We start from the raw sequence: 57,671 nt of genomic DNA on the forward strand, positions 1-57,671 counted from the left end.
GCGAAAATGGCTGGCTGCAACGTTGATCGCGATATGAAAATTCGGTGAGGAGGGCAGTACCGGTAGCTGTTTCACCACTTCGCTGAGCACAAAGCGCGTTAGCGAGGCAATAAGATCCTGCCGTTCGGCCATTGGAATAAACACATCAGCGGGGATCCATCCCATACGTGGGTTATACCAGCGCAGCAGCAACTCTATCCCATTGCAATGGCCGTTACGGGGATTGATCAGCGGCTGGCTATAAACCATAAACTCCTGAGCAGAAAGGCCATAACTGATTTGCCAGGCAATACTCATCCGGTTGGCCGTAGCCAGCCAGACAATATAGGCCAATAATAGACTTAGCAGCAGGGCAAGGGGTAATTGTGAAGGCAGTGCCGCGAACGCCAGCCTGCCAGGTGAGGGCCCGAAGAGTGTGACGGAAAAAGGATAACGCAAAGATGCCTTTTGGTAGCTTACCTCATCTTCGGATGGAATGGCCGCTTCGATTAGCGGGTTGCCATACTCCAGGCTACGTCCTCCAACGTTGAGTACCGCGCGCTCAACCCAAGGTAATGCGGGTTCCAGCAAATAATTACCGATCATTTCGATATTGATGATCTGGAGGATACCTGAGGAGTAATCATCTGATTTAGGCGTCCAGAACAGCAGAATAGGGGACCCCTTTAGCAGATAATTGTCCACGCTCAATGTCATTCGCCGATTGTTGAGTGCCAGTTCCGGAAAGCGCTTGCTGAAAGAAATAGCCCGCTCTCCATAGATACTTGAACAATAGATTTGATCGTTGTTGATAAGTAATAACGAACGGACCGTTTGCAGAGCGGCCAGCTTCTCAACCAGCGCGGCACGTACGTCTGTACAGCGTAAACCGACGAGGCCCAGAGCGTTATTTGCTGCGACATCAAGGGGGGAAAACATGCGGTCAAAGCGCTGGATGGCGTTATCGGCAAAACTGCGCGAATGCTGCTCTATACGCAGTTTTTCTTCAAAAAAGCGAAAAGTTAATATGAGGATAAGTCCCAGTACGGCAACGAATAAAGCGATAAGAAATCGTTTTCGACGAAACTGTCCAACCAGCAGTTGGGACGCCTGCATCAATTACCACCCTTAAAGAACCTGCAAATGAGATATCGAGTCATTGTTATCGGCAAAAAGAGCGCTAAATTTATACCACTCTGCTGCGTTCGTTTGCCGAATCGCAAAGTTCAGATGTTGTTTACTGGGTTGACAGCCGAAACGCAAAAGCGGCCTGAACAGGCCGCATAGCATTACTTTATCTATTTACTGAAAGGACGGGTAGTGGATGTAATCACTATTTAGTCACATTGTACTTTGATCGCCAGACCGCCTCGTGAGGTTTCACGATATTTGGCGTTCATGTCTTTACCTGTTTCGTACATGGTCTCGATGACTTTATCCAGCGAAACACGTGGCTGACTGGTCCGCCGCAGCGCCATACGTGCGGAATTAATTGCCTTCACAGAAGCAATCGCATTGCGCTCAATGCAAGGCACCTGAACCTGGCCCGCAACGGGATCGCAGGTTAAACCAAGATTGTGTTCCATGCCGATTTCTGCCGCTACGCAGACCTGTTCCGGGCTGGCACCCAGCAACTCGGCTAACCCGGCCGCAGCCATTGAACAGGCAACCCCCACTTCTCCCTGACAACCGACTTCCGCACCTGAAATAGAGGCATTCATTTTATACAAAACGCCGATGGCACCACAGGCAAGAAAATAACGAATGAAAATATCAGGACTGACAGATTCAATAAAATGATCGTAGTAGGCAAGCACCGCTGGAACAATGCCACAGGCGCCGTTGGTTGGGGCGGTTACCACGCGCCCACCGGCGGCGTTCTCTTCGTTAACCGCCAGCGCGAACATATTGACCCAGTCAATGACGTTCATGGGATCGCTGGAGAGTTTATCAGAAGAGACTAACAGACGGCGCAACGCCGCGGCCCGACGCGGCACTCGCAAGGGACCCGGCAGTACACCTTCGGTATTTAGACCGCGATCGATACACTCACGCATGGCTTGCCAGACATCGGCAAAGTAGTGCTCGATCTCCTGGCGGCTGTGCAGTGCCAGCTCGTTTTTCATCACCATCCCTGATAGCGATAGCCCGGTTTCATGGCAGTGTGTCAGCATTTCTCTCGCGGAGTGGAACGGATAAGGAACGGTAACCTCGTCCAGCGTTGATTGACCAAAATGCTCTTCATCAACAATAAAACCGCCGCCGATGGAATAGTAAGTTTTACTGTAAATCAGACGATCGTTAGCAAAGGCATGAATGCGCATACCATTTTCATGGCGCGATAGATTTTCACTGCGGAATACCATTCCCCCTTCGCGAGGGAAATCGACTTCGTGTTCGCCATTGGCTAATAGCAGGCGCTGGCGTTGCTCAACATCACGGATAAAAGCAGGGATATTGTCAATGTCTACGCTATCGGGCGAAGCACCGGACAACCCCATAATAATGGCTATATCGGTATGATGGCCTTTGCCCGTCAGCGACAGGGAACCATAAACATCTACGGCAATACGCGTGACAGACGAAAGGTAGTCGTTGCTTACCAAATCATCGACAAACTGTTTACCGGCTTTCATCGGACCAACCGTGTGGGAACTGGACGGTCCAATACCGATCTTAAACATGTCGAAAACGCTAATCACGCTATACGCTCCTTGAATTTTTTAATATGGGCCTACCCATTAGGGTCTACAGGCGAGGCGCTAAGAAAGTCACAGTGGGTAATGCTGCTCTCTGCCACGAAGAATATATATGAAATGCCAGTATAAGTAAGTGAGTTGGATCGCTTGACGATAGTATACCAGTGAAAAATAGTGCATTAAGCGTTAATTGACCAATAATTGTTGGTTAATTGCGCATTGCAGTGCCACCTGATATCTGCTGAGACAATTGCCGGATAATGCCTGCCGTCATTCCCCAGATGAAATACTCCTCGAACCAGGAGAGCCAGACGCGATGCTGTATGCCCTCACGGTGAATATCCAGTGGCGAGTAACGTCCTGGCCGAAGAGCTTCTTGCAACGGCATTTCAAATACCGCCGCGACTTCGTCTTTATTGGCGTGATAACGCAGATTATCGGGGATAATGCCGACTATCGGGGTGACCTGAAAACCCGTGCTGCTGGTGACATTCGGCAGGGTTCCCACCACTCTTACGCATGAAGGCGGAATGGCGAGTTCCTCCTGGGTTTCACGCAGAGCGGTAAAAATCAGTGAATGATCGGTTGGATCCATTACACCGCCGGGAAACGCAACCTGACCAGCATGCGTGCGTAACGAATCCGCGCGGCGAGTTAGCAGTAGACCCGGCGCCTGGCGCGCAACAATCGGCACCAATACCGCCGCGCGTCGGGTAGGTAAAGATTGGGTTATTGGTTGAGGCGGCTGCAGCGTAAAGCGCGTCAGGAAATCATCCAGCGTCATGGGCGTTTTATTCATACTGTTTTCGTTGCCAGACACGGCAGAATACGGTTTATCTTATCAAAGGTTTCCTGGTATTCCGCCTGCATATTACTATCCGCAACGATTCCTCCTCCCGCCGCACAGAATAGCTCCCCATTTTCCGCAATCAGCGTGCGGATAGCGATGCTGGTATCCATCCGGCCGCAGACGCTGAGATAGCCAATACTGCCGCACCATGCATTACGGCGCTGTGGCTCCAGTTCTTCAATAATCTCCATGGCTCGGACTTTAGGGGCACCGGTTATCGAACCTCCGGGAAAGCAGGCGCGCAGGAGATCACAGGCATGCAAGTCATGATTAAGACGTGCATGAATAGTGCTGACAAGATGGTGGACTGCCGGAAAAGCTTCAACAGCAAATAGTTCCGGGACGCTGACGCTGCCTGGTTGAGCAACACGTCCAATATCATTGCGTAGCAGATCGACAATCATCAGGTTTTCCGCACGATCTTTTAGGGAGTTGGCCAGTTTTTCTGCTTGCTTCCGGTCCTGCTCACTATCATTCAGACGTGGCAGAGTTCCTTTTATCGGGCGGGTTTCAATAACACGCTGATTGAGGCTGAGGAAACGTTCAGGGGAGAGGCTGAGAATAACGCTTTCTTCCAGGCGAATAAACGCACTAAATGGTGCCTTATTCTGCTGATTCAACAACATAAATGCTTGCCATTCGTCACCCTGATAGCGCGCGCGAAAACGCTGGGCAAGATTCACCTGATAACAGTCGCCTGCCAGTAGGTAATCCTGTATCTTAGCAAACTTCTCGCCATACTGCTCCTGTGTCATGTTAGATTGCCATGGCGAGGTCAGATGAAAAGGGGCTATGTTTTTGTGACGCGGTAACGCTGCCAGCCACGTAAGCCTGATATCCGCTGAACCTTGGGTAATCAGGGTCAGCGTGTGGCGCTGGTGGTCAGCAATTAGCGCCCAATCATAGATTCCGACTGCCATATCAGGCGTCGTTAAATCATGCTCTGCGGTAACAGGTAACGCCTCATAGCGGCGCCCTAAATCATATCCAAATAGCCCTAACGCACCACCCTGGAAAGGGTAATCTTCATGTGGTTTCACCGTTAAACTTAAGGCGTTCAGCGCATCCTGTACCAGCGATAATGGCTCCGCGATTGACTCAGTGACAACGTCACCAAGACGCTGTCGTGTGACTTCGCCATACGTTTCAAATGTGGTGACAGGATCCGCTACCATGATGTCGAATCGGTTATCCGCATGATCGGCAAAACCTGAACTGAGCAATATCGCCCAGGGTAAATGTGACGCGTGTGCAAACAGATTGTGCAGCGCGGCTGGCGTATAGTCTAAGGTATGGTAAACAGGAGGCATGGGCACGTAACAGACCATCACAACATAAAGATGCAAGCTTGGCATATTTTTCTGCTGCTGGCATCACTTAGTTTGGCATGAAATAATTACCCTCTAAGCGTAAGGAGTTCCCCATGATTACGGGTTTACCAGCATTATCCCATGAGCAGCAGCAACAGGCCGTGGAGCGGATTCAGGATTTAATGTCTCAGGGTATGAGCAGCGGCCAAGCCATTGCGCAAGTGGCGCAAGAGATTCGCGCCACGCACACGGGGGGAGTTATATCAGCGCGTTTCGAAGACGAAGAAGATGAAGACGAATAGCGCGCCGGGAGCGTTATAGCGCGGCGATTATTTTAATTTCTACTTTATACTTAGGGTTCATCAGCCTGGCCTGAACGGTGCAGCGTACTGGCGCATTGCCAGGTGAAACCCAGGCATCCCACGCGCGGTTCATGGCAGGAAAGTCGTCCAGATTTACCAGAAAAAGGGTGGCATCCAGGATACGACTTTTGTCGGAACCGACGCGAGCTAAAAGTCTATCGATGACCGCCAGTGCATTTGCCGTCTGGGCTTCTGCATCTTCATCCAGGTTTTCCGGTACGCTGGTGTAGTAGACCGTCTGATTATGAATCACAGCTTCCGACATGCGATGCTCAGGATCGATACGTTCAATACTCATCAATGGTTCCTTATTTCCGATAAAATTAGCCAATAGCCTGGCATAGAAAGAATCCCACTGTCATCTATTGTGGAGCAGGCGGCGGGATACTGACATAATTACAGTATTCGGGTGGCCGGGCCTGCAGGACACCTCAGTGATGTTATCGCGGCCTTTGCCGACATTACAGACCGTGTAGGCATAACAGCGATAAGGTTGGCCAGAGCCAGCTTTTTACTTCGTTAGAGAGGGTGTGTGACAGACGATTTTGCAGAAGATGGCGCGCTGGCGCGGTCAATACCGGGATTTAAACCCCGCGAAGCACAGCGACAAATGGCCAATGCTGTGGCCAGCGCCATTGAAAAACGTAGCGAACTGGTTGTTGAGGCAGGAACGGGCACCGGGAAAACGTTTGCTTATCTGGCACCGGCGTTACGTTCTGGTAAGAAAGTGATCGTTTCTACCGGCTCTAAAGCATTGCAGGACCAACTCTACAGCCGCGATTTGCCCACCGTGGCGCGGGCGCTTCAATTTAAAGGTAATCTGGCCTTGCTGAAGGGGCGCTCTAACTACCTTTGTCTGGAGCGTATGGAGCAGCAGTCAATGGCGGGCGGGGAGCTGGCCGTGCAGGCAATGAGCGATCTGGTGCATCTGCGCGGGTGGTCAAATGAAACCGTTGACGGTGACATTAGCACCTGCGGGGGAGTGGCCGAAGACAGCACGATCTGGCCGCTGGTCACCAGCACTAATGATAACTGCCTCGGCAGTGACTGCCCGCTGTATAAAGAGTGCTTCGTGGTTAAGGCGCGTCGCCGCGCGATGGATGCAGATATCGTGGTGGTTAACCATCATCTTTTTCTTGCTGATATGGTGGTGAAAGAGAGCGGTTTTGCCGAGTTGATCCCTCAGGCTGATGTGATGATCTTCGATGAAGCGCATCAGGTGCCTGATATTGCCAGCCAGTATTTTGGTCAGCAGCTCTCCAGTCGACAGTTACTGGATTTAGCTAAGGATATTACTATCGCCTATCGTACCGAGGTGCGTGATGCTCAGCAGTTGCAAAAATCTGCGGATCGTCTGGCGCAATGCGCTCAGGACTTTCGGCTGGCATTAGGCGATCCCGGCTTTCGCGGTAATTTGCGGGAGTTGCTGAATGATACCACCATACAGCGTGCATTAACGCTGCTGGATGATGCATTAGAACTCTGCTATGACGTCGCTAAAATGTCATTGGGGAGGTCTGCACTGCTTGATGCCGCGTTTGAACGTGCGGCACTTTATCGTAATCGGCTGAAACGGCTGAAAGATGTTTCGCAGCCAGGTTTCAGCTACTGGTATGAATGTAACTCTCGTCACTTTACCCTTGCGCTTACGCCGCTATCGGTATCTGCACGCTTTCGTGAAGTCATGGACGAACGTCCCGCAGCCTGGATCTTTACTTCAGCAACGCTTTCGGTTAATGAACAGATGACCCACTTCGTTGAGCGCTTAGGTGTTAATACCGCGGATTCTCTGATTCTTTCCAGCCCGTTTGACTACGCAAGCCAGGCGCTGCTATGCGTACCTCGAAATTTACCTTCTCCCAACCAACCGGGCGGGGCAAGACAGTTGGCACAGATGCTACGACCGCTAATTGAAGCGAATAATGGGCGCTGTTTCTTTCTGTGTACCTCGCACCAGATGATGCGTGATTTAGCTGCACAATTTCGCACAATGCTTACGCTTCCGGTATTGCTACAGGGAGAAACCAGTAAAGGACAACTGCTGAAGCAGTTTGTTGCCGCTGGCAATGCGCTATTGGTGGCAACCAGTAGCTTCTGGGAAGGCGTTGACGTTCGGGGCGATGCGTTATCACTGGTCATCATAGATAAATTACCCTTCACCTCACCAGAAGATCCGCTGCTTAAAGCCCGTATGGAGGATTGCAAAATCCGCGGTGGTGAACCTTTTGATGATGTGCAACTTCCCGATGCGGTCATCACCCTTAAGCAGGGCGTTGGCCGTCTGATCCGGGATGTGAACGATCGTGGTGTGTTGGTGATTTGTGACAACCGACTGGTGATGCGTCCTTACGGCGAAGTCTTCCTTAACAGTCTTCCACCAACGCCCCGCACCCGCGATATACAGCGAGCCGTCGCGTTCCTGACATCGGAACCGGCGGAGTAATCTGCTAAACCTTATGCTAAGATGCCGCCGAAATTTTTAACCTGCCAGAGGCTTGTATGTCCACGCGAATTTTAGCTATTGATACTGCAACAGAAGCCTGTTCTGTTGCGCTGCAATCAAATGAAAACATTGATGCTTATTTCGAGTTATGTCCGCGCGAGCATACGCAGCGTATCCTGCCGATGGTTCAGCAGTTACTTTCGCAGAATAATATTAACCTACAGCAGCTTGATGCTCTGGCATTCGGTCGTGGGCCTGGTAGCTTTACCGGCCTACGTATCGGTATCGGCATTGCCCAGGGACTGGCGCTGGGCGCTGGGCTGCCGCTAATTGGTGTTTCAACTCTGGCAACTATGGCGCAGGGGGCCTGGCGACTGACAGGCGCAACGCGAGTGTTGGCTGCGATCGATGCGCGAATGGGCGAAGTTTACTGGGCAGAATACTCACGTGATGAGTTTGGCTATTGGCACGGTGAGGCCAGTGAAGCAGTGCTGACTCCTGAAGCAGCATTGGCACGCATGGCGTTACTGGAAGGTGAGTGGGCAACCGTTGGTACTGGCTGGCAGGCATGGCCGGTATTATCCGGGCAGAGTCAGTTATCGCTTCAGACAACGGAGGTTTCCTTGCCTGCCGCAGAGGATATGCTACCGCTGGCGGCGATGGCACTGGCATCGGGGCATACGGTAAAGGTTGAAAACGCGGAGCCGATTTATCTGCGAAATGAAGTGACCTGGAAAAAGTTACCCGGTCGTGAATAGACGGCAACTTATCTTTCGTCTGAAGGTCTAAAAATCACTCTTACAGGGAGATCGTCATGCGTAAATATTTAACCGGCACGGTCAGTGCACTCATGCTGTCTACAGTTCTACTTTCCGGCTGCGTTTCTATCCCTAATGCCGTTAAAGGGAGTTCGCCCACGCCGCAGCAGGATCTTATTCGGGTAATGAATGCTCCGCAGCTGTACGTTGGTCAGGAGTCACGTTTTGGCGGTAAAGTTGTCAATGTTACCAACCTTGATGGACGTACCCGTCTGGAAATTGCCACCCAGCCACTGGATGAAAGCGCACGTCCCATTCTCGGCTCGGCTTCCGTCGGGCGTATTTATGCCGATATCAACGGGTTTGTTGACCCGGTCGACGTGAATAACCAAATGGTAACGGTCGTTGGGCCCATTAAGGGGAGTGAAAAAGGTAAAATCGGCCAGGCGGTTTATAACTTTGTCATCGTTAGCGTCTCCGGCTATCAGCGCTGGCATTTGACGCAACAGGTCGTTTCACCACCTCAGCCAATCGATCCGTGGATTTGGTATGGCCCTCGGCGCGGTCGGCATGGCGGTTACTGGGGACCAGCGCCTTGGGGCGGATACTATAATACGGGCCCCGTACAGGTGCAGACTATCCTGACAGAATAGACGCGGGCGCAATGATTTTCGCTATTGAACGATAGCAGGCAACGCTACTCTCACTGCGAATATGAGCGCACGCTATGCGCGGTAATTACTGAAATAACACTTTTTACGGTCCGGTCGCGACATACGTGAACGGACCTTTTTATTGGATTTCTCAGGGGAAGAGAAATTTAGTGATGGGCTTCGCAACCTGAAAATTGAGTCATCTACAAACTGGTACGCTGAGTTAAAATATTGTTAATAACCGCGTATCGGTAGAGGCTGCGATGATAACAAATTATAATTTCCGAGGTGAATCCTTGAAAAAAGTTTGGCTTAATCGCTACCCGGCCGACGTTCCGGCTGAAATTGATGCACAGCGCTATACATCGTTAATCGATCTGTTTGAGCAAGCGGCTGCACGTTACGCCGATCGCCCCGCTTTTATTAATATGGGACAGGTAATGACTTTTCGTAAGTTGGAAGAGCGCAGCCGCGCTTTTGCCGCTTATTTACAGGAAGGGTTAGGCTTGAAGAAAGGCGATCGTGTCGCACTGATGATGCCAAACCTGCTGCAGTATCCTATTGCGATGTTTGGCGTTTTGCGTGCTGGCATGATTGTCGTTAACGTGAATCCCCTTTATACCCCGCGTGAACTGGAACATCAGCTTAACGATAGCGGTGCCGCAGCGATCGTTATTGTCTCTAATTTTGCCCATACGCTGGAAAAAGTGGTGGCGAAAACCCAGGTGAAGCACGTCATTCTGACACGGCTGGGCGATCAACTTTCACCGGCTAAAGCGACATTGGTTAATTTCGTCGTTAAGTACATCAAGCGGCTAGTGCCAAAATATCATTTGCCGAACGCTATTTCTTTTCGTAGTGCGCTACAAAACGGTTACCGTATGCAATATGTTAAGCCTGAAATGATCAATGATGATTTGGCTTTCCTGCAATATACCGGCGGTACCACTGGCGTGGCGAAGGGCGCGATGCTGACTCACCGTAATATGCAGGCCAATCTCGAACAAACCAAAGCTACCTACGGGTCGTTACTGCGCGACGGGAAAGAGACGGTTGTGACCGCGCTGCCGCTATATCATATCTTCGCATTGACGGTAAATTGTCTCTTATTTATTGAACTTGGTGGATGCAGCCTGTTAATTACGAATCCGCGCGATATCCCCGGGCTGGTAAAAGAGCTGGCAAAAAATCCGTTTACCGTCATAACCGGGGTTAATACGTTGTTTAATGCCCTGTTAAACGATAAAGATTTTCAGCAGTTAGACTTTTCAACAATGCGTCTTGCTGCTGGCGGTGGAATGGCGGTACAGAAGGCGGTAGCGGAACGTTGGGAAAAACTGACGGGCTGTTATCTGCTTGAAGGCTATGGTTTGACCGAGTGCTCTCCGCTGGTGTCGGTTAACCCTTATGATATTACCTGCCATAATGGAAGTATTGGTCTGCCGGTACCGTCAACGGATATCATGCTGGTGGATGACGAGGGCAATGAAGTTATCGGCGATGAACCCGGCGAGTTATGTATTAAAGGTCCCCAGGTGATGGTGGGATACTGGCAAAATCCGCAGGCGACCGATGAAGTGTTAAAAAATGGATGGCTTCACAGCGGTGATATTGTTACCGTTGACCATGAAGGTTTTTTGCGTATTGTCGATCGAAAAAAGGATATGATTCTGGTCTCAGGTTTCAATGTCTATCCGAATGAGATTGAAGATGTGCTGATGCAGCATCCTAAAGTGCGGGAAGCGGCGGCGATTGGTGTACCCAGTGACATTTCCGGTGAAGTCGTGAAGATTTGTGTGGTGAAAAAAGAAGCATCACTGACCGTAGATGAGCTTATTACGCACTGTCGCCGGCACTTAACCGGCTATAAGGTGCCCCGAATTGTTGAGTTCCGCGATGAATTACCGAAGAGCAATGTCGGTAAAATTTTACGTCGGGACCTCAGAGATGAGGCAAGCAGGGGATAGGCCGTCAGCGGATAATTTGCCCTGACTGGCACAGAAGATTTAAAAACGCCGGATTGCCCGGCGTTTTTATTGCTATAAATATTGGCCACCGTAGCGCTGATGTCACGGCTAATGGCGAGAGAGAACAATTGAATTACACATTAATCACTTCTAATGACGCGCTGGCTGAAGTTTGTCGCGCCGCGCGCCAATTTTCGGCACTGGCGCTGGATACCGAGTTTGTTCGCACACGGACCTACTATCCCCGTTTAGGGCTTATTCAACTGTACGACGGTGAAAAGTTATCGCTCATCGATCCGCTCTCCATCACTGAATGGACACCTTTTGAAGACTTACTGAGTGATGCCCGGGTGATTAAATTCCTGCATGCAGGAAGTGAGGATCTTGAGGTTTTTATCAATGAGTTTGGCGTTATGCCACAGCCGATGATCGATACCCAGATTCTCGCTGCATTTAGTGGTCGTCCGATGTCCTGTGGTTTTGCGACTCTGGTGGAATCGTTTACGGGTATCGCACTGGATAAGAGCGAATCCCGCACAGACTGGATGGCGCGACCATTAACCGAAAGACAGTGTGACTATGCTGCTGCCGATGTGTTTTATCTGTTACCCATTGCTCACAAGCTGGTGGCTGAAGCGCAGGACGCAGGATGGATGGACGCCGCACTGAGTGAATGTGAGCTGCTGTGCCAGCGTCGTAGTGATATCCTGCTGCCGGAAGATGCCTGGCGCGACATCAGTAATGCGTGGCAGTTACGGCCTCGACAGCTGGCCGCTTTGCAATTGATGGCAGCATGGCGGCTGGATTTGGCACGCGAGAAGGACATGGCGGTCAATTTTGTGGTGCGTGAAGAGAATCTGTGGAAAGTAGCACGCTTCATGCCAGGTTCTCTGGGGGAGCTGGATCACCTCGGCTTAAATGGCCACGAGATTCGCTTTCATGGTAAAACGCTAATAGGCTTTGTTGCTCAGGCAACGGCTATGGCGGAAGATCAACTGCCCATGTCGCTGATCAATATCATTGATCATCCGAATTATAAACAGGCATTTAAGGCATTAAAGGCACTGGTTGTGACCACCAGCGAGCAGTCCGGATTAAGTCAGGAACTGTTGGCTTCACGGCGTCAAATTAATCAATTACTAAGCTGGCATTGGCGGATCAAGCCGCGCGAAAGGTTGCCTGAGCTCTTATTTGGCTGGCGTGGGGTATTGATGGAAACGGGTATTAAAGAGGTGCTGGCGCTTTATTAAGCTGCAAAAAAGCATTTTCCCCTGCATGGAAGCAGGGGAAAATTATGAACAGAAGAGGATCATTTTGGCGCTTCTTCTGCCTCAGGCAATGTGACGTTGAGTTCCAGAATGGAAATATCATCATCCTTTTGATCCAGCTTAACACTGAGCATTTCAGGATCAATTTTTACGTATTTACAGATTACTTCCAGAAGATCCTTCTTCAATTGTGGAAGGTAATGGGGCTCACTATCGCCCCGTCTACGTTCAGCTACGATGATTTGCAGCCGTTCCTTGGCTATGTTTGCTGTGCTCTTTTTACGGGATAAAAAGAAATCAAGTAAGGCCATGGTTTATCCCCCGAACAGGCGTTTCAGGAAACCCTTCTTCTCTTCTTCAATGAAGCGGAAGGGACGTTCTTCTCCGAGAATACGATCTACGGTATCGGCATAGGCTTTGCCAGCATCTGACTCGCTGTCAAGGATAACCGGCTCGCCTTGGTTTGACGCGCGCAGTACGGATTGGTCTTCCGGAATCACGCCAGCCAGCGGAATGCGCAGAATTTCCAGAACATCTTCCATGCTCAGCATGTCGCCGCGACTTACGCGGCCCGGGTTATAACGAGTCAGCAGGAGATGCTCTTTAATCGGCTCCTGTCCGTTTTCCGCCCGGCGTGATTTTGAAGCAATAATACCTAAAATACGGTCAGAATCGCGCACCGAGGAGACTTCCGGGTTGGTGGTAATGATCGCTTCGTCGGCGAAGTAGAGCGCCATTAGCGCACCGGTTTCAATACCTGCCGGCGAATCACAAACCACAAATTCAAAATCCATCGCTGACAGATCGTTCAGGACTTTCTCCACGCCTTCACGGGTCAGGGCGTCTTTATCACGGGTTTGAGAAGCAGGAAGAATGAAAAGGTTTTCAGTGCGTTTATCTTTAATCAACGCCTGATTCAGTGTGGCATCACCCTGAATCACGTTAACAAAGTCATACACGACGCGTCGCTCACAACCCATAATCAAATCCAGATTACGTAGGCCGATATCAAAATCGATAACGACGGTCTTTTTACCTTTTTGCGCCAGACCGGTAGCGATGGCCGCGCTTGACGTGGTCTTACCAACGCCCCCTTTACCCGATGTAACTACAATAATGCGTGCCATGTTGATTTCCTTAAAAAAGGGGCTTGAACTTAATTCAATGTTTGTATAGTCAACGCGCCGTCTTTTAAGCAAAGACGCGACGCTTTTCCAAAAAATTCAGTCGGGATCTGATCCATAATCCAGTATTCGCCGGCAATAGAAACCAATTCCGCTGATAAGCTGCTACAAAAAATCTGGCATCCTTGATCACCGCTGGCGCCTGCAAGTGCTTTACCCCGCATCATGCCGTAGATATGAATATTACCATCAGCCACTAACTCCGCGCCTGCACTGACGCTATTGGTGACAATAAGATCGGCATTACGTGCATAAATCTGCTGCCCGGAGCGCACCGGCGTGTTTACCACCCGGGTTTTTGCCACCACCTGTTCAACTGGTAACTCAGCCTGAATAACTGGCGCTGCCTCAGGTTTTTGCTTCAGCTCTTTACCTTCAGACAAAATGGGCAAACCGGCACGCGCAATCATGCTTTTGAGCGCATCGTCTTTACAACCGCTGACGCCAACGATATGCAACCCCGTTGAAGCAATCGCCGTCTGCATCTGCTTCCAGTTCACATCCCCCGAGAGTGTCGCCACATTAAGTACGACCGGAGCATTTTTCAGGAAGGCCGGAGCCTGATCAATTTTGTCCTGAATCGCCTGGCGCACTATCTCAGGTTGAGAATGGTGTAAATGAACAACAGACAGAGTAAAACTGCTGCCTTTTAACTCGATTGGCGTTTGCGACATCTGTCCTGACTCAGTCCTGTTTTGTTATCCCGCGGCTTAATTAAGCCTGAACCCATCACCAATGCAGTAAAATCAGTATTATCCCCTGCGAAATGGCTGCCCGAAGTCTGCGATTCGCTGTGGGACACGGCCTTACTTTAACGTTGGTGACTTTGGGTATATTTTGCAAGCGCTTAATCACTGCGGGGCAATATTCCGAAGTACTGCAAGCATGTTATAGTTACTGCTATATTCAGGCAAGCCACCATCCCGCTTAATTCGAGTAAAAAATATGTTTTGTGTGATCTACAGAAGCCCGCAGCGTGACCAGACTTACCTTTATGTCGAAAAAAAGGACGATTTTTCGCGTGTGCCACCGGAACTGTTAAAAGGTTTTGGTAAACCACAGCTTGCTATGCTGCTTCCTCTTGATGGCAGTAAAAAATTGGTCAATGCTGATATTGAAAAAGTGCGGCTGTCCTTGCAAGAACAAGGTTATTATTTACAGTTACCGCCGCCAGTAGAAAGCCTGCTTAAGATGCATCTGGAAAATACGCCGCAGGGCTAATTAAGAATCATCTGTAAATATATCTCCGTTGTATTCCAGCTTCGCCCGTTTATTATTTACGAGGGAAATACCCGTAATAATGCTCGTTGAAGGGGCTGGATGTCACGGCCATACAGAGAGGCGTGGCTAAAAAAGTGTAAGTCGGCAAGCCTGCAGCATGAAAAATGACGGGGATAACATCACTAAAAGGATGACCGTATGAAGCACCCAGCACTCAACGTCCTTACGCTCTCACTGCTATTGGTGGGGTGTGCCAGTAAAAATAGCGCCGCACCAGCACCTGCATCAGTCGTCTCACCAGCACCAGCAGCGCCTGTGATACAAAATGGGGGGGGACTTCAGCCTGTGCCGGGTAAAACAACACTGGCGCAACAGGGACGTGATCCTGCTGAATTTCCTGCCTATGTTGAACAACTTAAGGCCGAAGCACGTCAGCAGGGAATTAATGAAGCCACCCTCAACAGCGCGTTTGCCAATATTCACTTTGTTGACCGCGTGATTACGTCAGATCGTAATCAACTGGAACAAAAAGTAACGCTTGACGATTACCTGGCGCGCGTTCTGCCTGGCTGGAAAATTAAACAAGCAAAAGAGTTTTATCTGCGTTACCAATCGGCGTTGGTACCGGTAAGCGAAAAGTACGGTGTACCGCCGCAGTATATTGTGGCTCTGTGGGCTATGGAGAGCAGTTTCGGAAAAATTCAGGGTAAAGAGGATGTCATTTCGTCGCTCTCTACGCTTGCTTTTGAAGGCCGCCGTGAAGCCTTCTTTACCCGGGAGCTAATATCGGCTCTGACTATCATACAACAAGGTCATATTACGGCCGCGGAAATGAAAGGCTCCTGGGCTGGTGCGATGGGGCAAAATCAGTTTATGCCCAGCTCTTTTCTTCAATACGGCGCGGATGGTGATGGCGACGGTAAGATTGATATCTGGAGTAATGTAGATGATGTCTTTGCCTCAACTGCAAACTATCTTGCAAAAGAGGGATGGCACGCTGATGAAAGCTGGGGCCGCGAAGTTGTGCTGCCGGTCGATTTTGCAAAACAGCAGGCTGGATTGAAAACGGGCCAGGCGAAAACCGTCGGTGCCTGGCAGAAGCTTGGTGTCCGCATGACGAATAGCGTATCGTTGCCAGACACGGCACAGCGCGCCTGGATCATTCTTCCTGATGATCTGGAAGGGCGTGCATTCATGGTTTATGACAATTTCAGAACTATCATGCACTGGAATCGATCCTATTATTTTGCCATTAGTATTGGTCGTATGGCCGATGCTATTGCACAGTAACTCAATAACGTTGGCGTAGCTGGCGTTTGCATATCACTCAGAGTAGGGGAAACGTATGTATCAGCATCGTAACTGGCAGGGCGAATTGTTAGATTTCCCAGTCGGCAAAGTCGTTTGTGTCGGCAGTAATTATGCTATGCACATCAAAGAGATGGGAAGTGCAACACCGGATGAACCGGTTGTTTTCATTAAACCAGAGTCTGCATTATGCGATTTGCGTGAACCTATTTCGATCCCTAAAGATTTCGGCGCAGTACATCATGAAGTCGAGCTGGCGGTGCTGATTGGTGCCACGCTGAAACAAGCGACGGAAGAACATGTTTCCAGGGCGATTGCCGGGTATGGTCTCGCGCTGGATCTGACGTTGCGCGATATTCAGGCGAAGCTGAAAAAAGCAGGGCAGCCCTGGGAGAAAGCGAAAGCTTTTGACTATTCATGTCCGTTATCGGGCTTTATCCCTACAGCAAAATTCACGCATGATCCGCAGAATGTGGAACTGAAACTGATCGTCAATGGTGAAGTGCGCCAGCAAGGCAGTACCGCAGAGATGATTCATAAAATTCTGCCGCTTATCGCTTACATGAGTAAATATTTTACCCTGCGTGCCGGAGATGTGGTGATTACCGGAACTCCCGCAGGTGTGGGGCCGATGTTATCGGGTGATAAACTTGAACTCTCCCTGGGCGGTCACGGTATTTCAACGCGTGTACTGTAAAGGTTGCATCCGCCGCCTGAACTGTTTATAAGGTGCGGGTTTTAATTTAACTGGATATAACGATGACTGAGATCCCTTTCTGGCAACAAAAGCGGCTTGAACAAATGACCGATGAGGAATGGGAATCCTTATGTGATGGTTGTGGTCAGTGCTGCCTCAATAAATTGCAGGATGCTGATACCGACGAAATCTATTTCACCAACGTCGCTTGCGATCAGCTCAATATTAAAACCTGCCAGTGTCGCAATTATGAACGTCGCTTTGAGTACGAAGAGGATTGCATAAAACTGACGCGGGAAAACCTGCCTACATTCTCATGGCTGCCTCCAAGCTGTGCATATCGGCTGTTGGCGGAAGGGAAAACACTTCCGGTATGGCATCCGTTACGTAGCGGATCAAAAACGGCGATGCATGCTGCGCGCATCTCCGTACGCCATATCGCAGTGAGGGAGAGTGAAGTGGTGGACTGGGAAGATCACATTATGAATCGCCCTGGCTGGGCTAAGTAAAAAACGGACCTTCAGGCTAATGCCGATCGTTTAAGGATCGGGTGACCGATCCGGTGGCTGGTGTAAAAAGGGTTCATGTTCAGCATGGACCCTTTTTCAATGGAACGTTCAAATCTCACCGCTCCTGACGAGGTTCAGAGCAACGCTGACCTGCTTTCACCGCACCCAGCTCCGTTATTCCCCGCAGAAAAACACTCGGTGAAGACGCTATCTGAGTTTTGTTTGATGTTACTCAGCAACACTGCCATGAAGAAGCAAAACACCCCCTCGGGCACGGATTGACGCTTAATACCATCGATGGCGTGGTCTGGCATACACAAGCCACACCTGAAAATGCAGAGGCCTTCGGTAAGGCTTCGAATCAACACGGCTATCCGCAATCGCAAGGTGTGCCTGATGGCGCTCAGCAGACATTTGCTGAGCGGGAGCGTGTCGGGCCGCTATGAATGAAATGCAACCGGCAGGTTGTGACGTCAATGAGCGATGCCATGTGTTATCCGGCCGCCAGCGTGGCGGAGCTTTATAAGCTTCGCCGGGAAATCGAGTTGGGATATCCTGCGGACATATAACCTGGTGCGATACCCGATCATCAAGATGGCGTTCAGCCTGAAGGGGGATTATCTGCCTTATCAACGAAGTTTTAGCGGTGCGGTATCGGAGATATTGCGGTTATTAATCGGGTTACCCCGGGCATCGTCGGGAGCCATTACGGATCATCAGAAACACTTTTACAGTAGCGCAGAAATGCTGAAACTGCTCTCAAGACGGAAGCGGGAATATGCGAGAGAAGTGAGAGAAAAGGTCGAAATATCCCTTAAAAAAACAACGCCGGTCACCTTAAGCGACCGGCATCAGACCTTCAGGCCCGTTTTTTTGTGCGTTACCGAGAGAACAGATCGCGACGTTTGGGTTTAAAGGGTTGAGCAATAACAACCAGTAACGCGATAAGCAGAAACACCGAGAAAACCACAATCAACCATTGCGGCATTCCCAGTGTCAGAAAGGACCACTGATTTTCTGAACAGTCACCGGAAGCAACAAAAACAGAGGGCAACCATTTATTCAGTGGCAGCCAGCTCGGAAAGCGCGCAGCAAACTCACAGGTGACAAAGGGATTGGGGTGTAGCTGAATCATCGTATGTTCATACGATAAGCGCACACCCTCCCACGCACTGTAAAGCCAAATGAGGAGGGCGCCATAACGTAGGGGCGTCTTCGGCGCAATAGCGCCCACCAGGCCCGCCCCCATGATCCCGAAAAGCGCGCAACGCTCATAAATACACATCACACAGGGCCTTAACATCATTACGTGCTGAAAATAGAGCGCAACCATTTCCAGTATAAAAGCGGTAAATGCCATTAATAGCCAGGCACCACGTCCTCTGGAGCATTGATTTAAATATCTCAACATAAACCTTTCCATGCAATTTGCCGTGAAACGGCAGTGTAAACTAAAAGCTAATCGCTGCCAGCCACAGTAGCGAAAAAAGATAAATGGGGATAAATCGCAAAGTAAAAAAAATGTGAACTGATGAGTATGTATGCTGCAAAACGGTATTTTACCCATAAGTAAATGTTAAATACCTTGCTATTGAACGGTAATACGCAAACTTCTTCATATATTGGTCTGCTTTTATATTTTTTTAGCGTGATTGCTCCTTTCCAACCCGGACAGACTATGTCCTGCTCCAGGGCTCTGGTATGATGAGATGCAGTATAGCAGCCACTCTGTGTTGACGGGGCGGGCAGCGTTATTGCCTCTCCAAATAACGGAGAGTTGTTGACGAAGCGGGATGGCCCAGTAGCCGTAACGTCAGGGAAGCTGGGTAAAACAAAAGTCACGAGAAAAAAGCTATGGTGATCAAGGCGCAGAGCCCTGCGGGTTTCGCTGAAGAGTATATTATTGAAAGTATTTGGAATAGCCGTTTTCCGCCAGGTTCTATTTTACCCGCTGAACGCGAGCTTTCTGAATTAATCGGTGTGACGCGTACCACGTTACGTGAGGTGTTACAGAGACTGGCGCGTGACGGCTGGTTAACCATTCAGCATGGCAAACCTACCCGGGTTAATAATTTCTGGGAAACCTCCGGGCTGAATATCCTCGAGACGCTTGCACGGCTGGATCACGATAGTGTTCCGCAACTTATTGATAATTTGCTGTCGGTTCGTACGAATATCTCCTCGATTTTTATTCGTCGGGCTATTCGTCATTATCCACAGCAGGTACAGGAAGTGCTGGCAACCGCACGCGATGCTGACGATCGTGCTGATGCTTACACCGATCTGGATTACAGTATCTTCCGTGGGCTGGCGTTCGCTTCCGGTAACCCCATTTATGGCTTGATCCTCAACGGGCTGAAAGGGCTTTATACTCGAGTTGGCCGTTATTATTTCTCCAATCCTGAGGCGCGAAAGCTGGCGCAAGATTTTTATCAGCAGCTTTCCGTTATTTGTGAAAAGCAGCAGATTGAGCTAATTGTAGAAGCTGTTAGGGCTTATGGACGCCGTAGCGGTGAAATCTGGCACAGTATGCAAAACGCCATGCCAGCAGATTTAGCACACCAGCGACGCTAGACGTCGGGCATGAACGAGGTCGGGCCGGGTACAGATTAGCTACCCGGCCTTTTTATTGCCATTTATAGTACGGATGGGCGGGGCGGACAGCGCTCAAGAATCTCTGTACTTCCATCTTCATTTTGCTGTTCAAGATGGATATCGAATCCCCACAGTCGATGGACGTGTTTCAGGACTTCCTTGCGGCTCTTATCGAGCGGGGCGCGATCGTGTGGAACGTAGCGTAGCGTAAGGGAACGGTCGCCGCGTAAGTCGACATTGTAAACCTGAATGTTAGGTTCCAGGTTGCTCAGATTGTACTGTGCTGAGAGCTGTTGGCGAATGGCGCGGTAACCTGCTTCATCGTGTATCGCGGCTATCTCAAGGTAGTTGTTGCGATCGTCATCCAGTACGGTAAACAAACGGAAATCGCGCATGACTTTCGGTGACAGGAACTGACTGATAAAGCTCTCATCTTTGAATTCGCGCATGGCAAAATGCACGGTTTCCAGCCAGTCTTTGCCAGCAATATCAGGAAACCAGTAACGATCTTCTTCCGTGGGGGACTGACAAATCCGCTTAATATCCTGGAACATAGCAAAGCCTAATGCATAGGGGTTAATACCGTTATACCACTGACTATTATAGGGCGGTTGATAAACCACGTTAGTGTGACTGTGCAAGAACTCCAGCATAAAGCGTTCCGATACTTTGCCCTCATCATACAGATGATTGAGGATGGTATAATGCCAGAAGGTCGCCCAGCCCTCGTTCATTACCTGTGTCTGTTTCTGCGGATAAAAATACTGGCTAACTTTACGCACAATGCGAAGAACTTCACGCTGCCACGGTTCCAGCAGCGGCGCGTTTTTTTCCATAAAGTAGAGTAAATTTTCCTGCGGTTCCGAAGGATAGCGCACGACTTCGGCCTGTACTTCCTCTTTTTCACGACGGGGTAACGTGCGCCAAAGCGTGTTGACCTGGCTCTGCAGGTACTCCTCACGGCTTTGCTGACGAGCCTTCTCTTCCTGAAGCGATATCTTTTGCGGGCGTTTGTAGCGATCCACCCCGTAGTTCATCAATGCATGACAGGAGTCCAGTAACCGCTCAACGACTTCGACACCATAGCGTTCTTCACATTGTGTAATATAGTTTCGAGCAAATAACAGGTAATCCACAATCGAGCTGGCGTCAGTCCAGCTGCGAAACAGATAGTTATTTTTAAAAAAAGAGTTATGGCCATAGCAGGCATGAGCCATCACCAGTGCCTGCATTGTAATGGTGTTTTCTTCCATCAAATAAGCAATACAGGGGTTAGAATTGATGACAATTTCATAGGCAAGCCCTTGCTGACCGTGCTTATAGCGTTGTTCCGTCTCGATAAACTTCTTACCAAAGGACCAGTGTGCATAGTTGATGGGCATCCCGACGCTGGAATAGGCATCCATCATCTGTTCGGAGGTAATCACTTCGATTTGGTGCGGATAAGTATCGAGCCTATAGTGTTTTGCTACGCGGTCGATCTCTTCAAGATAAACATCAAGAAGGTCGAAGGTCCAGTCTGGCCCGTCACTGAGTCGTTTACTGTCCCTGATGTGATCGTCAAAAATTGTCGTCATAGCGCACCCCTCTTATGTGGGCCCGGTTGCACATAGCACATAAGCGCCAGATCCGGGACCATTACATTTTGAGACTTCCATGCGGTGTTTTACCAGGGAAGTTCGAAAAACTGAGTGAATACTTCAATGATAGTTCACTGTCTCCCATACGAAACAGGAAAACAAATGAAAATTTCCAACCGAAAATAGAGTGTTAAACAAAAAAACAGTAAAAATAAGCATAATATGCCGTGAAGTAACTTATTCTTGGTTCAAGTGTTTGTTTTTTTGCTGAATGATTAGCGGTTTTTTTTCTGCTGTCAGAAGAAAAATAAGCGAATATTGTTATTTTTTATCATCAAAAAGCCATTTTTAATAAAATAAGCTACTGTATCTCGTCACTCACCTTGTTTTTTATTACCTGTAAGGTAAAAAAGATGTGAAATGTATCACCGCCAGATGATGATACTTGCAGTAGTATCATCCACCGATTTTGCGCGGATAAAGCAGTATATTGTTCTATGCTAATTTTATTGAGCATGCCGCATTTATTGATGATGCTCGGGTACCTGCGATTCTGAGCATTGTCCGTGCAAGGGACTCATAAAATGACTGGGTGAGCTCGCCTCACGTAAGTGATTTTTCCTCTATTATGAACCGCCATGGAGTGTGTATGCGTGTTGTGATTCTGGGAAGTGGAGTTGTTGGCGTTACAAGCGCCTGGTACCTGTCACAAGCAGGCCATGACGTGACGGTGATAGATCGCCAGTCTGGACCAGCACTTGAGACAAGCGCCGGTAATGCCGGTCAAATATCCCCTGGCTACGCCGCGCCTTGGGCCGCGCCTGGGGTTCCACTAAAAGCGATCAAATGGATGTTTCAGCGCCACGCCCCGCTTGCTATCCGCCTTGACGGTAGTCGTTTCCAACTGGAATGGATGTGGCAGATGCTCCGCAATTGTGACATGCAGCATTACCAGCAGAATAAAAGTCGCATGGTGCGTATTGCGGAATATAGCCGTGATTGTCTGAAAGCTTTACGTGAGCAAACAGGCATTGCTTATGAAGGGCGGCAGGGCGGTACGTTGCAGCTATTTCGTACTGAACAACAGTACCAAAGCGCCGCCAAAGATATTGCGGTGCTGGAAGAAGCGGGTGTGCCATATCAGCTGCTGGAGGCGAATCAGCTTGCGCAGGTGGAACCTGCACTGTCAAAAACGCATCAAAAATTGAGCGGTGGTTTACGCCTGCCTAATGATGAAACCGGCGATTGTCAGCTTTTTACCCAGCGACTGGCAGAGATGGCGGCAGCCGAGGGCGTGACGTTCCGCTACAACATGTCGGTGGATCACCTTCTACGCGATGGCAATCATATCTATGGCGTCAAATGTGGCGAAGAAGTCATAAAGGCGGATAGCTATGTGGTGGCATTGGGATCTTTTTCGACTGCACTGCTGCATAATATTTTATCTATCCCGGTTTATCCATTAAAGGGCTATTCGCTGACGATTCCGATAAAAGATGAGTCGGCGGCTCCGGTCTCGACCGTTCTTGATGAAACTTACAAAGTTGCGATTACCCGTTTTGATAAACGTATTCGCGTCGGGGGCATGGCTGAGATTGTCGGTTTCAATGATAAGCTGCTGCCTGCCCGCAGGGAAACGCTGGAAATGGTGGTCCGCGATCTTTATCCCAGTGGTGGACATATTGAGCAGGCAACCTTCTGGAGTGGACTGCGCCCGATGACGCCTGATGGTACCCCTATCGTAGGCAGAACCCCGCTGAATAATCTTTTTTTGAATACCGGGCATGGAACACTCGGCTGGACAATGTCCTGCGGTTCAGGGCTGCTACTTTCTGATATCATTTCCGGTAAACGTCCGGATATTGCGGCAGACGACCTGTCGGTGCTGCGCTATTTACCAGGGTTCTCACCGGCCACGTCCCCTCTGTTACAGCGTGTTAACACCAGCAGGTAACACATTCAGGAACGATCCGATTTATCGGTTTGGTACACCTGTGTCGGGTACGGCATAAGTTGCAGGCTCTGCTTAGGCGGAGCGGTGGGCATATAACGCGTTACGGTTATTGAAGGAGAGGTTATGTCACGTCCGATTGTCGCAACCATCAATACGGCGGCGTTGCGACAAAACCTGGCGATCGCACGCCAGGCTGCGCCAAATTCACGCGTATGGTCTGTGGTAAAGGCTAATGCATATGGGCATGGTCTTGATCGTGTCTGGTCAAGTTTGTCCGATACAGATGGTTTTGCATTACTTAACCTCGAAGAAGCCATCTTGCTGCGTGAGCGTGGCTGGAAGAAGCCGATTTTATTGCTTGAGGGTTTTTTCCATGCGGATGAGCTGGAAATCCTCGATCGCTACCGTCTCACTACCAGCGTACATAGCAACTGGCAAATTAAGGCGCTTGCGGAGGCCGAGCTTACCGCGCCTCTGGATATTTATGTCAAGATGAATAGTGGCATGAATCGTCTTGGGTTTCAGCCAGAACAAATCGGTAATGTTTGGCATAAGTTGCGTGCGCTGCCGAACGTCAGCGAGATGACATTAATGGCGCATTTTGCTGAGGCAGAAAAAAACGAAGGTATTATCGCGCCGATGGCACGTGTTGAACACGTTGCTGAAGGGTTGGAATGTCCACGCTCGTTGGCTAACTCAGCGGCAACGTTATGGCATCAGCAGACCCATTTTGATTGGGTGCGTCCGGGTATTATTTTATATGGCGCATCACCCAGCGGCCATTGGCAGGATATTGCAGGTACCGGACTTAAACCGGTGATGACGCTTACCAGCGAAATCATTGGTGTACAAAATCTGAAACAGGGCGATGGCGTTGGATACAGTAGCCTTTATCGTGCCAGCGGTGAGCAACGTATTGGCGTCGTTGCATGCGGGTATGCGGACGGTTATCCGCGTCACGCACCGACAGGGACGCCAGTTATGGTTGACGGCGTTCGTACGCGAACGCTGGGCGCGGTATCAATGGATATGATTATGGTGGATTTAACGCCGTGTCCGCAGGCAGGGATTGGTACAAGGGTTGAGCTGTGGGGCGACACCGTCAAAATTGACGATGTCGCCGGCGCGGCCGGTACCGTGGGCTATGAATTGATGTGCGCACTGGCACCACGAGTACCGGTTGACGTTTCCTGAGCTTTCAGAGCGCGGTAATTTTGCCGCGCACTTTTTTACTGCTGCGCCAGGCGATAAAAATCGCGGTGGCACCAATAAGCATCATCAACGCCAGCGCGGTTTTCTCTCTGAGCGGTAACGCCATCATCAGTAATCCTGCTGAAGACCCCCCGGCCATCTGAATGAAACCAGCGAGCGCTGAAGCGACCCCAGCCTGTTGCTGGTAAGGCTCCAGCGCATAGCTGGTGGCCGGACCGACGGTGAATGCCAAACCTGCTACGGCGATTGCGACCGGTACCATATACAGAGCCCAGTGTATTTGCCAGCTTTCAGGTAGCAGCGTCTCGCCGCCATAAAGTAAGATCGCACCGATAATCATTGTCAGACTACCAATCGCCAGGCATACAGGGCGGCCTACTTTACGAATCATTTTGTTAACCAGCACGCTCACCAGCATGATCCAGAAACCATTTGCACCAAAGGCGATCGAGAATTGTAATGGACTCAGTTTCCCGGTGGTCATTAATACCTGAGGAGCCAGCGAGACATAGGTCAGCACCATTCCCATTGCTCCTGCATTAGCAAAGGTAAAAGCGAGAAAGAGCGGTTGTTTGAAAATTTGCCAGTACTGGCTCAGGGGCAAACTTTTTACCGGCTGCGTGTTTTGTGGGCGCGTTTCGGGCAAAAAGCCGATAACAATCAGGCTAACCAGTACTGCGTAACTGGTAAGAAACCAGAAAGGAGCTCTCCAGTCCAGGAGGTCGGCAAGGAAGCCACCAAGCATTGGTGCCAGGGCCGGTACAATATTTAATGCGCCGTTAAGAAAACCATAGGCGCGCGCCGCCTCATCACCGTCTAGCCGATCGCGTACGCCGCTAAACGCAACCACTGCGGTACAACAAACGGCCGTTCCCTGAATCAACCGAGCGATAAGGAACATTGGCCAGTTTACAGCGGTTGCCCCAAGGATACTCCCGACGACATAGAGTAGCAGGCCGACAATGGCGATCGGTTTGCGGCCAAAATTATCCACCAGCGGTCCGGCAACAATCTGCCCCAAACCCATAACCAGCAGAAACAGCGGGATCGTTGCTTGAATATTGCTTACCGGGGTCGTCAGCCCACTGGCAATTTGCGGGAGTGTGGGTAAATAGAGGTCGATACCTAGCGGTCCCAGCAGAACCAGACTGAGTAAAATCAGCGTAAATTTTTGCATTATAGGAAGTAATTTCAGATAACCAGCGAGCCGCACAGGGTAGTAGCTAGCGGTGGAAAAGGGAAGGAGAAACACAAGGTAAAGTCATTTACCCGGAGTAACCCGCTCATAAAAAAACCGCCAACACTAAAAAATGAGGGCGGTGGTGCTCAATTATGCGGGTTTTTTCAATATCCAGTGGTCATGCTCTTTATCATAATGTCCAATAGCAAGGTCGGTTTCCTTGCCATCAATCCAGGCGGGAACACTGGTCTCTGGGTCCCAACCGTCTAGTTGGTAGCTTAGTCCGGGATTGGTATGACAGGGGATGCTGATCGTTTCGCTATTTTCAGCTCCAAGCTCTGCATCAATAATCTCGTAACGGCCAATTTTGACAACATTGCCCATGATAGTCTCCCTTTGAAATGACACGAATATTAAGCATAGTCGCTCATAGCAATAACGGATCTGCTCCAGGATTATTCTTTCTCTATCGGCACGCGCACGCCGATTTTTACGACCTGATTATCTTCTTTTTCGGCCACGGTCCAGAGAAGATCCTTCCATTCAACCTGGTCACCGACGACAGGCGCACCACCTATTAGTCCTAACACCAACTGCCCCAGCGTTTGTTGATCGTCCGTATCTTCATCTAACTCCAAACCGTATATTTGCGAAACATCGCGCAGTCGTGCATCGGCCTCAAGGATAAAATCACCAAAGAAACGCTGATCCAACGATACCGGCGGTGACTGGCTAAACAATTTGCCCAGCGCGGGTAGATCGCGCTCACGTCCGATAACGCAGAGCACATCACCTTCTTTCAGGCGTGTGTTACCCGTCGGATGCAGTAGCAGATTATTGCGAAATAGTGCGGCGATGCGTGTTTCCCTGGGCATATGTAAATCGCGGAGTGCTGCACCGACACACCATTTATCGGCGCTAAGTTGATAGACAAACTGTTCCCATGGATTTTCAGGGTGGATATCCAGCCCGACACGGTTAATCGGTGATGCAGTAGGGGGAACAATGACGCGCGCCTTACGCGCAACGTATCCCAAGGATGTTCCCTGAAGCATCAGCGAGACTAATACCACAAAAAAAGCGATATTAAAGTACAAGGAAGCATTTTCCAGTCCGGCCATCATTGGAAAAACGGCAAGGATAATAGGTACTGCGCCACGTAAGCCGACCCAACTGATAAAAAAACGTTCCCGGGTATTAAAACCGCGGAATGGCAGCAGGCCAACCAGGATTGAGAGTGGCCGGGCGACGAGTATTAACCACAGTGACAGGATCATCGCAGGGATTGCGATATGCCATAAATCTGACGGGGTAACCAACATGCCCAGTACCAGGAACATGCCAATCTGGCTCAGCCAGGCCATGCCATCGAACGTTTGTAAAATCCCGTGTCGGTTGCGAATGGGGCGGTTACCGAGCAGAAAGCCACACAGATAAACGGCTAAAATGCCACTACCTTCCAGGACGGTCGTCAAGGCAAAAACCAATATACCTCCGCTTACGGCAAGCAGGGGATACAGGCCATTGGCAAGCGAGATTCGGTTGATGAGCTGCTGCAGCGCCCAGCCCCCTCCAAGGCCAAGTACAATACCGAGTCCGAATTGTTGAATAAGATGCACAATGAACATCCAGTCCAGCCCGGTCTGCCCTTTTTGTATCATTTCTATCAGCGTGATGGTAAGAAAAACCGCCATCGGATCGTTACTGCCTGACTCGATTTCGAGCGTGGCATTAACCCTCTCATTCAGGCCTTTACCGCCGAGTAGGGAGAAAACGGCAGCGGCATCCGTTGAACCGATAATGGCTCCCACTAAAAAGCCCTGCATTAAATCAAGCTTAAAGAGCCAGGCTGCCACTACGCCGGTTAATCCTGAAGTGATTAAAACCCCCACCGTCGCCAGCGAAAGCGCCGGACCAAGCGCGACCTTAAACGAACTGGCTTGGGTGCGCATGCCACCGTCCAGCAGAATTATCGCCAGTGCGAGGTTGGAAATCAGGTAGGCGGCAGGATAGTTATCAAATGCAATGCCACCAATTCCATCCACACCTGCCAGCATGCCCAGAACCAGGAATATCACCAGAATAGGAATGCCGAGACGTGATGAAAATGAGCTTAACAGGATGCTCGAAGCAACCAGCACAGAACCGATGATGAATAAACTGTAGATCGCGCTGGCTTCCAATTGTGCAAATCTCCTGTGTGCAAAACGGTGGGTATTTTTACAGTGTGTTGAAGGCGTAGGAAAATGTCAAAAGTTTACCGGAATGCAAGCCGTTGAATATTCACTTTTGATAGCGAACTAACATAACCCAATTTTGCTACGGGCAAATGATCATCAGTGCGTTAGGTGAGGGAATTTTGCGGATTGCTGGCAGGAAAGGAAAAAGCCAGACACGTTGTCCGGCTTAAGGGTTAATAATTTTCTTCAGCTTGTTTGTGAAACAGCTCACGGAAAACAGGATAGATATCTTCAGGTTCACGTATATGCTGGATCGCAAAATTATCAAATGTAGCCTGCAGATGTTCATATTCGCGCCATAAAGTTTGATGTGCTCGTCGGGTAATTTCGATATAGCTGTAATAGCGCACCACGGGCAAAATATGTTTCGCGAGAATATCGTGACATAACGGCGAGTCATCTGCCCAGTTATCACCATCTGAAGCCTGGGCGGCATAGATGTTCCACTGCGTTGGGTCGTAACGTTCCTTAACTACCTCATCCATCAATTTCAAAGCACTGGAAACAATAGTTCCCCCGGTTTCTTGTGAGTAGAAAAACTCCTGTTCATCGACCTCTTTTGCCTGAGTATGGTGGCGGATATAGACCACCTCCACATTTTTATAAGTCCGGCTCAGGAAAAGATATAACAGGATATAAAACCGTTTTGCCATATCCTTAGTGGCCTGATCCATCGAGCCAGACACGTCCATCAGGCAGAACATGACGGCACGGCTTGAGGGCTCAGGACGTTTTTCAAAGTTTTTATAACGCAAATCAAAGGTATCAATGAACGGAACCCGGGCGATACGTGCTCTTAACTCGGCGATCTCTTTGCGCAAGCGCTCTTCTTCTAGCAGCATGGCAGGTTCGGTTTTTTCGACCGCTGTCAGCGTCTCCTCCAGTTCATGCAGCATACGGCGCTTGCCTGCAGTCATTGCGGTTCTGCGTGCCAGCGAATTCTGTAGTGAACGTACCACGCTGATATTCGCAGGAACGCCGTTTGAGGTGTAGCCTGCGCGATGCGTTTTATATTCATTTAACTGGCGGTGCTGGTTTCTGCGTAAGTTAGGCAGGGCAAGATCCTCAAAAAGTAGATCAAGGTATTCATCTTTCGAAATCTGAAAAACAAATTCGTCCTGACCTTCGCCATCCTGGCTGGCATTGCCCTGACCGCTACCTGCGCCGCTGCCACCACCCGTAGGGCGTTCAACGCGATCGTTTTGTACAAAATGATCGTTACCCGGATGGACGCGGTGTCGGTGTCCCCCTCGCCCCTGATGAAAGCTGGGTTCATTGATATCATCCACCGGAATAGATACGGATTCACCACTTTCTACGTCGGTAACCGAACGCTTATTAATGGCCTCGGAGATCGACTGTTTTATTTGCGACTTATAGCGGCGTAAAAAGCGCTGACGGTTTACCGCGCTCTTATTTTTGCCGTTAAGCCGCCGATCGATAAAATAGGCCATAACTCCCCCAAACAACATTACAGGTCAGGCCGGGAGAACGCCGGCCTCCTTTGTTCATTGGTCTTGCTAAGACGATTTACGTACGCGCAGATACCACTCGCACAGCAGGCGTACCTGTTTGCGGGTATAACCTTTCTCCATCATTCGATCGACGAAATCATCATGTTTTTTCTGTTCATCCGTTGATGTCTTCGCATTAAACGAAATCACCGGCAGTAACTCCTCAGTATTTGAGAACATTTTCTTCTCAATGACGGTGCGAAGTTTTTCATAGCTGGTCCAGTTCGGATTACGGCCACTGTTGTGCGCGCGGGCGCGAAGAACAAAATTGACGATTTCATTGCGGAAATCTTTCGGGTTACTGATCCCGGCAGGTTTCTCAATTTTCTCCAGTTCAGCATTCAGTGATTCGCGGTCGAATAGCTGGCCAGTATCAGGATCTCGGTACTCCTGGTCCTGAATCCAGAAATCAGCATAGGTGACGTAACGGTCGAAAATGTTCTGGCCATATTCTGAATAAGATTCCAGATAGGCCGTTTGGATCTCTTTGCCGATAAACTCGGCATATTTAGGGATCAGGTAACCTTTCAGATGCTCAAGGTATTTTTCTGCCTGATCTTGCGGAAATTGCTCCCGCTCAATTTGTTGTTCAAGGACATAAAAAAGATGGACCGGGTTTGCAGCTACTTCAGCATGGTCAAAGTTGAATACCCTTGACAGAATTTTGAACGCGAAGCGCGTAGACAGGCCATTCATACCTTCGTCCACACCCGCATAGTCCCGATATTCCTGATAGGACTTCGCCTTCGGGTCGGTATCCTTCAGGCTTTCACCATCATACACCCGCATTTTAGAGTAGGTGCTTGAGTTCTCAGGCTCTTTTAGCCGCGACAGGATGGAGAACCGGGCGAGAGTTTCAAGCGTGCCGGGAGCACATGGCGCATGGGTTAGCTCGCTGTGATTCAGCAATTTGTCGTAAATTTTGATCTCTTCCGACACGCGCAGACAGTAGGGCACTTTGACAATATAGACGCGATCGAGAAACGCTTCATTATTCTTATTGTTGCGGAAAGTGACCCATTCAGATTCATTAGAGTGGGCGAGGATAATACCGTTGAACGGGAGGGCAGAAATCCCTTCGGTGCCGTTATAGTTCCCTTCCTGGGTCGCGGTTAACAGCGGATGCAGTACTTTAATCGGAGCCTTAAACATCTCGACAAATTCCATGATCCCTTGGTTTGCACGGCACAATGCGCCCGAATAACCGTAGGCATCTGGATCATTTTGCGCGTGATTTTCCAACTTACGGATGTCCACTTTGCCGACAAGTGCAGAAATATCTTGATTGTTTTCGTCCCCCGGTTCGGTTTTGGCAATCGCCAACTGCTCCAGAATAGAAGGCCAGACTTTTACAACTTTAAAGCGGGAAATATCGCCGCCATAATCATGCAAACGTTTTGCCGCCCAGGGGGACATGATGGTCCCCAGGTACCGGCGTGGTACGCCGTATTCTTTCTCAAGAATATTGGCATCCTCCTGCGGATTAAACAGGCAAAGAGGATGGTCATTGACGGGACTCCGTTCGCCGTCTGCGCTGAGGACATAAATAGGGACGCGCTGCATCAGAGATTTCAGTCGCTCCGCCAGCGAAGATTTTCCGCCCCCGACCGGACCTAACAAATAAAGGATCTGCTTCTTCTCTTCCAATCCCTGGGCGGCATGTTTCAGGTAAGAGACAATTTGCTCGATCGCCTCTTCCATACCATAAAATTCTTCAAAAGCTGGATAGCGTGCAATAACACGGTTCGAAAACAGGCGGGAAAGGCGTGGCTCCAGAGCAGTATCAACCATTACTGGCTCACCAATAGCCATTAATAGTCGTTCTGCTGCGTTGGCGTATGCGCTGCGATCTTGCTTACAGGTAGCAAGAAATTCCTGCAGGGTGAACTCTTCGTCCTTGGCAGCTTCATAACGCTGACGATAGTGATCGAATATATTCATAGCGATGCCCGTCCTTTCGTTTGTAGCACAGGAACCAGGAGCCTAATTAGAATGAGCTCCTGAAGGAACTTATAATTGAGTACAGCAACCCTTATGCCAACCTGACTTTTTTAATCGGTATACACAAATTTCGGTCACTCTGCTCACACAAATTTAGCGTGTTAGTTTAACTGTAGATGGCATTTAAAAAATTTCCTCAGGTCGCGATTATTTTCAATGAGATTTCAATAACAAAGTTATAAAAAGGATAAGTGTTACTGCATAATCAGACGGTGAAAGCATATATTGTAAATATGCCTTGACGTTCACTCCCCGATTAATGAAGGGGAAATTGATGCTAAGTGCTACTGAATATGTAAATTCCTGAACACTTTCCAAATGAATAGGTAAACTACAGGTTCTGATTGTTATATTTATGGAACGAATAAATTGTGAACTATTTCAAACTTAGCGCCCTTGCTGCACTCTTACCATGCTGTTTTGTTGCCACTTCTGCACACGCCAACCCACTTTCGTTGGGAGCTTCAGTTCTCTATATGCAAAGCCCTTATAAGGGTGGACAAGATCGATACCTGCCAGTTCCAATCATCAACTACGAGAGCGATAACTTTTACATTCGTAGTCTGCAGGCTGGGTATTACTTGTGGAAAGATCGCCAGGACCAGCTTTCGCTAACCGTCCTGGGATCGCCACAGTATTATGATCCTGATGATAACGACGACGGAGATATGAAAAGTCTTCGCAAACGCCATATGACCTTGATGGCAGGTGCTAGCTATAGTCATACAGCCGATTGGGGGATTATCCGCACTACGCTGGCGGGAGATGTACTCAATAACAGTAACGGTTTTATCTGGGATCTGGCTTACCTCTATCGCTTTGAATTGGGTGATTTTACGCTGACACCCGGCATTGGTGCGTTGTGGAGTAGTGCCAATCAGAACCGCTACTATTATGGTGTTTCCGGTTCTGAGTCGTCACGAAGTGGGTTGGGGCGGTATCGTCCGGATGATAGCTGGAGTCCTTATCTGCAGATGAGTGCCGACTATAAAATTAACGCCAATTGGCGAGCGTCTCTGGTTGGCCGTTATTCCCGTCTTGGTAGTGAGGTGAAAGATAGCCCAATGGTGGACAATAGTTCACAAGTGTCTCTTTGGACGGGTGTGAGTTATACCTTCTGATCGTTATGTTGCACCAAAATGGGGCTAATAAGCCCCATTAATGTAGAATTAAGCCTTCAAAAGGTGCGCAGGAGGATGGGTGGCTAAGACGGTGATTTTTCCTTGTGGCTCGACTCTGCCAGCAATAGGTCAGGGCACCTGGTATATGGGGGAAGACAGCAGCCAGCAGAAAAAAGAGGTTGCTGCGTTACAAGCTGGTCTGGAACGTGGCCTCCGTATTATCGACACTGCCGAAATGTATGCTGAAGGGCGTGCAGAGAAGATTGTCGGCGAGGCGCTGGCAGGGCGGCGGGACCAAGCCTGGCTGGTGTCTAAAGTATATCCCTGGAACGCGGGTGAGGTGGACGTAAGTGACGCCTGTGAGCGTAGTCTGCGGCGCCTTAAAACCGACTACCTTGATCTCTATCTTTTACACTGGCGGGGCAATATTCCTCTGGCGGAAACGATTCGTGCGATGGAAAGTCTACAGCGGCAGGGGAAGATCCGTCGCTGGGGTGTTTCCAATTTTGATATCAATGATATGCAAGAATTATGGCAAGAATCGGGTGGGGTTCAGTGTGCAACGAATCAGGTGCTTTATCATCTAGCCTCGCGAGGAATTGAGTTCGATCTTATACCTGCATGCCAGCAAAGACGCATACCGATTATGGCATATTGCCCCCTGGCGCAGGCAGGACGCCTGCGAGGTGAGCTAATCGGCCATCCGCGACTTAATCAGCTTGCGCAGCAGAAAAACATCAGCGTTGCACAATTGCTCTTAGCGTGGGTGATACACACAGAGGGCGTTTTGGCTATCCCGAAAGCGAGTTCGCTCGCGCATATTAAAGAAAATGCCGATGCGCTTGAGGTGGCGTTTACCGAAGAGGAATTGAGGGTAATCAATCACGCTTATCCGCCGCCACAGAGCAAAATAGTGCTCGATATTGTCTAATATGCCCCGGCAGATGAGATGACTGACGCGGAGTTAGGCTGGCAGTATCAGTGAAGGCGATTATCCTCAGGCATCCGGATCTCCTTACCTTCAAATTAAGGGCGAACATCTCGCCCTTTATCTCAGGCTTTCTTGCGTAGACGCAGCGTTGCCGCCAGTCTTGCAGGCTTTTCACCCGCGCTTTTCATTGGCGTACTGATGTGCGCTGTTTCCACGCAGACAAAGGTTTTATATCCATCATCTGCCATATCGGCCATGCTGGATGACAATTCAGCACCCGGGTTCCAGGTCACGACATCGCTATGATAGTGATGGTAAACTTCAATCAAGCGATTACCGACTTTGTCACTGATCACACTACAATCTTCGGGATGAGTATAAATGCGATCGATACGGTTCGGATAAGTCTGCTTACCGTCTGGTGAGTCGCCAGTGACTCCCGAATTGACTTTATCGATGAAGGAACGGCCAAGGCCACTCACCTCAACGCTATCAATGTCAGCGACGGCAAAGTAGGTATGCAGTGCGGCCGTGGAGTTATAATCGCCATGGGCTTCTAACTCAATCTCACAACGATCGCTTAACCTGAAGCGGGCAAAAAGCGTAAAATCGTGCGGCCAGAGTTTTTGGGTTTGCGCGTTACTTTCCAGTGCAAAAGTGAGGATGACCCCGTCGCCATCTTCATCATGTGCCGATAACACCCACGGCATGCTCCGGGCAAAACCATGAGCAGGTTCGCCTTCCGGTCCAAACCATGGCCAGCAGATTGGAACACCCCCACGAATCGCTTTACCCGCTGCGTAAGGTGTTTTCTCACTGAGCCAGATAACGGGTTGTTCTCCGGCAGGTCGCCAGGCGATCAGGTGTGCGCCTTGTAATGTGATAGCCGCCTTAACCTTGGGATGATTGACCACAATCACTGGCAGGTCGCCGATCTGGCGCTGGGAAAGATAAGGTGTAATTTGATGAATGACCGGCAGTGAAAAGAGTTTCTCGTTCATAATGAAACCTATTTGTTTTCATACTGGCGATAAAAAAGGGCGACCGCAGTCGCCCTCAGTATTCAGATTTTCATTCTCACGACGCTTACTTAGCGATATGAGTAATCAGATCCAGCACCTTGTTGGAATAACCGGTTTCGTTATCATACCAGGAAACCAGTTTCACAAAAGTGTCGCTCAGGGCGATGCCTGCTTTCGCATCGAATACGGAAGTCAGTTTTTCACCGTTGAAATCAGTAGACACGACTTCATCTTCGGTATAACCCAGAACACCTTTCAATTCACCTTCTGCTGCGGCTTTGATTGCATCACAAATTTCTTTGTAAGAAGCAGGCTTAGCCAGACGAGCAGTCAGATCAACAACAGAAACGTTTGGCGTTGGTACACGGAAAGCCATACCCGTCAGTTTGCCGTTCAGCTCAGGAATCACTTTACCGACAGCCTTCGCTGCACCGGTAGATGATGGGATAATATTCTGAGACGCACCACGGCCACCACGCCAGTCTTTGTGAGACGGGCCATCAACTGTTTTTTGCGTTGCGGTAGTTGCGTGAACAGTGGTCATCAGCGCTTCAACGATACCGAATTTATCGTTGATTACTTTAGCCAACGGTGCCAGGCAGTTAGTGGTACAGGACGCGTTTGATACGATGTCCTGGCCAGCATAAGACTTGTGGTTTACACCCATAACAAACATTGGGGTGTCATCTTTAGAAGGACCGGTCAGAACAACTTTCTTGGCGCCCGCCTGGATGTGTTTACGTGCAGTTTCGTCGGTCAGGAAAATGCCAGTTGCCTCTGCAACAACATCCACACCGATTTCGCCCCACTTAAGGTTAGCCGGATCGCGCTCAGCGGTAACACGGATGGTTTTACCGTTAACAACCAGATGACCGTCTTTGACTTCTACGGTACCGTTAAAACGGCCATGGGTAGAGTCGTACTTCAGCATGTAAGCCATGTACTCTGCGTCGAGCAGATCGTTGATTGCAACGATTTCTACGTCAGAACGCTCTTGAGCAGCACGAAAAACAATGCGACCGATGCGGCCAAAACCGTTGATACCTACTTTGATAGTCATATATTCCACCAGCTATTTGTTAGTGAATAAAAGGTTGGCTGTAAAATTACAAAAACCTTACCAGGCGTCAAGCGGAATCGTGTCAATTGTTGCTACAAATCAAACCATCGAACAGGAATTATTCGTATCAACTCGCTCCGTGACGACGTATATCTCTTGAAATTGGGGCGGTCCCCTAGAATATAAAGGGGCATTCATCGTTAAGAGTGATCTGTGTCACAAATTTGTATTGGCATCTCTTTAAGACATGCGCCGGCACGAAAAATTCACCTGACCTTGTTAAGTGTTTGTTAGAATACTAGCTGATTATTTCAAATTAACACTGCCAGAGACTATCAAAATGGCTAAAGAACCGTCGCATGCCACGCCCGCAAGCGAACTCACTGAAATGCAGCGCTACGTTACTCAGCAACGAGGAACCGAGCCGCCGTTTTCCGGGGCGCTTTTACATAATAAAGCGGAAGGTATTTATCACTGTCTGGTCTGTAATGCCCCACTGTTTTTATCTGAAACGAAATACGATTCCGGTTGTGGCTGGCCGAGTTTTTATCAGCCCTTCACCGATGAATCAATCCGCTACCTTGATGATGATTCGCACGGTATGCACCGCGTTGAAATACGCTGTGGCAGCTGTGATGCGCATCTGGGGCACGTCTTTCCCGATGGCCCTCAGCCCGGGGGCGAGCGCTATTGTGTCAATTCGGCGTCACTGAGTTTTATTGATGATGAAGGCAAGCAGGTCAGAGGCTGAAATGTATGAATAACGACCTGGATCGGATGATTGAGATGATGACGCCGGAGGTTTACCAGCGGTTGTCAACAGCAGTTGAAATCGGTAAATGGCCTGATGGTGTACCGCTTACGGCAGAGCAAAAAGAAAATAGCATGCAGTTGGTACTGCTCTGGCAGGCTAAATATAACGATCGACCACAGCATATGAGCGTTGGGCAGGACGGTCAAATCGTGATGAAGACCAAACAACAACTCAAAGCGGAATTTGGTATTGATGATTCGGACGTTACCCGAATCAACCTGCAATAACAATCTGTAAGCCACTCTGTGCCGGAGTTTGCCTGTTATAAAGACAGATACTGGCACAGAGTAGATGACGGCAGACCGCTCTTACTGGTTACAGCACAGTCGCGCCACGCGTTGCCATTTCACGTAACGCGTTGTTGCTGTCTTCCGGAAGAGTATTTACCCCACGGCAGCCTTGACGAATGACTTCAACGTTGTAACCCAATGCCAGTGCGTCGAGTACGCTGAATTTCACGCAATAGTCGGTCGCCAGCCCCATCATGACCAGCGAGCTTATGCCGCGTTGTTGCAGCCAGCTGTGAAGCTGAGTTTGTCGTTGATGGCCGTTATCAAAGAAGGCACTGTAACTGTCAACATCGGCATATTCACCTTTGCGAAAGACAGCATCAAATACGGAAACATCAAGATCCGGGTGGAAGTCAGCTCCAGGCGTGTGCTGGACAGCGTGGTCGGGCCACCATCTCTGGGATAGCCCGTTTAATTCTCCCACCTCGCCAATAGGTTGCTGTGCTACCGAAGCAAAACTCCCATGATCAGCAGGGTGCCAATCCTGGGTAGCGATAACTAAATCGCCACGTTGCCTGAATTGTTGCGCCAGTTGATTCGCGATAACAATTACTTCGTCACCTTGCTGCACGGCGAGTGCGCCGCCGGCGCAAAAGTCATTTTGTAAATCGATCAATACCAGCGCTCGTTGCGGCATCGTTTCCTCCAGGTTTATTCATCGGGGGTAAGTTCACCACGCAGGTTACGTTGCATTTCGCGACGAACCTCGGCCGTGGAAAGATTCTGGCTCAGCAGAAAGTGCAATTTAGTCAGTGTTGCTTCCACCGTTAAATCAAAACCGCTGATGACCCCGGCCAGCGCCAGGGCATTACCGGTAGCATAACCGCCCATATTCACTTTGCCCGACATACACTGTGTCAGATTGACGACTACGATCCCACGGGTGGCGGCATCCCGCAGCTCCTGCAAGAACTCCGCATTCTGTGGCGCATTGCCCACACCATAAGATCGCAGAATCAAGGCTTTTACGGGCTGGCGTAAGAAGTTACGCACGACATCAGCGGAAATACCAGGATAAAGCGTCACCACGCCAATCGGTTGGGGCGTGATCGGATGCACGATCAACGTTCCCTGCTGCTGTGGTAACGGCGTAGTATGCAACCGGCGAATATGAATTCCTGCCTCCAGCAGCGGCTGAAGGTTGGGCGAATCAAAAGCATTAAAGCCATCGGCATGAGCTTTGGTTGTGCGATTACCGCGAAAAAGTGTGTTGTTGAAGAAAAGTGACACTTCATTAACAGGATAATTGGCGGCGACATACAGCGCGTTGAGCAAGTTCTGTTGACCATCAGATCGTAGAGCTTCAAGCGGTATTTGTGACCCTGTCACGATAACCGGTTTTGCCAGATTTTCCAGCATAAAAGAGAGCGCAGATGCGGTGAAAGCCATAGTATCTGTGCCGTGAAGGATGACGAAACCATCATAATCATCGTAATTTTGCTGAATATCATCAGCAATAGATTGCCAGTCCTCAGGCGTCATATCTGATGAGTCGATCAGGGGGCAATACTCATGAATGGTAAAATCAGGCATCTCAGGGCGGTGGAATTCCGGCATATTAGCCAGTTGGCGTTGCAGATGACCAGAGACCGGGATATAGCCCTGCGTTGAACGTTGCATACCAATAGTGCCGCCGGTATAGGCAACGTAGATGGATTTTTTTTGCATGACTAAACTCAGATTTGCCGTAAAAACAGGATTATATACTTTTCACACCCGAAGTTGCAGCGACATCCGGCGAGAATTATTAGCGCATTGTCATGTGATGAGCGACAGGGAGTTGGGAATGGATAACCGCGTTAACTGGCAAAAAAATAGCCCGACCATCGGTCGGGCTATTTAAGGTTAGCGTATGTCGCTGCAGGTCAGACAGAGCGCATAGCGATTTTGCGGATCGTTCATATTATCAAACAGACCGGACTGTTTTTTCACCACGCTCATCATATCTACCATAGGGACCGGCAGATAAGCCTTCAGGGCTTCAGGAAGGGCAGCACGAGCAGAGGCATCCATCTGTCCGAGAATAACGTCAACCAGGCTCGCATCGTCCTGTGACCAAACCAGTTGGTAATTTTTTAACTTAGCCAATTCGGCCGTTTTTGCGACAGCATCATCAAAATCACCCAGCGCATCGACCAGCCCATTTGTTTTCGCATCGCTACCCGTCCAGACGTGACCTTGGGCGATTTCATCGATCTGCTCGGGTGTCTTATTGCGTGATTTAGCAACCAAATCAATAAAGTTCCTGTAGCCGTTTTCGATCGTGAGCTGCATGATTTGCTGAAATTCAGGGGGGAGCGCTTTAATCGTGGCTACGTCGGCTAGCGGTGAGGTCGACACGCCATCGGTATGTACACCAATCGCATCCAGTGAGTTCTGAAAGGTATTGATCACGCCGAAGATACCAATGGAACCCGTGAGAGTGCTGGGACTCGCGATAATATAGTTGGCCGGTGTTGAAATCCAGTATCCTCCGGATGCAGCCATGCCGCCCATTGATACCACCACCGGTTTTCCGGCAGCGCGTGCCGCGGCCAGCTCTTCGCGAATCGTTTCTGACGCGCTGACGCTGCCTCCAGGGCTGTTAACACGCAAAATGATGGCTTTAATTTTATCGTCAAGGCGGGCATCGCGAATTTGCTTCGCAGTGGTATCACCTCCTACGGCTCCCGGGGTTTCCTGCCCGTCCATAATAGCGCCATTTGCCATGATAACCGCAATATTGCCGCTACCCTTGGCCTCGCTGCTTTTTATTGGATAGTCATAAATACTGATACTGTTGTAATCATTATCCTGCTTATTTAATCCGAAGGTTTTCACCAACTGTTGATCAACATCCGCGCGAGAAGCCAGCTCATCAACCAGTTTGTTATCCCGGGCATAAGCAGCGCTGTCACCGTTGACCTTTTGTAAACCGTCCAGTAAGCCCTGTGCACCAGGGAATGCCTGCTGTGTTGTAATTGCGCGGTTGGCAGCAATAGTATTCAGGTAGTTCTGCCATAGCTCACCGATCCAACGGCTGTCGGCATCACGTGCGGCAGGGGACATATCATCCCGCAGGAAAGGTTCAACGGCAGATTTGTACGTTCCTACACGGAAAACATGCGAAGTGACTTTCAGTTTGTCGAGTAACGATTTGTAATACAATCCGTTAGTGGCAAATCCATGCAGATCAACCGTACCCTGCGGCGACAGATAAACCTTATTGGCGAAACTGGCCAGATAATACTGTGCCTGGGTATAGCTATCAGCTGTTGCATAAATGGGTTTGCCGCTGTCACGGAATTCACGCAGTGCTTTACCTACATATTGCAGAGACGGTTGATCTGCACCGGCAAAGTCGCGCAGATCTAACACCATCCCGGTAATATTTTTATCGTCTTTACCCTGACGAATGGCATCAATAACATCAAATAGTGAATTTTCTTTAAGGCGATCGGTATTTGCGCCCAGCAATTGGCGGCCAATTTTACTTAAGCGGTTACTGACAGCTGGTTGATCGACAATAACCCCGGTTAAATCGACTTTTAAAGCACCACGGGGCTCTTCGGCGGGAGTATTACTACTTTTAACCTGAAAATAGATGCCAACGCAGATAATAATAAGAAAAATAAGAAACAGGTTCAGAATGAACTCACGAAAGAAGTTCAGCACTCGCCATGTCCATTTGAAAAAACTCGCGATAATTCGCCACAAAACGTGCATGTTATCTCCATAATCGCAAAATAAAAGCCCGTAGCGGGAGAGTTACGGGGTGAGCATTGCCACATCCTAAAGAGCAGTAGGCCAATTGTCAGCAGGAAAAACCGGTATACTGTAACAAAATGGCGGGCTATGTTATTTTGCTATGAGGTAAATGCTAATCATTATCAGGAGTAATTAATGGATGCATTGGAATTATTGATTAACCGTCGTTCAGCCTCGCGCTTAGCCGGGCCTGCACCCGCAGGTGAAGCGTTACAGAACATCTTGCGTGCAGGTATGCGGGCACCGGATCATGGTACGCTGCAGCCATGGCGCTTTTTTATTATTGAAAATGAAGGACGAGACCGTTTCAGTGCGCTGCTGGAAAACGCTGCGATCGCTAACCAGATGGATGAAAAAGCGGTCGAGAAAGCGAAACAATCGCCGTATCGGGCGCCAATGATTATCACTGTTGTGGCGCATTGTGAAGAACACCACAAGGTGCCGCAGTGGGAACAGCTTGTCTCTGCCGGTTGTGCGGTAATGGCGATGCAGATGGCCGCTGCGGCCCAAGGATTTAATGGTATCTGGCGCAGTGGTGACTGGACGGAAAATGCGCTGGTTCGCGCGGCATTTAATTGCCGTGAACAGGATGCAATTGTGGGATTTCTGTATTTAGGTACGCCTCAGCTTAAGTCTTCAACTACCGTTTTACCGCCTGATACTTCTTCGTTCGTCAGTTATTTCTAAGTGTGCGGTTCTCTCTGGCGCAAGGGTTGTGAGCAACCCTGCGTTTCGTCGTGATAATAGACAAATAATCCACGAAATCTGACGATACGCTTATCATGCACTAACGAAAAAGTTAACATAGCGAATAAATGCTAATAGGGAGGTGTCATGAACGATCACGCTATTCGTCTTACGCAATACAGCCATGGTGCAGGTTGCGGCTGTAAGATCTCGCCGAAAGTGTTGGAAACCATTTTGCATAGCGAGCAGGGTGTTTTTCACGATCCGAACCTGCTAGTTGGCAATGAAACACGCGATGATGCTGCCGTATACGATCTGGGCAACGGAACTGCTGTGGTTAGCACGACGGATTTCTTTATGCCGATCGTTGATGATCCCTTCGATTTTGGTCGTATTGCCGCTACCAACGCAATCAGTGACATTTATGCAATGGGTGGGAAACCTATCATGGCCATTGCAATTTTGGGCTGGCCGATCGGTACGCTGGCACCTGAGATCGCGCGTCAAGTTATTGAAGGCGGGCGGCACGCTTGCAAAGAGGCGGGTATAAGCCTTGCCGGTGGGCATTCCATCGACGCACCTGAACCAATTTTTGGCCTTGCGGTTACCGGCATTGTAGACAGTGCACGGGTGAAAAAAAACAGCGGGGCTCAACCCGGTTGCAAGTTGTTCCTGAGCAAACCACTCGGGATTGGTGTGCTCACGACTGCAGAGAAAAAAGCGCAGTTGCGACCGGAGCATTATGGCTTGGCGACCCAAGTCATGTGTCAGTTGAACAGCGCGGGAACCCGTTTTGCGGAACTGGACGGTATAACGGCGATGACAGACGTTACTGGTTTTGGTCTATTGGGGCATCTCAGTGAAATGTGTCAGGGCTCGGGCGTGCAGGCAACGCTATGGTTTGATGCAATTCCACGTTTACCTGGCGTTGATGAGTATATTGCCGCCGGATGTGTTCCTGGCGGTACTGGACGCAACTTCGAAAGTTACGGCCATTTAATCGGCCACATGAGTGAAGCGCAGCGTAAATTGCTCTGTGATCCGCAAACGTCTGGTGGACTTCTACTTGCTGTATTGCCTGAGGCGGAATCGGCCCTGCATGAGATAGCTGCATCATGTCACCTGACGTTAACGGCGATTGGAGAGTTGTTGCCAGCCGAAGAGGCGCGTTCTTTAATAGAGATTCAATCGTGAAGCGCAGAGTTATTACCCACTGATGCGCCTCTTTATTGCTGAAAAACCCAGTTTAGCCCGCGCAATTGCGGATGTTCTGCCAAAGCCCCATCGCCGTGGGGATGGTTATATCGCATGTGGTAACGATCAGGTTGTTACCTGGTGTGTAGGGCATCTCCTTGAACAGGCTCAGCCGGATAGCTACGACAGCCGTTTTGCGCGCTGGTCGCTGATTGATCTTCCTATCGTACCGGAAAAATGGCAGCTGAAGCCGCGTCCCTCAGTGGCAAAGCAGCTGAATGTGATAAAAGGGTTGCTTGGACAGGCCACCGAAGTTATCCACGCAGGCGATCCGGACCGCGAAGGGCAATTGCTGGTGGATGAAGTTCTGGATTACCTGGCATTGCCACCGGAAAAACGTGAAAAGGTTCAGCGCTGTCTGATTAATGATCTTAACCCGCAGGCTGTGGAGCGTGCGGTAGGGCGCCTGCGAGAAAATCGTGAGTTTATACCGCTATGTGTTTCTGCGCTGGCACGTGCACGTGCCGACTGGTTATATGGGATTAATATGACGCGAGCCTACACGTTACTCGGGCGTAACGCGGGCTATGACGGTGTATTGTCGGTTGGACGGGTGCAAACGCCCGTATTAGGCTTGGTCGTTCGGCGCGATGAAGAGATTGAAAATTTCGTCGCGAAAGATTTTTTTGAGGTGAAAGCACATATCGTCACCCCGAAAGAGGAGCGGTTTGTCGCCTTATGGCAACCCAGTGACGCTTGCGAGCCCTATCAGGATGAGGAAGGGCGCCTACTACATCGAGCGCTGGCGGAACATGTTGTCGGTCGGATTGGCGGTCAACCCGCACAGGTTACCAGCTATAATGACAAGCGAGAGAATGATACTGCACCGTTGCCGTTTTCCTTGTCAAGTTTGCAAATAGAAGCGGCAAAGCGCTTCGGATTGAGCGCTCAGACGGTACTTGATACCTGCCAGCGTCTTTATGAAACCCATAAGCTGATTACCTACCCACGTTCAGACAGCCGTTATTTACCGGAAGAGCATTTTGCCGGACGTCATGCTGTTCTGAATGCGATTAACATTCATCAGCCCGCTCTTACGGCACCTGCTGATTTTGACAGCGATCGCAAAAATCGGTGTTGGGATGATAAAAAGGTCGATGCTCACCACGCAATTATCCCAACCGCCAGAAGCAATAGTTCGCACCTGACAGAAAATGAATCCAATATTTATGGGCTGATTGCCCGACAATATCTGATGCAGTTTTGCCCTGATGCGGTATATCGCAAATGCGTTATTGAGTTAGATATCGTCGGTGGCAAATTTATTGCCAAGGCGCGTTTCCTCGCAGAGGCAGGTTGGCGCACTCTGTTGGGAAGCAAAGAACGTGATGAGGAGAACGATGGTACGCCGCTCCCTGTGGTAGTGAAAGGAGATGGGCTACTGTGTGAGCGAGGAGAAGTGGTGGAAAAGCAGACACAGCCCCCAAGGCCGTTTACCGATGCCACATTACTTTCAGCTATGACCGGGATTGCACGCTTCGTTCAGGATAAAGACCTAAAGAAAATACTGCGGGCGACAGATGGTCTGGGCACCGAAGCCACGCGTGCCGGCATTATTGAACTACTTTTTAAGCGTAGCTTTCTGTACAAGAAGGGGCGTTATATTCATTCGAGTGAGCCTGGACGCGCGTTAATTCATTCACTTCCTGAAATGGCTGCCAGGCCAGATATGACTGCCCAGTGGGAATCCACACTAACCAAAATTAGTGAAAAACAGTGTCGCTATCAGGATTTTATGCATCCTCTGGTTGAGACGCTGTACAGTCTGATACATCAGGCGCGCCAGCAGCCAGCAGCTCATGCATTTAGGGGGTTGCCGGCAGCAAGCAAGAATAAAAAACCTCGCCGGAATAAAGTAGCGAAGGCTCAGGATGCAGGTAAACGATCAGGCAGTGCGCCGGAGGCGGGGGTTTAACGCGTTAAGGACCGGCTTTCATGCCTCACGGGTACTCTCGCAGAGACGCCGGATGGTCGCGCCAAAAGAAATTTAGGATACGGCGCAGCAGAGATTAACGTGTGATTGAGGGGCTGAGACTATTGCTGGTCCAGCCCGCTGAAGCTTCCGTTTGATTAAAGCGTAAACTCAGCCCAAATCGGGGCGTGATCGGAAGGTTTTTCCATGCTGCGGATCTCGTAATCAATACCGGTTGCAACGCATCGTTCAGCGAGCGGATTACTGGCCAGAACCAGATCGATGCGTAGACCGCGATTATCATCAAAACCTTTTGAGCGGTAATCAAACCACGAAAAGCGGTCGGTGGTATCTGGGTGCTGCTGACGCCAGGTATCCACCAACCCCCAGTCCATAAGACGATTCATCCATTCGCGCTCTTCAGGCAGGAACGAACACTTGCCGGTTCGCAGCCAGCGTTTACGATTCTCTTCCCCAATGCCGATATCAAGGTCCGTTGCGCTTATATTGACATCACCCATAACGAGTACCGGGTTTTCTGGCTGGAGATGATTTTCAAGATAATCCTGCAAGTCTCGATAGAATTTATCTTTGGCAGGGAATTTTGTCGGATGGTCGCGACTTTCCCCTTGCGGAAAGTATCCGTTAATTACAGTCAGAATGCCGAGCGGCGTAGCCAGCTCAGCCATAATCAGACGACGTTGAGCGTCTTCATCATCACCGGGAAAACCGCGACGTACCATAATGGGTTGTTCTTTGGTGAGAAGCGCTACGCCATAATGGCCTTTTTGCCCGTGATAGAAAACGTGATATCCCAGCTTACTTACCTCTTCGAGTGGAAACATATCATCGTGGACTTTGGTTTCCTGCAGGCCAATAACATCTGGCTGGTGCTGTTCGATAATGGCTTCAAGCTGATGAGGACGGGCGCGTAGGCCATTGATATTGAAAGAAACAAATTTCATTTCGGTTGCCATTTCACAAAAGAAAGATGCCGCTGATGGTAGCAGAGTTTCTGTGTAAATGTCACATTAAGCCCCGGATAAGCAAAAGATTAAGCGAGGCTTCTCAGCTATCCTGGAAGGGAATATATGAATGCAGGCGACGTGCAGTAATTGGAGAATATTTAAATGGTGGTGGGGGAAGGATTCGAACCTTCGAAGTCGATGACGGCAGATTTACAGTCTGCTCCCTTTGGCCGCTCGGGAACCCCACCAGGGGAAGCGTAATACAATTAAATCAGATGCTGTAATCACTGGGGAAACGCACCACACTTTCACCCATGTCGATCCACAAGGCAGACGCATTATTGATAAGACATAATGCGTAAATGGTGGTGGGGGAAGGATTCGAACCTTCGAAGTCGATGACGGCAGATTTACAGTCTGCTCCCTTTGGCCGCTCGGGAACCCCACCACTGGCCTGATTACTATGCTCGTAAGCGGGGCGCATCATATCAAATGAATGGAGGCTGTAAAGCGCTGGATAACGGAAAGTTTATCGTTTGCCGGTTTTTTACCCGTAGCGCTGTTTTGCTATTCAATTACAGCGCTACCATCCTCATAAAATGATAGTGCGGTTACCGTACACAAAGACACGTTGTGCCAGTACCTTGTATAACGCTCTACTGAGGGCGTTTTTCTCGACATCACGCCCTGCACGCATCATATCTTCAGCGGTATAGGTGTGATCGACGTGGATGACGTCTTGCATAATGATAGGGCCCTCATCGAGATTATCATTAACGTAGTGCGCCGTAGCGCCGATGATTTTTACGCCTCGCTCATAAGCCTGGTGATAAGGACGAGCGCCGATAAACGCGGGAAGGAAGGAATGGTGGATATTGATAATCTGGTTCGGGTAACGCTGCACAAACCCCGGTGTTAACACGCGCATATATTTAGCCAGAACAACATAATCGGGTTGAAACCGATCGATCTCTACCGCCATTTTACTGTCATGTTCTTCGCGGGTATAACCTTCGTGACTAACCAGAATAAACGGAATATCGAAGCGCTCTACCAGTGTGCGAAGCGTTTCGTGATTGCCGATAACGGCAGCGATTTCTACATCCAGCCCGCCATAAGCACATTTCATCAATAGATCGCCAAGGCAATGCGCCTCCTTGGTCACCAGGATGACAATCCGACGGCGGCCTGCTGAGTTCAGTTCGCGTACGGAGCCTTCTGGCAACGCACTGTCAAGATCCGCCAGCAGCGTATTGTCATTGAAAATGCCTTCCAACTCGGTGCGCATGAAAAAGCGCCCGGTACGATGGTCGACAAATTCGTTATTCTGAACAATATTGAGCTCATGCTTATAGCAAATATTGGTAATTTTCGCGATAAGGCCTTTTGCATCGGGGCAAATTGTACGTAAGACTTTTCGTTGTAGCGGTTGCACTTGCATTTCGATCCGGATCCTGTTGACGCAGTTTCACCCTGTTTAATTAACGTTTGCGTCCGGCAGCACGCGATTGCCCAAGTGACGGAGATGCTCCAGTTCAGCGGGCTTTCGGGTAGCAGCTTGCTGCAATACCAATTACGTTGGGCACATGATTGTATATAAACGGCAATAACTTTACTGACCGCAACATTTTTTGTGTTTTTTTTCAGAACCACAAGGGCAGCGATCGTTTCGACCCAATTGTGGGTGCGTGCCGTCAATATAGTACCAGCGTTGATCTTCGCGGACAAAGCGTGAACGTTCGTGAATCGCCCCGTTTTTATGGTTTTCGAGGAAACGCGCAAAAAAAGTAACGAAAGCTTCGTTATCATGGCTTCCTGCTTCAGTAGAGACTACATTCAGGTTAAGCCACTTAGTATGGTCAAAACTCGCCTCAATATCGGCTTGCAGCTGGGGAGCGCGAGTGCTGCGATGCCAGGTGGATATCAGCCATTCAATATTCTGCTTCGCGTAAGCGGTATAACGCGATCTCATCAACTGCTCAGCAGTAGAGGGCGCAATTGCCCCATTCAGAAAGGATTTACAACATGCGTTATACTCAAGTCCGCTACAGCATGGGCATTTTTCAGACACATTAACTCCGAATTATTGAATAGCAGGTATACGTTATACCCGACACTGCGGGATTAACATCATTGGGTAGGGGAAATGCTACCAGGTCTACTGCAGAAGCGCTAATGATGATGAAGGGTATAACGAGTACTATGTTAACCGAGTGGTCACCCGTTAGTCATTTCGCGAGATAATTTATCGTCAGGGGTTTAATGAGACAGGTAAAAATAGGACTTGCGCTGGGTTCAGGCGCAGCCAAAGGATGGGCACACATCGGCGTGATCAATGCGCTTGAGAAGGCTGGTATTGAAATCGATGTGGTTGCAGGTTGCTCGGTCGGCGCGTTAGTCGGCGCTGCTTATGCCAGCGAACGCTTACCGTTAATGGAAAAATGGGTACGTTCTTTTGGCTATTGGGACGTTATTAGGCTCATGGATTTTTCATGGCGGCGTGGGGGGTTATTGCGGGGAGAACGTGTATTTAAACACGTAAAACGTCTGATTGAACATGAGCAGATTGAACAGTGCAAAATGCGCTTTGGCGCTGTTACGACTAATCTAAGTACCGGGCGTGAGTTATGGCTTACCGAGGGCGATCTGCACCAGGCCGTGCGAGCTTCATGCAGTATGCCAGGCTTATTGGCGCCAGTCAGCTACAATGGATATTGGCTGGTGGATGGTGCTGTTGTTAACCCCGTCCCTATTTCGTTAACCCGCGCGCTGGGGGCTGATATTGTCATCGCAGTGGATCTTCAACATGATGCGCACTTAATGCAGCAGGATTTATTATCGGTATCGCCGCAGGCGATGGAAAAGAACGCGACCGCAGAGCCTGTGACCACATGGAGTGGGAAGTTGCGCCAACAGTTGTCCAGAATGTCTCAGCGTCGGGTAAATCACACGCCGGGTGCCATGGAAATTATGACCACCTCGATTCAAGTATTGGAAAACCGTTTGAAACGTAATCGAATGGCGGGTGACCCGCCTGATGTACTCATTCAACCTTTTTGTCCGCAGATCTCAACGCTCGATTTTCATCGTGCTGATGAGGCAATCACAGCAGGCAGAGAGGCTGTAGAAAAAAAAATGGATGAACTATTACCACTTGTTCGAAACAGATAGCGATGTCAGGTCAAAAACAGCGACCCGTTCAGGCAATTCTGAAAGGCGAAAGTGCGTTTTTTGAACCACTATTGAGTTATCTGGCTTACAGGGGGGAACAATGGAAAAACCATTAACAGGAAAAGGCATTCTTATCGTTGAAGATGAGCGTGTTTTCCGTTCCTTGCTGGAAAATTTTCTGCAAGCATTGGGTGCAACGATCACGACGGCAAATGATGGACAGGAGGCACTTGAGGTACTCAGTCTGAGCCAGCCCGACCTGATTATCTGCGATCTTGAGATGCCGCGAATGAATGGTATCAGGCTGGTCGAACATCTTCGTACACATGGTGATCATGTTCCTGTTCTGGTTATTTCAGCAACGGAGAATATGTCTGATATCGCCCATGTATTACGCCTTGGCGTACAGGATGTACTGCTTAAACCAGTCAGAGACCTGGAGCGTCTGCGTGAGGCCGTGTATGAATGCCTTTATCCCTCCATGTTTACTTCAAAGGTTGAAGAAGATGAACAGTTATTTCAGGACTGGGATGCACTGGTGCGTAACCCTTCAGCTGCAGCAAAACTACTTAAGCAGCTCCAGCCCCCTGTACAGCAGGTTATTGCCAATTGCCGTATTAATTACCGACAGCTAACCATGGCCGAGCAGCCTGGGTTAGTGCTGGATATTGCCGCGTTGTCGGATAAAGATCTGGCATTTTATTGTCTGGACGTAACGCGGGCCGGAGATAATGGAGTGCTTGCCGCACTGCTTTTACGCGCGCTGTTTAATGGCTTACTCCAGGAACAACTGTCAGGACAAGGGCATCGCCTGCCTGAATTAAGCGGTTTACTCAAACAGGTTAATGTTTTATTACGTCAGGCCAATCTGGAAGGGCAATTTCCTTTACTGGTTGGTTATTACCATCAAAGTTTGAAAAATTTGGTTTTGGTCTCAGCGGGATTGAATGCCACGCTTAATATTAATACTCACCAAATTCAGTTAAATAATGGTGTTCCACTCGGCACAACAGGTAACGCCTATCTAAATCAAATAAGCCAACGGTGTGATGCATGGCAGTGCCAGGTATGGGGTGCAGGTGGCCGCTTACGGTTAATGTTGTCTACTGAATAACCAAACTTATCTCCCTTTTTTCTGCAATCATGTTGGGGCGCTGGATTTTTCATCTGAGTTGATTACGTCATTGGCTTTTCCGTCCCCATTTGCTTACAACACACTTTCACCTCCCTTATTTAAATCGTAACATTACCGATTCAGCCTGCGGGACAACGCAAACCATAAGCTTTACACTTGGGTAATAATCTTAATTTCGTTGTAAAGGGTTTAACCAGGATAAATCCGGCGCCCCTGAGCTGATATACTCATGTCGTTTTTAAATCGACATATCAAGTAATAACTTGAACGGCCTAAAGAGAGGTATCTTGATGTCTGCCTATAAGTCAAAAGTAAAAAAAGCGGTAATCCCTGTAGCGGGTTTGGGAACGCGTATGTTGCCTGCTACGAAAGCTATTCCTAAAGAGATGCTGCCGTTGGTTGATAAGCCGTTAATCCAGTATGTCGTTAACGAGTGCATCGCAGCCGGAATTAATGAAATTGTGCTGGTTACGCACTCCTCAAAGAACTCGATTGAAAACCATTTTGATACCAGCTTTGAGCTGGAAGCTATGTTGGAAAAGCGTGTTAAACGCCAGCTGCTTGATGAGATCCAGTCAATTTGCCCACCGCACGTTACTATCATGCAGGTTCGTCAAGGTATCGCTAAAGGATTGGGGCATGCGGTAATGTGCGCGCTTCCGCTGGTTGGTGATGAACCTTTCGTTGTTATCCTGCCTGATGTCATCATTGATGAATATGAATCCGATCCAACTAAAGATAACCTGGCCGAAATGCTGAAGCGTTTTGATGAAACGGGTTATAGCCAGATTATGGTTGAACCGGTAGAAGATGTGACCGCCTATGGCGTCGTAGACTGTGAAGGTCGCGAACTGCAGCCGGGTGACAGTGCGCCAATGGTTGGCGTCGTTGAAAAGCCAAAAGCATCGGAGTCACCTTCTAATCTGGCCGTCGTCGGCCGCTACGTGCTTTCTGCCGATATATGGCCTCTGCTGGCGAAAACACCTCCGGGCGCGGGTGGTGAAGTTCAATTAACTGATTCTATCGCGATGCTGATGGAAAAACAGACGGTTGAAGCCTATCACCTGAAAGGTGTTAGCCATGATTGCGGTAATAAATTGGGCTATATGCAAGCTTTTGTCGAATACGGTGTGCGTCATGCGACTCTGGGCCATGACTTTAAAGCGTGGTTGGAAAGCGCCGTAGATAATAAAAAGTAATTCATTCTAATAGCGGGATAATACAATGAAAGTCACCGTATTTGGTATCGGCTATGTTGGTCTGGTTCAGGCTGCGGTACTGGCCGAAGCGGGGCATGACGTCCTTTGTATCGATGTCGACGCACAAAGAGTTGAAAACCTTAAGCAAGGTATCATTCCTATATTTGAGCCTGGCTTAACGCCATTAGTTACGCAGAACTATGACTCGGGTCGATTGAAATTCAGCACCGATGCGGAAGAGGGCGTAAACCACGGTGTGGTGCAGTTTATTGCTGTCGGAACGCCTCCTGATGAAGATGGTTCAGCGGATCTGAAATATGTGACCGCAGTAGCTCGCACTATCGCGCAGTACATGCGCGATCACAAAATAGTGATTGATAAGTCTACCGTACCGGTTGGTACTGCCGATCGCGTGCGTAATGTCATGCAAGAGACATTAAAAGCGCGTGGCCAGGAAGTGACATTCGATGTGGTTTCGAATCCGGAGTTCCTGAAAGAGGGGGCCGCGGTAGCCGATTGTATGCGTCCGGAACGTATTGTTATTGGTGCGGACAATGAAGAGGTTGTTGAGTTACTGCGTGAGCTCTATGAACCTTTCAACCGCAACCACGACCGTATGATTGTGATGGACATCCGCAGCGCCGAGCTTACCAAGTACGCCGCAAACTGTATGCTGGCGACGAAAATTAGCTTTATGAACGAAATGTCTAACCTGGCTGAGCATCTGGGGGCTGATATTGAAAAAGTGCGCCTGGGTATTGGTTCCGATCCCCGTATTGGCTATGACTTCATCTATCCCGGTTGTGGCTACGGTGGTTCCTGTTTCCCGAAAGATGTACAGGCGATGATCCGTACGGCTGAATCTATCGGTTATCAGCCCCGTTTGCTGCGTGCGGTAGAAGACGTCAATGATACGCAAAAAACCAAACTGCCAGGGTTCATTAAACGTCATTTTGGTGATGATCTAAAAGGCAAAACTTTTGCACTTTGGGGGTTATCATTTAAACCTAATACTGACGATATGCGTGAAGCTTCAGCGCGAGTCCTGATGGAAACATTGTGGGCGGCAGGTGCTTCGGTTCAGGCGTACGATCCGAAAGCGATGGATGAAGCTCAGCGTATTTACGGTCATCGTTCAGATTTGAAATTGATGGGTACCAAAGAAGCTGCGCTTCAGGGGGCTGATGGACTCGTTATTTGTACTGAATGGAAAAGTTTCCGCGCACCGGATTTTGATGTGATCAAGGCTGCATTAAAAGAACCGGTTATTTTTGATGGCCGTAATTTGTACGAGCCAGAAAGAGTTAGCAAGCGTGGTTTTGTTTATTATGCTATCGGTCGCGGTGCTTCTATAAATAATGCGTAATTATCCAATTCGGTAATTTGTATTATATGCTCAAAATAATTCGAGTTGCGCAGTGGAGGAAAACTCGGGAGGCTCCGGGAACTTACTCAGGTAAGTGAACGGGGGAGTGAGTGTAGTCTACTAACCTGCAACATGAAGTATGATTAGCCTTGAACGGCACCAGACAATTGAAACGACATAAGCCCAGCACAGACATTGAGTGAAGCGTTAGTGCTGGGCCTTCCCATCGGATAATCTCATTGCGTTGCTCCACAGAGCCTGCATTAACCAGAAATAAACCTGAGCCGATAAGCCCGTATAGAAAGAGCGCAGTGCTTACAGAAAAGGCTACATGAGAATGTGACTTGTGCTGAGGGCTGTATATGGCGCAAGGGCTTAGCTCTGAACTGGCATATGCAGCTATTTTTAGCGCAATGCACGAGGGAACCTTGCCATAAGAAAAAGGAAGCTTTCGCTTCCTTTGAGCCTGACGCCAGTATGAACGGGGGGGATCGAACGAAATGTGGATGCAGTAGCGACTTGCGAAGCTAAAACCCATCATTGAATTACCCCAATGCATACCGGGCAGGCGATTTTATCTGGGTGTGTAGTACTGTCTTACAAATCAATAATGCCAAAAAAATAACCCCATACTTAAAATGGAGTTATTTGGAAGCACCCTGGACAAGTATTACAGTAGGAAATCATCCAACTGTTTACCTTGTTCCTCAATTGCTTTTTTGATTACTGCTGGTGTGCGTCCCTGACCGGTCCAGGTTTTTGATTCGCCATTCTCATCGATATATGAGTATTTTGCTGGGCGCGCTGCGCGTTTAGCCTTACCCGTTGCTTTAGTCGCAGCCATGGTCTGCAGCAATTCATTTGGATCGATGCCATCGGCAATCAGCATTTCGCGATATTGTTGCAGTTTACGAGTGCGTTCTTCAATTTCAGCCTGAGCTTGAGAATCTTCTTCACGACGTTCGTTAACGACAACTTCCAGCTTTTCCAGCATCTCTTCCAGCGTTTCCAGAGTACATTCTCTCGCCTGGGCACGTAGTGTACGGATGTTGTTCAGAATTTTAAGTGCTTCGCTCATTGTCCAAATCTCAAAATTATATTGGGTGGGGGAAATGTTCTGCCTGATAATAATAGAGGCCGAAAATAAGAACTGCAATAGCTAATTTTGTAAGAAATCCCAAATAACTAATTAAAGTGCGATGAAGATAACGCTATTAGCTAAGATTTAAAGCTGAATGTTGTAGAAATATCCGGAATGATTAAATAAGCCTTAAAAAACCCGTGAAATGACTGTGCAAATCGACAACGGTTGAGGCAATAGATATGAGGTGCCAGTCACATGAGTTGGTGATTGTCGGACAGAATAACAGCGCTAAATATACCTGTAAGCGTCACGAAGACACGGGCATCGCCCACACTAAACAGAGTTGAATCGTTTACGCAGGTTTGCCTGTTGGGCGTTGCGGTTCTGGTGTCAGGGTGTCATGGCGATTATTTTGCCAATAAAGAAAATCACAAAAATATTATCGGATAAAAATTAAGAATTTTGTCTATAAATGCCTTATGGCTATTGAGCGTAATATCTGCGTTTGTCTCGATATCGGATGAGGGAACCCCTCCAGAAACCCAGCCATTGGGGACGTGGTTGCTTGCCCGGGGAGGGGCTGTGATACACTCAATAACAGACTATTCTGAACAATCTTAATGCGGGGTTAAGCTGATGGCTCAGCTTTATTTTTATTATTCGGCGATGAACGCGGGTAAGTCCACTGCATTGTTGCAGTCTTCTTATAATTATCATGAGAGAGGGATGCGTACATTAGTGTACACGGCGGAAATTGATAATCGTTTTGGCCGGGCTAAAGTCACTTCACGTATAGGATTATCATCACCTGCAAAACTGTATAATAAGCAAACTTCACTGTTTGATGAAATTAGCGCAGAGCATAGCCAGCAACCGATACACTGTGTTTTGGTTGATGAGAGTCAATTTCTTACCCGCGAACAAGTTAGAGAACTTTCTGATATCGTTGATGGGCTGGATATTCCTGTGTTGTGTTATGGTTTGCGTACTGATTTCCGTGGGGAATTGTTTAGCGGGAGTCAATATTTACTGGCCTGGTCAGATAAGCTCGTTGAGTTAAAAACAATCTGTCACTGTGGACGTAAGGCCAGTATGGTATTACGTTTGGACAGCAATGGTGCGCCATATAAAGAGGGTGAACAGGTGGTGATCGGAGGAAATGAACGCTATGTATCCGTTTGCCGTAAGCACTATAAAGAGGCATTAGACGGTGGTTCGCAGTTGGCCATTCATGGAAATCGCGCTGACAGAACGTAGAGCACATAATGCCGCTGCGCGGGGTTTACTTTAAGTATTTGTAGAGCGTTTGCCTGCTTAACTGATGCTCGGCATCCTGATAGTTGGCAGGATAGATAAAGGAAGTGTCGTTCAGAAAGGTAAACCAGCGTATGGCCTGTAGTCGCATCAGCATACAGGCTTTAAACGGGGCGGTAACGTAACCCCCCGTTTAAAGGTGAGTGTGTAATGTGGCGCTATCGCGCGGCCGTATGGCCGCGCTGTGTTAAGCACCGAGCTTTACTTTTTTACTTTCTTTTCGGTTCCCTTTACCAGCCTGATAGGTTGTTCCGCTATCGCTTCGGCAACATTCGCGAAAGGTTCTACAAATTCACGACCATAATAAGTATCTAGCATGATTTGTTTTAGCTCAGCAATCAGAGGATAACGCGGGTTAGCGCCTGTACACTGGTCGTCAAAGGCATCGTCAGCCAGTTTATCCACTTTCGCCAGAAAATCAGCTTCCTGCACACCCGCTTCACGGATCGATTTCGGAATTCCCAGTTCAGCTTTAATGTCTTCGAGCCAGGCAAGCAGTTTCACAATTTTCTGTGCAGTGCGGTCACCGGCAGCGCTTAACCCCAAGTGATCAGCAACTTCAGCGTATCGACGGCGCGCTTGCGGGCGGTCGTACTGACTAAAAGCTGTCTGTTTTGTCGGATTGTCATTGGCGTTATAGCGAATAACATTCGAAATCAGTAGGGCATTCGCCAGACCGTGTGGAATGTGAAATTCTGAGCCCAGTTTATGCGCCATCGAGTGACAAACACCGAGGAATGCATTCGCAAAAGCAATACCCGCTATTGTCGCTGCATTGTGAACGCGCTCGCGAGCAACCGGATTTTTAGCGCCTTCGTTGTAACTCGCAGGTAGATTCTCTTTAAGCAGCTTCAAAGCCTGTAGTGCCTGACCATCAGAATATTCATTCGCCAGCACGGAAACATAGGCTTCCAGTGAATGGGTGACGGCATCCAGACCACCAAAGGCGCACAGTGATTTTGGCATATTCATCACTAAATTGGCGTCAACAATGGCCATGTCAGGTGTTAATGCGTAATCAGCCAGAGGATATTTCTGACCTGTCGCATCATCGGTTACAACAGCAAATGGCGTTACTTCAGAACCGGTGCCTGAGGTGGTGGTAATCGCGATCATCTTCGCTTTTACACCCATTTTTGGGAATTTATAGATACGCTTACGGATATCCATGAAGCGCAGCGCCAGCTCTTCAAAGTGCGTTTCAGGATGTTCGTACATGACCCACATGATTTTCGCAGCATCCATTGGAGAGCCCCCGCCCAGTGCGATGATGACATCAGGCTTAAAGGAGTTCATTTGCTCAGCACCTTTGCGTACGATACTTAACGTTGGATCAGCCTCAACCTCGAAGAAGACTTCCGTTTCAATGCCGTGAGATTTTAGTACTGAGGTAATTTGGTCGGCATAACCGTTATTAAATAAGAAGCGGTCTGTCACGATAAAAGCGCGTTTTGCACCATCCGTGGCCACTTCTTCCAAAGCAATTGGTAGCGAACCACGGCGGAAGTAGATCGATTTCGGAAGTTTATGCCACAACATATTTTCAGCTCGCTTGGCTACGGTTTTCTTGTTGATCAGATGTTTAGGTCCGACGTTTTCAGAAATCGAATTCCCTCCCCAAGAGCCACAACCGAGCGTCAATGATGGGGCCAGTTTAAAGTTATAAAGATCGCCAATGCCCCCCTGAGATGCTGGCGTGTTAATCAGAATACGGGCGGTTTTCATTTTGTCGCCGAAATAATTCACGCGTTCACGTTCATTATCTTGATCGGTATAGAGACAGGAGGTATGGCCGATACCTCCCATGGCAACAAGTTTTTCGGCTTTACTGACGGCATCTTCAAAGTTTTTTGCCCGGTACATTGCCAGCGTGGGTGATAACTTTTCATGGGCAAATGGCTCTGATTCATCAACCTGCTGGACTTCCCCAATGAGGATTTTGGTATCGCCGGGAACATCAATACCGGCCATCTCGGCAATTTTGACCGCTGGTTGGCCAACAATTGCTGCATTGAGTGCGCCATTTTTCAGAATAATATCCTGAACAGCTTTCAGTTCTTTACCTTGCAGCATATATCCGCCGTGGCTGGCGAAGCGTTCGCGCACGGTTTCATATGCGGAATCCACCACGATAACCGACTGCTCGGATGCGCAAATAACGCCGTTGTCGAAGGTTTTAGACATCAGGATTGAGGCGACAGCGCGTTTAATATCGGCGGTTTCATCAATAACTACTGGTGTGTTACCGGCGCCAACGCCTATCGCAGGTTTACCCGAGCTATAGGCTGCTTTAACCATTCCCGGACCACCTGTGGCCAGAATGAGATTGATGTCCGGGTGGTGCATTAACTGGTTCGATAGCTCAACCGAAGGAACGTCAATCCAGCCGATGATATCTTTTGGTGCGCCGGCCGCGATAGCCGCCTGCAACACGATGTCTGCAGCTTTATTAGTCGCTTCTTTTGCTCGTGGATGTGGAGAAAATATAATACCGTTACGTGTTTTCAGGCTGATGAGCGCTTTAAAAATGGCAGTAGAAGTGGGGTTAGTGGTAGGAACAATACCGCAAATGATACCGGTTGGCTCGGCAATAGTAATGGTCCCGAAAGTATCATTTGTTTCGAGGATGCCGCAGGTTTTCTCATCTTTATAAGCATTGTAGATATACTCTGAAGCAAAATGGTTTTTGATCACTTTGTCTTCAACAATCCCCATTCCTGACTCAGCCACTGCCATCTTGGCCAAAGGAATTCGGGCATCTGCCGCGGCGAGAGCCGCCGCGCGAAAGATTTTATCGACTTGTTCTTGAGTGAAGTTGGCATATTCACGCTGGGCTTTTTTTACACGTTCTACAAGTGCGTTTAGTTCAGCGACATTAGTAACGGCCATAATGCTCTCCTGGAAAGTTAAACTCTATTAGTAAACAAACCTGAGCTGATGAGTATAGTTACTGACTAAGAACTGTGCTGAGAAGCACGGTTTCAAGGCATTGAAATACGCATTAAAATCAGACCGATTTACTGAGAGAGTTTACTGGATTTGTTTCCAACGACCGTTTAAACCGTTTCCAGACCTGCTCTGTGGTAATGAGCTTACCTATTTAGGGGTAAGC

51 protein-coding genes, 2 tRNA genes and 1 pseudogene (1 of these 54 only partly in view) are annotated in these 57,671 nt (G+C 49.0%); 27 read left to right on the forward strand and 27 right to left on the reverse strand.

What is annotated here, in order from left to right; translation table 11 throughout:
- The 4 genes from J1C60_RS08255 to pabB all read right to left on the reverse strand — a co-directional run.
- Positions 1–1,095, reverse strand: the 5' portion of a protein-coding gene (locus tag J1C60_RS08255) for an EAL domain-containing protein (RefSeq protein ID WP_128174767.1). 468 nt of this gene lie to the left of the window's left edge; only the first 1,095 of its 1,563 coding nucleotides appear in the window; it begins with the start codon at positions 1,093–1,095; its stop codon lies off the left edge, out of view.
- A 221-nt stretch (positions 1,096–1,316) separates the two neighbouring features.
- Complete coding sequence (sdaA, locus tag J1C60_RS08260; RefSeq protein ID WP_128174765.1) at positions 1,317–2,681, reverse strand: L-serine ammonia-lyase; 1,365 nt, start codon at positions 2,679–2,681, stop codon at positions 1,317–1,319.
- 205 nt (positions 2,682–2,886) lie between these two features.
- Positions 2,887–3,477, reverse strand: a complete 591-nt coding sequence (locus J1C60_RS08265; protein ID WP_128174763.1) for a CoA pyrophosphatase — start codon at positions 3,475–3,477, stop codon at positions 2,887–2,889.
- Positions 3,474–4,838, reverse strand: a complete 1,365-nt coding sequence (pabB, locus tag J1C60_RS08270) for an aminodeoxychorismate synthase component 1 (RefSeq protein WP_128175056.1) — start codon at positions 4,836–4,838, stop codon at positions 3,474–3,476. Before pabB ends, J1C60_RS08265 begins: the two co-directional genes overlap by 4 nt.
- Before the next feature lie 113 nt (positions 4,839–4,951).
- Between pabB and J1C60_RS08275 the strand changes: the two genes are divergently transcribed.
- The gene (locus J1C60_RS08275; RefSeq protein ID WP_128174761.1) at positions 4,952–5,140 is read left to right on the forward strand and encodes a YoaH family protein; all 189 of its coding nucleotides are present in this window, start codon (positions 4,952–4,954) and stop codon (positions 5,138–5,140) included.
- Positions 5,141–5,153: 13 nt separating this feature from the next.
- Here J1C60_RS08275 and J1C60_RS08280 read toward each other — a convergent pair whose 3' ends face one another.
- The gene (locus tag J1C60_RS08280; RefSeq protein ID WP_128174759.1) at positions 5,154–5,498 is read right to left on the reverse strand and encodes a RidA family protein; all 345 of its coding nucleotides are present in this window, start codon (positions 5,496–5,498) and stop codon (positions 5,154–5,156) included.
- A 234-nt stretch (positions 5,499–5,732) separates the two neighbouring features.
- Here J1C60_RS08280 and J1C60_RS08285 point away from each other — a divergent pair, with 234 nt between their 5' ends.
- The 5 genes from J1C60_RS08285 to rnd all read left to right on the forward strand — a co-directional run bounded on the left by J1C60_RS08285 (position 5,733) and on the right by rnd (position 12,271).
- Positions 5,733–7,643: a DNA repair helicase YoaA gene (locus tag J1C60_RS08285; protein ID WP_128174757.1), complete on the forward strand. Its 1,911-nt coding sequence runs from the start codon at positions 5,733–5,735 to the stop codon at positions 7,641–7,643.
- 56 nt (positions 7,644–7,699) lie between these two features.
- The gene (gene tsaB / locus J1C60_RS08290; RefSeq protein ID WP_128174756.1) at positions 7,700–8,401 is read left to right on the forward strand and encodes a tRNA (adenosine(37)-N6)-threonylcarbamoyltransferase complex dimerization subunit type 1 TsaB; all 702 of its coding nucleotides are present in this window, start codon (positions 7,700–7,702) and stop codon (positions 8,399–8,401) included.
- Between the two features lie 56 nt (positions 8,402–8,457).
- On the forward strand, positions 8,458–9,054 hold the full coding sequence (locus tag J1C60_RS08295; RefSeq protein ID WP_128174754.1) for a Slp family lipoprotein: 597 nt from the start codon (positions 8,458–8,460) through the stop codon (positions 9,052–9,054).
- 296 nt (positions 9,055–9,350) lie between these two features.
- Positions 9,351–11,021, forward strand: a complete 1,671-nt coding sequence (gene fadD / locus J1C60_RS08300; RefSeq protein WP_128174752.1) for a long-chain-fatty-acid--CoA ligase FadD — start codon at positions 9,351–9,353, stop codon at positions 11,019–11,021.
- A 128-nt stretch (positions 11,022–11,149) separates the two neighbouring features.
- The gene (gene rnd / locus J1C60_RS08305) at positions 11,150–12,271 is read left to right on the forward strand and encodes a ribonuclease D (protein WP_128174750.1); all 1,122 of its coding nucleotides are present in this window, start codon (positions 11,150–11,152) and stop codon (positions 12,269–12,271) included.
- Positions 12,272–12,330: 59 nt separating this feature from the next.
- On the opposite strand, the gene minE is transcribed toward rnd, so the two are convergent.
- Genes minE through minC form a run of 3 tightly spaced genes read right to left on the reverse strand, consistent with a single transcriptional unit; the run spans position 12,331 to position 14,147 of the window.
- The gene (gene minE, locus J1C60_RS08310) at positions 12,331–12,600 is read right to left on the reverse strand and encodes a cell division topological specificity factor MinE (protein ID WP_128174748.1); all 270 of its coding nucleotides are present in this window, start codon (positions 12,598–12,600) and stop codon (positions 12,331–12,333) included.
- Between the two features lie 3 nt (positions 12,601–12,603).
- Entirely contained in the window at positions 12,604–13,416 is an 813-nt protein-coding gene (gene minD, locus J1C60_RS08315; protein WP_128174746.1) for a septum site-determining protein MinD, read from the reverse strand.
- 29 nt (positions 13,417–13,445) lie between these two features.
- On the reverse strand, positions 13,446–14,147 hold the full coding sequence (minC, locus tag J1C60_RS08320) for a septum site-determining protein MinC (RefSeq protein WP_128174744.1): 702 nt from the start codon (positions 14,145–14,147) through the stop codon (positions 13,446–13,448).
- 271 nt (positions 14,148–14,418) lie between these two features.
- On the opposite strand from minC, the gene J1C60_RS08325 reads away from it, so the two are divergent.
- The 5 genes and pseudogenes from J1C60_RS08325 to J1C60_RS08345 all read left to right on the forward strand — a co-directional run.
- Entirely contained in the window at positions 14,419–14,694 is a 276-nt protein-coding gene (locus J1C60_RS08325) for a YcgL domain-containing protein (RefSeq protein WP_128174743.1), read from the forward strand.
- Between the two features lie 198 nt (positions 14,695–14,892).
- Entirely contained in the window at positions 14,893–15,984 is a 1,092-nt protein-coding gene (locus tag J1C60_RS08330; protein WP_128174741.1) for a lytic murein transglycosylase, read from the forward strand.
- 55 nt (positions 15,985–16,039) lie between these two features.
- A complete protein-coding gene (locus J1C60_RS08335) occupies positions 16,040–16,699 on the forward strand; it encodes a fumarylacetoacetate hydrolase family protein (protein WP_128174740.1) in 660 nt (219 codons plus the stop codon).
- Between the two features lie 62 nt (positions 16,700–16,761).
- Positions 16,762–17,208, forward strand: coding sequence for a YcgN family cysteine cluster protein (locus J1C60_RS08340; protein ID WP_128174738.1), 447 nt, complete (start codon positions 16,762–16,764; stop codon positions 17,206–17,208).
- A 152-nt stretch (positions 17,209–17,360) separates the two neighbouring features.
- A pseudogene (locus J1C60_RS08345) lies at positions 17,361–18,050 on the forward strand (IS4 family transposase); the annotation flags it as partial.
- Positions 18,051–18,088: 38 nt separating this feature from the next.
- On the opposite strand, the gene dsbB reads toward J1C60_RS08345, so the two are convergent.
- Entirely contained in the window at positions 18,089–18,619 is a 531-nt protein-coding gene (gene dsbB / locus J1C60_RS08350) for a disulfide bond formation protein DsbB (RefSeq protein WP_128174736.1), read from the reverse strand.
- A 443-nt stretch (positions 18,620–19,062) separates the two neighbouring features.
- On the opposite strand from dsbB, the gene fadR reads away from it, so the two are divergent.
- On the forward strand, positions 19,063–19,782 hold the full coding sequence (gene fadR / locus J1C60_RS08355; RefSeq protein WP_128174734.1) for a fatty acid metabolism transcriptional regulator FadR: 720 nt from the start codon (positions 19,063–19,065) through the stop codon (positions 19,780–19,782).
- A 62-nt stretch (positions 19,783–19,844) separates the two neighbouring features.
- On the opposite strand, the gene J1C60_RS08360 is transcribed toward fadR, so the two are convergent.
- Positions 19,845–21,380, reverse strand: a complete 1,536-nt coding sequence (locus J1C60_RS08360; protein WP_128174732.1) for a SpoVR family protein — start codon at positions 21,378–21,380, stop codon at positions 19,845–19,847.
- Positions 21,381–22,032: 652 nt separating this feature from the next.
- Here J1C60_RS08360 and J1C60_RS08365 point away from each other — a divergent pair.
- A complete protein-coding gene (locus J1C60_RS08365) occupies positions 22,033–23,337 on the forward strand; it encodes a D-amino acid dehydrogenase (RefSeq protein ID WP_128174731.1) in 1,305 nt (434 codons plus the stop codon).
- A 123-nt stretch (positions 23,338–23,460) separates the two neighbouring features.
- Positions 23,461–24,531 (forward strand): catabolic alanine racemase DadX, encoded by a 1,071-nt coding sequence (gene dadX / locus J1C60_RS08370; RefSeq protein ID WP_128174729.1) that lies wholly within the window; start codon positions 23,461–23,463, stop codon positions 24,529–24,531.
- A 4-nt stretch (positions 24,532–24,535) separates the two neighbouring features.
- Here the strand turns inward: dadX and J1C60_RS08375 are convergent, their stop codons facing one another.
- From J1C60_RS08375 to yeaG, 5 genes are all read right to left on the reverse strand, one after another.
- Positions 24,536–25,726, reverse strand: a complete 1,191-nt coding sequence (locus J1C60_RS08375; RefSeq protein ID WP_128174727.1) for a multidrug effflux MFS transporter — start codon at positions 25,724–25,726, stop codon at positions 24,536–24,538.
- Positions 25,727–25,879: 153 nt separating this feature from the next.
- Positions 25,880–26,113: a DUF1480 family protein gene (locus J1C60_RS08380; RefSeq protein ID WP_128174725.1), complete on the reverse strand. Its 234-nt coding sequence runs from the start codon at positions 26,111–26,113 to the stop codon at positions 25,880–25,882.
- Positions 26,114–26,184: 71 nt separating this feature from the next.
- The gene (locus J1C60_RS08385; RefSeq protein WP_128174723.1) at positions 26,185–27,912 is read right to left on the reverse strand and encodes a potassium/proton antiporter; all 1,728 of its coding nucleotides are present in this window, start codon (positions 27,910–27,912) and stop codon (positions 26,185–26,187) included.
- A 230-nt stretch (positions 27,913–28,142) separates the two neighbouring features.
- On the reverse strand, positions 28,143–29,423 hold the full coding sequence (locus J1C60_RS08390; protein ID WP_128174721.1) for a YeaH/YhbH family protein: 1,281 nt from the start codon (positions 29,421–29,423) through the stop codon (positions 28,143–28,145).
- Positions 29,424–29,489: 66 nt separating this feature from the next.
- Positions 29,490–31,424 carry a protein kinase YeaG gene (gene yeaG / locus J1C60_RS08395; protein ID WP_128174719.1) on the reverse strand — a complete coding sequence of 645 codons (1,935 nt, stop codon included), beginning with the start codon at positions 31,422–31,424 and terminating at the stop codon, positions 29,490–29,492.
- A gap of 431 nt (positions 31,425–31,855) precedes the next feature.
- On the opposite strand from yeaG, the gene J1C60_RS08400 reads away from it, so the two are divergent.
- Both J1C60_RS08400 and J1C60_RS08405 read left to right on the forward strand, forming a co-directional pair.
- A complete protein-coding gene (locus J1C60_RS08400) occupies positions 31,856–32,605 on the forward strand; it encodes a MipA/OmpV family protein (protein ID WP_128174718.1) in 750 nt (249 codons plus the stop codon).
- Between the two features lie 79 nt (positions 32,606–32,684).
- On the forward strand, positions 32,685–33,536 hold the full coding sequence (locus tag J1C60_RS08405; protein ID WP_128174716.1) for an aldo/keto reductase: 852 nt from the start codon (positions 32,685–32,687) through the stop codon (positions 33,534–33,536).
- Positions 33,537–33,658: 122 nt separating this feature from the next.
- Here J1C60_RS08405 and J1C60_RS08410 read toward each other — a convergent pair whose 3' ends face one another.
- Together J1C60_RS08410 and gapA are read right to left on the reverse strand one after the other, a co-directional pair.
- Positions 33,659–34,537: a D-hexose-6-phosphate mutarotase gene (locus J1C60_RS08410; RefSeq protein WP_128174714.1), complete on the reverse strand. Its 879-nt coding sequence runs from the start codon at positions 34,535–34,537 to the stop codon at positions 33,659–33,661.
- An 85-nt stretch (positions 34,538–34,622) separates the two neighbouring features.
- On the reverse strand, positions 34,623–35,618 hold the full coding sequence (gapA, locus tag J1C60_RS08415) for a glyceraldehyde-3-phosphate dehydrogenase (protein WP_164877255.1): 996 nt from the start codon (positions 35,616–35,618) through the stop codon (positions 34,623–34,625).
- Positions 35,619–35,958: 340 nt separating this feature from the next.
- Between gapA and msrB the strand changes: the two genes are divergently transcribed.
- Positions 35,959–36,369: a peptide-methionine (R)-S-oxide reductase MsrB gene (gene msrB, locus J1C60_RS08420; RefSeq protein WP_128174711.1), complete on the forward strand. Its 411-nt coding sequence runs from the start codon at positions 35,959–35,961 to the stop codon at positions 36,367–36,369.
- A gap of 5 nt (positions 36,370–36,374) precedes the next feature.
- Positions 36,375–36,659, forward strand: a complete 285-nt coding sequence (locus J1C60_RS08425; RefSeq protein WP_128174709.1) for a YeaC family protein — start codon at positions 36,375–36,377, stop codon at positions 36,657–36,659.
- 88 nt (positions 36,660–36,747) lie between these two features.
- On the opposite strand, the gene pncA is transcribed toward J1C60_RS08425, so the two are convergent.
- On the reverse strand, positions 36,748–37,359 hold the full coding sequence (pncA, locus tag J1C60_RS08430) for a bifunctional nicotinamidase/pyrazinamidase (protein WP_128174708.1): 612 nt from the start codon (positions 37,357–37,359) through the stop codon (positions 36,748–36,750).
- Between the two features lie 14 nt (positions 37,360–37,373).
- Positions 37,374–38,390 carry an asparaginase gene (ansA, locus tag J1C60_RS08435; RefSeq protein ID WP_128174706.1) on the reverse strand — a complete coding sequence of 339 codons (1,017 nt, stop codon included), beginning with the start codon at positions 38,388–38,390 and terminating at the stop codon, positions 37,374–37,376.
- On the opposite strand from ansA, the gene J1C60_RS08440 reads away from it, so the two are divergent.
- Positions 38,389–38,565 (forward strand): hypothetical protein, encoded by a 177-nt coding sequence (locus tag J1C60_RS08440; protein ID WP_164877254.1) that lies wholly within the window; start codon positions 38,389–38,391, stop codon positions 38,563–38,565. The genes ansA and J1C60_RS08440 overlap by 2 nt on opposite strands.
- Before the next feature lie 2 nt (positions 38,566–38,567).
- On the opposite strand, the gene sppA is transcribed toward J1C60_RS08440, so the two are convergent.
- Positions 38,568–40,427: a signal peptide peptidase SppA gene (gene sppA, locus J1C60_RS08445; protein ID WP_128174704.1), complete on the reverse strand. Its 1,860-nt coding sequence runs from the start codon at positions 40,425–40,427 to the stop codon at positions 38,568–38,570.
- A 177-nt stretch (positions 40,428–40,604) separates the two neighbouring features.
- On the opposite strand from sppA, the gene J1C60_RS08450 reads away from it, so the two are divergent.
- From J1C60_RS08450 to J1C60_RS08460, 3 genes are all read left to right on the forward strand, one after another.
- Positions 40,605–41,156 carry an NAD(P)H nitroreductase gene (locus tag J1C60_RS08450; protein WP_128174702.1) on the forward strand — a complete coding sequence of 184 codons (552 nt, stop codon included), beginning with the start codon at positions 40,605–40,607 and terminating at the stop codon, positions 41,154–41,156.
- 147 nt (positions 41,157–41,303) lie between these two features.
- A complete protein-coding gene (selD, locus tag J1C60_RS08455; protein ID WP_128174701.1) occupies positions 41,304–42,350 on the forward strand; it encodes a selenide, water dikinase SelD in 1,047 nt (348 codons plus the stop codon).
- 22 nt (positions 42,351–42,372) lie between these two features.
- On the forward strand, positions 42,373–44,325 hold the full coding sequence (locus J1C60_RS08460) for a DNA topoisomerase III (protein WP_128174699.1): 1,953 nt from the start codon (positions 42,373–42,375) through the stop codon (positions 44,323–44,325).
- Between the two features lie 155 nt (positions 44,326–44,480).
- Here the strand turns inward: J1C60_RS08460 and xthA are convergent, their stop codons facing one another.
- The 5 genes from xthA to J1C60_RS08485 all read right to left on the reverse strand — a co-directional run bounded on the left by xthA (position 44,481) and on the right by J1C60_RS08485 (position 47,361).
- Positions 44,481–45,287 (reverse strand): exodeoxyribonuclease III, encoded by an 807-nt coding sequence (gene xthA, locus J1C60_RS08465; protein ID WP_128174697.1) that lies wholly within the window; start codon positions 45,285–45,287, stop codon positions 44,481–44,483.
- A 166-nt stretch (positions 45,288–45,453) separates the two neighbouring features.
- Positions 45,454–45,538 (reverse strand) — tRNA-Tyr (locus J1C60_RS08470).
- Between the two features lie 115 nt (positions 45,539–45,653).
- A tRNA-Tyr gene (locus J1C60_RS08475) sits at positions 45,654–45,738 on the reverse strand.
- Between the two features lie 144 nt (positions 45,739–45,882).
- On the reverse strand, positions 45,883–46,725 hold the full coding sequence (purU, locus tag J1C60_RS08480; protein ID WP_182611405.1) for a formyltetrahydrofolate deformylase: 843 nt from the start codon (positions 46,723–46,725) through the stop codon (positions 45,883–45,885).
- A 177-nt stretch (positions 46,726–46,902) separates the two neighbouring features.
- On the reverse strand, positions 46,903–47,361 hold the full coding sequence (locus tag J1C60_RS08485) for a YchJ family protein (RefSeq protein ID WP_128174694.1): 459 nt from the start codon (positions 47,359–47,361) through the stop codon (positions 46,903–46,905).
- Between the two features lie 191 nt (positions 47,362–47,552).
- Between J1C60_RS08485 and rssA the strand changes: the two genes are divergently transcribed.
- The 4 genes from rssA (at position 47,553) to J1C60_RS08505 (ending at position 52,161) form a co-directional block, all read left to right on the forward strand.
- On the forward strand, positions 47,553–48,461 hold the full coding sequence (gene rssA / locus J1C60_RS08490; RefSeq protein ID WP_128174692.1) for a patatin-like phospholipase RssA: 909 nt from the start codon (positions 47,553–47,555) through the stop codon (positions 48,459–48,461).
- Between the two features lie 100 nt (positions 48,462–48,561).
- A complete protein-coding gene (gene rssB / locus J1C60_RS08495; protein ID WP_128174691.1) occupies positions 48,562–49,575 on the forward strand; it encodes a two-component system response regulator RssB in 1,014 nt (337 codons plus the stop codon).
- Between the two features lie 311 nt (positions 49,576–49,886).
- The gene (gene galU / locus J1C60_RS08500) at positions 49,887–50,795 is read left to right on the forward strand and encodes a UTP--glucose-1-phosphate uridylyltransferase GalU (RefSeq protein WP_128174689.1); all 909 of its coding nucleotides are present in this window, start codon (positions 49,887–49,889) and stop codon (positions 50,793–50,795) included.
- 25 nt (positions 50,796–50,820) lie between these two features.
- Positions 50,821–52,161, forward strand: a complete 1,341-nt coding sequence (locus J1C60_RS08505; RefSeq protein WP_128174687.1) for a UDP-glucose dehydrogenase family protein — start codon at positions 50,821–50,823, stop codon at positions 52,159–52,161.
- Positions 52,162–52,831: 670 nt separating this feature from the next.
- On the opposite strand, the gene hns is transcribed toward J1C60_RS08505, so the two are convergent.
- The gene (hns, locus tag J1C60_RS08510) at positions 52,832–53,239 is read right to left on the reverse strand and encodes a histone-like nucleoid-structuring protein H-NS (protein ID WP_128174685.1); all 408 of its coding nucleotides are present in this window, start codon (positions 53,237–53,239) and stop codon (positions 52,832–52,834) included.
- Between the two features lie 642 nt (positions 53,240–53,881).
- Between hns and tdk the strand changes: the two genes are divergently transcribed.
- A complete protein-coding gene (tdk, locus tag J1C60_RS08515; RefSeq protein ID WP_128174683.1) occupies positions 53,882–54,502 on the forward strand; it encodes a thymidine kinase in 621 nt (206 codons plus the stop codon).
- Positions 54,503–54,760: 258 nt separating this feature from the next.
- Here the strand turns inward: tdk and adhE are convergent, their stop codons facing one another.
- Positions 54,761–57,448, reverse strand: a complete 2,688-nt coding sequence (gene adhE / locus J1C60_RS08520) for a bifunctional acetaldehyde-CoA/alcohol dehydrogenase (RefSeq protein ID WP_128174681.1) — start codon at positions 57,446–57,448, stop codon at positions 54,761–54,763.
- Positions 57,449–57,671: the final 223 nt, after the last annotated feature.

Origin of the sequence: [Pantoea] beijingensis (assembly GCF_022647505.1) — a bacterium.
GTDB classification, from domain to species: Bacteria; Pseudomonadota; Gammaproteobacteria; order Enterobacterales; family Enterobacteriaceae; genus Erwinia; species Erwinia beijingensis.

Bases quoted from the DNA above. Each gene is read 5' to 3' on its own strand.
- J1C60_RS08460 (WP_128174699.1), top strand. From the start codon at position 42,373: ATGCGCCTCTTTATTGCTGAAAAACCCAGTTTAGCCCGCGCAATTGCG.
- J1C60_RS08330 (WP_128174741.1), top strand. From the start codon at position 14,893: ATGAAGCACCCAGCACTCAACGTCCTTACGCTCTCACTGCTATTGGTG.
- fadR (WP_128174734.1), top strand. From the start codon at position 19,063: ATGGTGATCAAGGCGCAGAGCCCTGCGGGTTTCGCTGAAGAGTATATT.
- J1C60_RS08340 (WP_128174738.1), top strand. From the start codon at position 16,762: ATGACTGAGATCCCTTTCTGGCAACAAAAGCGGCTTGAACAAATGACC.
- dsbB (WP_128174736.1), bottom strand. From the start codon at position 18,619: ATGTTGAGATATTTAAATCAATGCTCCAGAGGACGTGGTGCCTGGCTA.
- xthA (WP_128174697.1), bottom strand. From the start codon at position 45,287: ATGAAATTTGTTTCTTTCAATATCAATGGCCTACGCGCCCGTCCTCAT.
- J1C60_RS08505 (WP_128174687.1), top strand. From the start codon at position 50,821: ATGAAAGTCACCGTATTTGGTATCGGCTATGTTGGTCTGGTTCAGGCT.
- J1C60_RS08375 (WP_128174727.1), bottom strand. From the start codon at position 25,726: ATGCAAAAATTTACGCTGATTTTACTCAGTCTGGTTCTGCTGGGACCG.
- sppA (WP_128174704.1), bottom strand. From the start codon at position 40,427: ATGCACGTTTTGTGGCGAATTATCGCGAGTTTTTTCAAATGGACATGG.
- J1C60_RS08335 (WP_128174740.1), top strand. From the start codon at position 16,040: ATGTATCAGCATCGTAACTGGCAGGGCGAATTGTTAGATTTCCCAGTC.
- rssB (WP_128174691.1), top strand. From the start codon at position 48,562: ATGGAAAAACCATTAACAGGAAAAGGCATTCTTATCGTTGAAGATGAG.
- msrB (WP_128174711.1), top strand. From the start codon at position 35,959: ATGGCTAAAGAACCGTCGCATGCCACGCCCGCAAGCGAACTCACTGAA.
- J1C60_RS08365 (WP_128174731.1), top strand. From the start codon at position 22,033: ATGCGTGTTGTGATTCTGGGAAGTGGAGTTGTTGGCGTTACAAGCGCC.
- J1C60_RS08265 (WP_128174763.1), bottom strand. From the start codon at position 3,477: ATGAATAAAACGCCCATGACGCTGGATGATTTCCTGACGCGCTTTACG.
- selD (WP_128174701.1), top strand. From the start codon at position 41,304: ATGAACGATCACGCTATTCGTCTTACGCAATACAGCCATGGTGCAGGT.
- tsaB (WP_128174756.1), top strand. From the start codon at position 7,700: ATGTCCACGCGAATTTTAGCTATTGATACTGCAACAGAAGCCTGTTCT.
- tdk (WP_128174683.1), top strand. From the start codon at position 53,882: ATGGCTCAGCTTTATTTTTATTATTCGGCGATGAACGCGGGTAAGTCC.
- J1C60_RS08360 (WP_128174732.1), bottom strand. From the start codon at position 21,380: ATGACGACAATTTTTGACGATCACATCAGGGACAGTAAACGACTCAGT.
- dadX (WP_128174729.1), top strand. From the start codon at position 23,461: ATGTCACGTCCGATTGTCGCAACCATCAATACGGCGGCGTTGCGACAA.
- rssA (WP_128174692.1), top strand. From the start codon at position 47,553: ATGAGACAGGTAAAAATAGGACTTGCGCTGGGTTCAGGCGCAGCCAAA.
- J1C60_RS08275 (WP_128174761.1), top strand. From the start codon at position 4,952: ATGATTACGGGTTTACCAGCATTATCCCATGAGCAGCAGCAACAGGCC.
- adhE (WP_128174681.1), bottom strand. From the start codon at position 57,448: ATGGCCGTTACTAATGTCGCTGAACTAAACGCACTTGTAGAACGTGTA.
- minD (WP_128174746.1), bottom strand. From the start codon at position 13,416: ATGGCACGCATTATTGTAGTTACATCGGGTAAAGGGGGCGTTGGTAAG.
- ansA (WP_128174706.1), bottom strand. From the start codon at position 38,390: ATGCAAAAAAAATCCATCTACGTTGCCTATACCGGCGGCACTATTGGT.
- galU (WP_128174689.1), top strand. From the start codon at position 49,887: ATGTCTGCCTATAAGTCAAAAGTAAAAAAAGCGGTAATCCCTGTAGCG.
- J1C60_RS08450 (WP_128174702.1), top strand. From the start codon at position 40,605: ATGGATGCATTGGAATTATTGATTAACCGTCGTTCAGCCTCGCGCTTA.
- gapA (WP_164877255.1), bottom strand. From the start codon at position 35,618: ATGACTATCAAAGTAGGTATCAACGGTTTTGGCCGCATCGGTCGCATT.
- J1C60_RS08325 (WP_128174743.1), top strand. From the start codon at position 14,419: ATGTTTTGTGTGATCTACAGAAGCCCGCAGCGTGACCAGACTTACCTT.
- J1C60_RS08280 (WP_128174759.1), bottom strand. From the start codon at position 5,498: ATGAGTATTGAACGTATCGATCCTGAGCATCGCATGTCGGAAGCTGTG.
- minC (WP_128174744.1), bottom strand. From the start codon at position 14,147: ATGTCGCAAACGCCAATCGAGTTAAAAGGCAGCAGTTTTACTCTGTCT.
- J1C60_RS08380 (WP_128174725.1), bottom strand. From the start codon at position 26,113: ATGGGCAATGTTGTCAAAATTGGCCGTTACGAGATTATTGATGCAGAG.
- J1C60_RS08410 (WP_128174714.1), bottom strand. From the start codon at position 34,537: ATGAACGAGAAACTCTTTTCACTGCCGGTCATTCATCAAATTACACCT.
- J1C60_RS08390 (WP_128174721.1), bottom strand. From the start codon at position 29,423: ATGGCCTATTTTATCGATCGGCGGCTTAACGGCAAAAATAAGAGCGCG.
- pabB (WP_128175056.1), bottom strand. From the start codon at position 4,838: ATGCCTCCTGTTTACCATACCTTAGACTATACGCCAGCCGCGCTGCAC.
- yeaG (WP_128174719.1), bottom strand. From the start codon at position 31,424: ATGAATATATTCGATCACTATCGTCAGCGTTATGAAGCTGCCAAGGAC.
- J1C60_RS08440 (WP_164877254.1), top strand. From the start codon at position 38,389: ATGACTAAACTCAGATTTGCCGTAAAAACAGGATTATATACTTTTCAC.
- J1C60_RS08295 (WP_128174754.1), top strand. From the start codon at position 8,458: ATGCGTAAATATTTAACCGGCACGGTCAGTGCACTCATGCTGTCTACA.
- minE (WP_128174748.1), bottom strand. From the start codon at position 12,600: ATGGCCTTACTTGATTTCTTTTTATCCCGTAAAAAGAGCACAGCAAAC.
- J1C60_RS08425 (WP_128174709.1), top strand. From the start codon at position 36,375: ATGAATAACGACCTGGATCGGATGATTGAGATGATGACGCCGGAGGTT.
- pncA (WP_128174708.1), bottom strand. From the start codon at position 37,359: ATGCCGCAACGAGCGCTGGTATTGATCGATTTACAAAATGACTTTTGC.
- hns (WP_128174685.1), bottom strand. From the start codon at position 53,239: ATGAGCGAAGCACTTAAAATTCTGAACAACATCCGTACACTACGTGCC.